Source organism: Streptomyces sp. MJM8645 (assembly GCF_001625365.1).
Lineage (GTDB): Bacteria > Actinomycetota > Actinomycetes > Streptomycetales > Streptomycetaceae > Kitasatospora.
In genome coordinates, this window is record NZ_LJJF01000001.1 from 344,102 (window position 1) to 400,200 (window position 56,099).

48 protein-coding genes and 1 pseudogene (2 of these 49 running past the window's edge) are annotated in these 56,099 nt (G+C 74.3%); 28 read left to right on the top strand and 21 right to left on the bottom strand.

Features of this window, described 5'->3' with window-relative positions:
• The 3 genes from A6F73_RS01335 to A6F73_RS01345 all read left to right on the top strand — a co-directional run.
• On the top strand, positions 1 to 161 hold the final stretch of the coding sequence (locus tag A6F73_RS01335) for a TetR/AcrR family transcriptional regulator C-terminal domain-containing protein (protein ID WP_063346037.1). The gene continues 517 nt to the left of window position 1, outside the view; 161 of the gene's 678 nt are visible here — the last part of the coding sequence; its start codon lies off the left edge, out of view; it ends in the stop codon at positions 159 to 161.
• A gap of 129 nt (positions 162 to 290) precedes the next feature.
• Complete coding sequence (gene pip / locus A6F73_RS01340; RefSeq protein ID WP_063346038.1) at positions 291 to 1,244, top strand: prolyl aminopeptidase; 954 nt, start codon at positions 291 to 293, stop codon at positions 1,242 to 1,244.
• A gap of 126 nt (positions 1,245 to 1,370) precedes the next feature.
• Positions 1,371 to 2,369: a YdcF family protein gene (locus tag A6F73_RS01345; protein ID WP_063346039.1), complete on the top strand. Its 999-nt coding sequence runs from the start codon at positions 1,371 to 1,373 to the stop codon at positions 2,367 to 2,369.
• 150 nt (positions 2,370 to 2,519) lie between these two features.
• Here A6F73_RS01345 and A6F73_RS01350 read toward each other — a convergent pair whose 3' ends face one another.
• Positions 2,520 to 3,104, bottom strand: coding sequence for a PaaI family thioesterase (locus A6F73_RS01350; RefSeq protein WP_079135339.1), 585 nt, complete (start codon positions 3,102 to 3,104; stop codon positions 2,520 to 2,522).
• A gap of 200 nt (positions 3,105 to 3,304) precedes the next feature.
• Between A6F73_RS01350 and A6F73_RS01355 the strand changes: the two genes are divergently transcribed.
• Entirely contained in the window at positions 3,305 to 4,747 is a 1,443-nt protein-coding gene (locus tag A6F73_RS01355; RefSeq protein ID WP_063346040.1) for a PHB depolymerase family esterase, read from the top strand.
• Positions 4,748 to 4,770: 23 nt separating this feature from the next.
• Here the strand turns inward: A6F73_RS01355 and mca are convergent, their stop codons facing one another.
• A complete protein-coding gene (mca, locus tag A6F73_RS01360; RefSeq protein WP_063346041.1) occupies positions 4,771 to 5,712 on the bottom strand; it encodes a mycothiol conjugate amidase Mca in 942 nt (313 codons plus the stop codon).
• 126 nt (positions 5,713 to 5,838) lie between these two features.
• On the opposite strand from mca, the gene A6F73_RS01365 reads away from it, so the two are divergent.
• The 4 genes from A6F73_RS01365 (at position 5,839) to murQ (ending at position 9,231) form a co-directional block, all read left to right on the top strand.
• Positions 5,839 to 6,597 (top strand): TetR/AcrR family transcriptional regulator, encoded by a 759-nt coding sequence (locus A6F73_RS01365; RefSeq protein WP_079135340.1) that lies wholly within the window; start codon positions 5,839 to 5,841, stop codon positions 6,595 to 6,597.
• A gap of 96 nt (positions 6,598 to 6,693) precedes the next feature.
• Positions 6,694 to 7,374, top strand: a complete 681-nt coding sequence (locus A6F73_RS01370) for a DUF6445 family protein (protein ID WP_063346042.1) — start codon at positions 6,694 to 6,696, stop codon at positions 7,372 to 7,374.
• A gap of 170 nt (positions 7,375 to 7,544) precedes the next feature.
• Entirely contained in the window at positions 7,545 to 8,168 is a 624-nt protein-coding gene (locus A6F73_RS01375; protein WP_063346043.1) for an HAD family phosphatase, read from the top strand.
• A gap of 157 nt (positions 8,169 to 8,325) precedes the next feature.
• Positions 8,326 to 9,231, top strand: a complete 906-nt coding sequence (gene murQ, locus A6F73_RS01380; RefSeq protein ID WP_063346044.1) for an N-acetylmuramic acid 6-phosphate etherase — start codon at positions 8,326 to 8,328, stop codon at positions 9,229 to 9,231.
• Positions 9,232 to 9,631: 400 nt separating this feature from the next.
• On the opposite strand, the pseudogene A6F73_RS01385 reads toward murQ, so the two are convergent.
• From A6F73_RS01385 to A6F73_RS01395, 3 genes and pseudogenes are all read right to left on the bottom strand, one after another.
• Positions 9,632 to 10,830, bottom strand: a pseudogene (locus tag A6F73_RS01385) (IS701 family transposase).
• A 212-nt stretch (positions 10,831 to 11,042) separates the two neighbouring features.
• Positions 11,043 to 12,134: an SMP-30/gluconolactonase/LRE family protein gene (locus A6F73_RS01390; RefSeq protein WP_107452799.1), complete on the bottom strand. Its 1,092-nt coding sequence runs from the start codon at positions 12,132 to 12,134 to the stop codon at positions 11,043 to 11,045.
• A gap of 517 nt (positions 12,135 to 12,651) precedes the next feature.
• Positions 12,652 to 14,844: an MMPL family transporter gene (locus A6F73_RS01395; protein ID WP_063346046.1), complete on the bottom strand. Its 2,193-nt coding sequence runs from the start codon at positions 14,842 to 14,844 to the stop codon at positions 12,652 to 12,654.
• Between the two features lie 397 nt (positions 14,845 to 15,241).
• Here A6F73_RS01395 and A6F73_RS01400 point away from each other — a divergent pair, with 397 nt between their 5' ends.
• Positions 15,242 to 16,567 carry a sensor histidine kinase gene (locus A6F73_RS01400; RefSeq protein WP_244293251.1) on the top strand — a complete coding sequence of 442 codons (1,326 nt, stop codon included), beginning with the start codon at positions 15,242 to 15,244 and terminating at the stop codon, positions 16,565 to 16,567.
• The gene (locus A6F73_RS01405) at positions 16,564 to 17,271 is read left to right on the top strand and encodes a response regulator transcription factor (protein ID WP_063346048.1); all 708 of its coding nucleotides are present in this window, start codon (positions 16,564 to 16,566) and stop codon (positions 17,269 to 17,271) included. The genes A6F73_RS01400 and A6F73_RS01405 overlap by 4 nt, the downstream gene beginning before the upstream one ends.
• Positions 17,272 to 17,565: 294 nt before the next feature.
• Here A6F73_RS01405 and A6F73_RS01410 read toward each other — a convergent pair whose 3' ends face one another.
• Positions 17,566 to 18,213, bottom strand: a complete 648-nt coding sequence (locus tag A6F73_RS01410; protein WP_208869034.1) for a TetR/AcrR family transcriptional regulator C-terminal domain-containing protein — start codon at positions 18,211 to 18,213, stop codon at positions 17,566 to 17,568.
• A gap of 123 nt (positions 18,214 to 18,336) precedes the next feature.
• Here A6F73_RS01410 and A6F73_RS01415 point away from each other — a divergent pair, with 123 nt between their 5' ends.
• Positions 18,337 to 19,647 carry an MFS transporter gene (locus A6F73_RS01415; protein ID WP_063346049.1) on the top strand — a complete coding sequence of 437 codons (1,311 nt, stop codon included), beginning with the start codon at positions 18,337 to 18,339 and terminating at the stop codon, positions 19,645 to 19,647.
• A 38-nt stretch (positions 19,648 to 19,685) separates the two neighbouring features.
• Here the strand turns inward: A6F73_RS01415 and A6F73_RS01420 are convergent, their stop codons facing one another.
• The gene (locus A6F73_RS01420) at positions 19,686 to 20,252 is read right to left on the bottom strand and encodes a YcxB family protein (protein ID WP_063346050.1); all 567 of its coding nucleotides are present in this window, start codon (positions 20,250 to 20,252) and stop codon (positions 19,686 to 19,688) included.
• A gap of 220 nt (positions 20,253 to 20,472) precedes the next feature.
• On the opposite strand from A6F73_RS01420, the gene A6F73_RS01425 reads away from it, so the two are divergent.
• Positions 20,473 to 21,912 (top strand): hypothetical protein, encoded by a 1,440-nt coding sequence (locus A6F73_RS01425; RefSeq protein WP_063346051.1) that lies wholly within the window; start codon positions 20,473 to 20,475, stop codon positions 21,910 to 21,912.
• A 67-nt stretch (positions 21,913 to 21,979) separates the two neighbouring features.
• Here A6F73_RS01425 and A6F73_RS01430 read toward each other — a convergent pair whose 3' ends face one another.
• The 3 genes from A6F73_RS01430 to A6F73_RS01440 form a co-directional block, all read right to left on the bottom strand.
• Positions 21,980 to 23,185 carry a hypothetical protein gene (locus tag A6F73_RS01430; protein ID WP_063346052.1) on the bottom strand — a complete coding sequence of 402 codons (1,206 nt, stop codon included), beginning with the start codon at positions 23,183 to 23,185 and terminating at the stop codon, positions 21,980 to 21,982.
• On the bottom strand, positions 23,182 to 25,794 hold the full coding sequence (locus tag A6F73_RS01435) for a hypothetical protein (protein ID WP_208869035.1): 2,613 nt from the start codon (positions 25,792 to 25,794) through the stop codon (positions 23,182 to 23,184). Before A6F73_RS01435 ends, A6F73_RS01430 begins: the two co-directional genes overlap by 4 nt.
• Before the next feature lie 215 nt (positions 25,795 to 26,009).
• Positions 26,010 to 27,479, bottom strand: a complete 1,470-nt coding sequence (locus tag A6F73_RS01440; RefSeq protein WP_063346053.1) for a glutamate synthase subunit beta — start codon at positions 27,477 to 27,479, stop codon at positions 26,010 to 26,012.
• 214 nt (positions 27,480 to 27,693) lie between these two features.
• Here A6F73_RS01440 and A6F73_RS01445 point away from each other — a divergent pair, with 214 nt between their 5' ends.
• Both A6F73_RS01445 and A6F73_RS01450 read left to right on the top strand, forming a co-directional pair.
• Positions 27,694 to 28,377 carry a response regulator transcription factor gene (locus A6F73_RS01445; protein ID WP_063346054.1) on the top strand — a complete coding sequence of 228 codons (684 nt, stop codon included), beginning with the start codon at positions 27,694 to 27,696 and terminating at the stop codon, positions 28,375 to 28,377.
• Positions 28,374 to 29,759 (top strand): HAMP domain-containing sensor histidine kinase, encoded by a 1,386-nt coding sequence (locus A6F73_RS01450; RefSeq protein WP_063346055.1) that lies wholly within the window; start codon positions 28,374 to 28,376, stop codon positions 29,757 to 29,759. Before A6F73_RS01445 ends, A6F73_RS01450 begins: the two co-directional genes overlap by 4 nt.
• Before the next feature lie 124 nt (positions 29,760 to 29,883).
• On the opposite strand, the gene efeB is transcribed toward A6F73_RS01450, so the two are convergent.
• From efeB to A6F73_RS01465, 3 genes are all read right to left on the bottom strand, one after another.
• Positions 29,884 to 31,212 (bottom strand): iron uptake transporter deferrochelatase/peroxidase subunit, encoded by a 1,329-nt coding sequence (efeB, locus tag A6F73_RS01455; protein ID WP_079135342.1) that lies wholly within the window; start codon positions 31,210 to 31,212, stop codon positions 29,884 to 29,886.
• The gene (efeU, locus tag A6F73_RS01460) at positions 31,212 to 33,302 is read right to left on the bottom strand and encodes an iron uptake transporter permease EfeU (protein WP_063346056.1); all 2,091 of its coding nucleotides are present in this window, start codon (positions 33,300 to 33,302) and stop codon (positions 31,212 to 31,214) included. The genes efeB and efeU overlap by 1 nt, the downstream gene beginning before the upstream one ends.
• 207 nt (positions 33,303 to 33,509) lie before the next feature.
• Positions 33,510 to 33,833 carry a hypothetical protein gene (locus A6F73_RS01465; protein ID WP_063346057.1) on the bottom strand — a complete coding sequence of 108 codons (324 nt, stop codon included), beginning with the start codon at positions 33,831 to 33,833 and terminating at the stop codon, positions 33,510 to 33,512.
• Positions 33,834 to 34,228: 395 nt separating this feature from the next.
• Here A6F73_RS01465 and A6F73_RS01470 point away from each other — a divergent pair, with 395 nt between their 5' ends.
• On the top strand, positions 34,229 to 35,851 hold the full coding sequence (locus tag A6F73_RS01470) for a ubiquinol-cytochrome c reductase cytochrome b subunit (RefSeq protein ID WP_063350853.1): 1,623 nt from the start codon (positions 34,229 to 34,231) through the stop codon (positions 35,849 to 35,851).
• Between the two features lie 92 nt (positions 35,852 to 35,943).
• Here A6F73_RS01470 and A6F73_RS01475 read toward each other — a convergent pair whose 3' ends face one another.
• Positions 35,944 to 36,342 (bottom strand): cytochrome C oxidase subunit I, encoded by a 399-nt coding sequence (locus tag A6F73_RS01475; RefSeq protein WP_159398309.1) that lies wholly within the window; start codon positions 36,340 to 36,342, stop codon positions 35,944 to 35,946.
• A 257-nt stretch (positions 36,343 to 36,599) separates the two neighbouring features.
• Between A6F73_RS01475 and A6F73_RS01480 the strand changes: the two genes are divergently transcribed.
• The 3 genes from A6F73_RS01480 to A6F73_RS01490 all read left to right on the top strand — a co-directional run bounded on the left by A6F73_RS01480 (position 36,600) and on the right by A6F73_RS01490 (position 39,296).
• Entirely contained in the window at positions 36,600 to 37,211 is a 612-nt protein-coding gene (locus tag A6F73_RS01480) for a TetR family transcriptional regulator (RefSeq protein ID WP_063346059.1), read from the top strand.
• A gap of 27 nt (positions 37,212 to 37,238) precedes the next feature.
• Complete coding sequence (locus tag A6F73_RS01485) at positions 37,239 to 38,789, top strand: FAD-dependent monooxygenase (protein ID WP_063346060.1); 1,551 nt, start codon at positions 37,239 to 37,241, stop codon at positions 38,787 to 38,789.
• A 69-nt stretch (positions 38,790 to 38,858) separates the two neighbouring features.
• A complete protein-coding gene (locus A6F73_RS01490) occupies positions 38,859 to 39,296 on the top strand; it encodes a YchJ family metal-binding protein (protein ID WP_063350854.1) in 438 nt (145 codons plus the stop codon).
• Between the two features lie 72 nt (positions 39,297 to 39,368).
• Here the strand turns inward: A6F73_RS01490 and A6F73_RS01495 are convergent, their stop codons facing one another.
• Positions 39,369 to 40,346 carry a polysaccharide deacetylase family protein gene (locus A6F73_RS01495; protein ID WP_244293252.1) on the bottom strand — a complete coding sequence of 326 codons (978 nt, stop codon included), beginning with the start codon at positions 40,344 to 40,346 and terminating at the stop codon, positions 39,369 to 39,371.
• Between the two features lie 229 nt (positions 40,347 to 40,575).
• Between A6F73_RS01495 and A6F73_RS01500 the strand changes: the two genes are divergently transcribed.
• On the top strand, positions 40,576 to 41,097 hold the full coding sequence (locus tag A6F73_RS01500) for a GNAT family N-acetyltransferase (RefSeq protein WP_079135345.1): 522 nt from the start codon (positions 40,576 to 40,578) through the stop codon (positions 41,095 to 41,097).
• Here the strand turns inward: A6F73_RS01500 and A6F73_RS01505 are convergent.
• Positions 41,094 to 41,984 (bottom strand): carbohydrate kinase, encoded by an 891-nt coding sequence (locus A6F73_RS01505; protein ID WP_244293253.1) that lies wholly within the window; start codon positions 41,982 to 41,984, stop codon positions 41,094 to 41,096. The two genes, A6F73_RS01500 and A6F73_RS01505, sit on opposite strands and share 4 nt — an antisense overlap.
• Before the next feature lie 319 nt (positions 41,985 to 42,303).
• Here A6F73_RS01505 and A6F73_RS01510 point away from each other — a divergent pair, with 319 nt between their 5' ends.
• From A6F73_RS01510 to A6F73_RS01520, 3 genes are all read left to right on the top strand, one after another.
• A complete protein-coding gene (locus A6F73_RS01510; protein ID WP_063346062.1) occupies positions 42,304 to 43,824 on the top strand; it encodes a M1 family metallopeptidase in 1,521 nt (506 codons plus the stop codon).
• A gap of 384 nt (positions 43,825 to 44,208) precedes the next feature.
• Positions 44,209 to 44,733 (top strand): SigE family RNA polymerase sigma factor, encoded by a 525-nt coding sequence (locus A6F73_RS01515; protein ID WP_063346063.1) that lies wholly within the window; start codon positions 44,209 to 44,211, stop codon positions 44,731 to 44,733.
• Positions 44,720 to 45,577: a hypothetical protein gene (locus A6F73_RS01520; RefSeq protein WP_063346064.1), complete on the top strand. Its 858-nt coding sequence runs from the start codon at positions 44,720 to 44,722 to the stop codon at positions 45,575 to 45,577. Before A6F73_RS01515 ends, A6F73_RS01520 begins: the two co-directional genes overlap by 14 nt.
• Positions 45,578 to 45,924: 347 nt before the next feature.
• On the opposite strand, the gene A6F73_RS01525 is transcribed toward A6F73_RS01520, so the two are convergent.
• On the bottom strand, positions 45,925 to 47,025 hold the full coding sequence (locus A6F73_RS01525) for a hypothetical protein (RefSeq protein ID WP_063346065.1): 1,101 nt from the start codon (positions 47,023 to 47,025) through the stop codon (positions 45,925 to 45,927).
• 310 nt (positions 47,026 to 47,335) lie between these two features.
• Here A6F73_RS01525 and A6F73_RS01530 point away from each other — a divergent pair, with 310 nt between their 5' ends.
• Entirely contained in the window at positions 47,336 to 47,572 is a 237-nt protein-coding gene (locus A6F73_RS01530; protein ID WP_063346066.1) for a hypothetical protein, read from the top strand.
• Positions 47,573 to 47,589: 17 nt separating this feature from the next.
• Here the strand turns inward: A6F73_RS01530 and A6F73_RS01535 are convergent, their stop codons facing one another.
• The 3 genes from A6F73_RS01535 to A6F73_RS01545 all read right to left on the bottom strand — a co-directional run bounded on the left by A6F73_RS01535 (position 47,590) and on the right by A6F73_RS01545 (position 50,909).
• Positions 47,590 to 49,110, bottom strand: coding sequence for a sigma-70 family RNA polymerase sigma factor (locus A6F73_RS01535; protein WP_063346067.1), 1,521 nt, complete (start codon positions 49,108 to 49,110; stop codon positions 47,590 to 47,592).
• A 118-nt stretch (positions 49,111 to 49,228) separates the two neighbouring features.
• Entirely contained in the window at positions 49,229 to 50,266 is a 1,038-nt protein-coding gene (locus tag A6F73_RS01540; RefSeq protein ID WP_063346068.1) for a CAP domain-containing protein, read from the bottom strand.
• A 175-nt stretch (positions 50,267 to 50,441) separates the two neighbouring features.
• Positions 50,442 to 50,909, bottom strand: coding sequence for a GNAT family N-acetyltransferase (locus A6F73_RS01545; protein ID WP_063346069.1), 468 nt, complete (start codon positions 50,907 to 50,909; stop codon positions 50,442 to 50,444).
• Between the two features lie 214 nt (positions 50,910 to 51,123).
• Between A6F73_RS01545 and A6F73_RS01550 the strand changes: the two genes are divergently transcribed.
• From A6F73_RS01550 to A6F73_RS01565, 5 genes are all read left to right on the top strand, one after another.
• Positions 51,124 to 52,665 carry an ATP-dependent DNA ligase gene (locus A6F73_RS01550; RefSeq protein WP_063346070.1) on the top strand — a complete coding sequence of 514 codons (1,542 nt, stop codon included), beginning with the start codon at positions 51,124 to 51,126 and terminating at the stop codon, positions 52,663 to 52,665.
• 194 nt (positions 52,666 to 52,859) lie between these two features.
• Positions 52,860 to 53,078, top strand: a complete 219-nt coding sequence (locus A6F73_RS01555) for a ferredoxin (RefSeq protein WP_063346071.1) — start codon at positions 52,860 to 52,862, stop codon at positions 53,076 to 53,078.
• A gap of 178 nt (positions 53,079 to 53,256) precedes the next feature.
• On the top strand, positions 53,257 to 54,438 hold the full coding sequence (locus tag A6F73_RS01560) for a cytochrome P450 (protein ID WP_063350857.1): 1,182 nt from the start codon (positions 53,257 to 53,259) through the stop codon (positions 54,436 to 54,438).
• A gap of 219 nt (positions 54,439 to 54,657) precedes the next feature.
• On the top strand, positions 54,658 to 54,822 hold the full coding sequence (locus A6F73_RS41225) for a hypothetical protein (protein WP_159398310.1): 165 nt from the start codon (positions 54,658 to 54,660) through the stop codon (positions 54,820 to 54,822).
• Positions 54,823 to 54,922: 100 nt separating this feature from the next.
• Positions 54,923 to 55,264, top strand: a complete 342-nt coding sequence (locus tag A6F73_RS01565) for a hypothetical protein (RefSeq protein ID WP_063346072.1) — start codon at positions 54,923 to 54,925, stop codon at positions 55,262 to 55,264.
• Positions 55,265 to 55,302: 38 nt separating this feature from the next.
• Here A6F73_RS01565 and A6F73_RS01570 read toward each other — a convergent pair whose 3' ends face one another.
• Positions 55,303 to 56,099: the 3' portion of a hypothetical protein gene (locus tag A6F73_RS01570; protein WP_208869036.1), read on the bottom strand. Its footprint extends 25 nt past the window's final position; 797 of the gene's 822 nt are visible here — the last part of the coding sequence; its start codon lies beyond the right edge, outside the window — the gene reads right to left on this strand; its stop codon occupies positions 55,303 to 55,305.

The window sequence follows — 56,099 nt, forward strand, 5'->3', positions numbered from 1 at the left end:
CCGCCGGCGACCGCTTCCGCGCCCTGCCCGCCGACACCTTCCCCAACCTCGTCGCCCTGGCCGACGACCTCACCGAACCCGACATGGACACCCGCTTCGAGTTCTGCGTGCAACGCGTCCTCGACGGGCTCGCGACCCTGCTGCCCGCCGAACAGCGCTGACCCCACCACGGCGGGGCCCGGCCGGCCGGGCCCCGCCCCGGGCCCGCCGAAAATCCGCGGCCCGGCCTGCGAACGCCCGCTAGGGTCTGTCAGGGCACCCCGGCCGCACATCCACGGAGGAGTTCCGCGATGCCCGAGCTACACCCCCACTACGAGCCCTACGCACAAGGCCTGCTGGACGTCGGAGACAAGCAGCGGATGCACTGGAACGCCTCCGGCAACCCGGCGGGCAAACCCGCCGCGATCGTGCACGGCGGGCCCGGGTCCGGCCACCGGCCGGGCGCCCGGCGGTACTTCGACCCCGAGCGGTACCACGTGGTCCAGTTCGACCAGCGCGGCTGCGGACAGAGTCTGCCGCACGCCGCCGACCCGGCGACCGGGCTGGAGCACAACACCACCGAGCGGCTGATCGCGGACATGGAGCGGCTGCGCGACCACCTCGGCATCGAGAAGTGGCTGCTGTACGGCGGCTCCTGGGGCTCGACGCTGATCCTCGCCTACGCGCAGGCCCACCCCGAGCGGGTCTCCGAGATCGTGCTCTGCGGCGTCACCACGACCCGCCCCGAGGAGACCGACTGGCTCTACCGGGGCGTCGCCCGCTTCCTGCCCGGCCCGTGGGAGGAGTTCCGGAACTTCCTGCCGGCCGCCGACCGCGACGGTGACCTGGTGGCCGCCTACAGCCGGCTGCTCAACAGCCAGGACGAGACCGTCCGGCGGGCCGCCGCGAACGCCTGGGCCACCTGGGAGGACGCCGTCATCGCGCACGAGGCGCTGGGCAAGCCGAACGCCTACAGCGACCGCCCCACCGACGCGCTGATGGCGTTCACCCGGATCACCGCGCACTACTTCGCGCACCACGCGTTCCTGGCCGACGGCCAACTGCTGCACGACGCCGGACGGCTGGCCGGCATCCCGGGCGAACTGATCCACGGCCGACTGGACCTCGGCTCGCCGCTCGACACCGCGTGGCGGCTGACCCGGGCCTGGCCGGAGGCCCGACTGACCGTCATCGACGAGTCCGGGCACACCGGGAGTCCGGCGATGACGGAGGCGGTCCTCGCGGCGATCGAGCGGTTCGCCTGACCTGCCCGCTCGTCCGGTCCCCTTGTCCGGTCCGTCTGCCCAGTCCGCCTGTCCAGTCCGCCCGGCCGGTTCGTCCACGGGCGGACGGGCGGTTCACGCGAACGGCCTCCGCCTACGATACGAAGCATGATCGCCTATGTCCCAGCCGCCCTGTTCTTCCTGTTGTTCGGAATCGGGGTACTACGCGACCGCCGCCAGTTCAGCAATGCCGTCCTGCTCGGCATCGCCGTCTCCCTGCTCGCCCTCGCCCTGCTCACCGAGCTGCGCAAGGCGCCCACACTGGTGATGGAACTGGCGGCGGTGGCGATCATCCTGCTGCCGGCCCTCGGCACGGCGGCCCTGGTCTGGTTCCTGATCGCCAACGGCCTGACCATGATCCGCAAGGAGGGCAGACGGCCCGCCAACCTGCTGTCCCTCCTCGCCGGTCTGGGCATCCTCGCCGTCATCGCGCTGCTGCTCGCTGCTCTGGCCACCCGCTCGCCCCGGCTGGGCGTACTGGCGGGCACCGCCGTCCTGGTGGTCGGCTACATCTCCTTCCTGTTCGTCTGCTTCGTCGGCTACGCATTCCTCTACGGCCGCCACCGGCCGCGCCGGAACGTGGACTTCGTGGTCGTCCTCGGCTCCGGTCTGATCGGCGGCGAGCGCGTCCCGCCGCTGCTGGCCAGCCGGCTCGACCGGGGCCGGGAGGTGTACGACAAGCAGGCCGCGCGCGGCAACCCGCCGGTGCTGATCACCTCCGGCGGCCAGGGCCCGGACGAGAAACTGCCGGAGTCCCACGCGATGGCCGACTACCTGACCGGGCGCGGCTTCCCGGCCGAACACATCGAGCGCGAGGACCGCTCCCGCACCACGGAGGAGAACCTGCTCTTCAGCAAGGCCATCATGGAGCAGGCCAAGCCCGACTACCGCTGTGTCGTGGTCACCAACAACTTCCACGCCTTCCGGGCGGCGCTCACCGCCCGCAGGACCGGCGTCAACGGGCAGGTGTTCGGCTCGCCGACCGCCGCGTACTACTGGCCGAGCGCGACGATCCGCGAGTTCGCCGCCGTGTTCCTCTCGCACAAGCTGATCAACTTCGGGATCTGCGGCCTCCTCGCGCTCTGTGGGCTGCTCGCGGCCCTCTGAACCGCAGCCGACCCCGGGCCCCGGCCGCCGAAGCGACCGGGGCCCGGCCGTACCTTCAGCCGAACCTCCGTCAGGTCTCCCTCCGGTCCTCCGAACCTCTGCCCGGGCCTCCGGTCATGCCACCGGTCGGACCACCTGTCAGGCCGCCGCTCAGGCCGCCGGGCGGGGCGCCAGGATGGCGCAGGTGGTGGTGGCATGCGCGTAGAGCTTGCCGTTCTCCACCCCGACCACCCTCGCCTCGGCCGTCGCCATCGTCCGGCCCAGATGCAGCACCAGGCCCTCGCAGCGCAGCAGCCCCGAGTCGGCGAAGAGCGGGCGCAGCATGTGGACGTTCAACTGCGTGGTGGTGTAGCCGATCCCGGCGGGCAGCCGGCTCAGCACGGCGCAACCGAGCGCCGAGTCGAGCAGGGTGGCGAGGTAGCCGCCGTGCACGGTGTTCATCGGGTTGTAGAGGTGATCGCCGAGTTCGCCCTCGAACACCGCCGTGCCCGGCTTCACCTCGGCCAGATGGAATCCGAGCGTGCTGCAGATCGCCGGCTCCTGAATCCGGCCCGCGAGGATCTCGTGCAGGATCTCCTCTCCGCTCAGGCGCGGGAAGGCGGAGATCGGCGGGCCGGCCGTCCAGGTGTGGGTCCTGGTCCGGGGCACCTGGCCCTCCAGGGCCTGCCGGCCTTCAAGGAGCTCCTGGCCCTCCGGGGACGTCGCGCCGCCGGGGTCTGCCTCATTCGTCGTCATGGGATCAACCTGCCTTGTTCGCGCACGCCCCTCAAGTGCCTTCCGCGGTACGGCCGGCGCGCGGCCCCGGGCATCGGACCATGGCGGTCCACGCCATGGCGGGGCGGTGGACCTCGGGTGGCCGTCACATGGCACCGGGGCACGGGGCGCGCCACGCTGCACGGCATCCGCCCCCACTCCTCCCCCACCCAGGAGCCCCCATGCCTCTCCGTCCTGCCGCCGCCGCGTTGCTGACGGCCGCCGCACTCGCGATCGGCACCACCGCACCCGCCCCGGCTGCGGCCGACACCGTGAGCGGGACCTTCCAGCAGGTCACCGGATTCGGCGCCAATCCGGGAAACCTCGCGATGTACTCCTACACCCCCGCCGGACTGCCGAGTGGCGCGCCGCTGGTGGTCGCGCTGCACGGCTGCCTGCAGACCGCCAACGACTACTACCGCAACTCCGGTTGGACGACCTTCGCCGACCGGTACGGCTTCGCGGTCGTCTTCCCGCAGACCAGCAGTGCCAACAACAGCCTCTCCTGCTTCAGCTGGTTCGACGCGACCAAGAACGCCCGGGGCGCCGGCGAGGCTGAGTCGGTGATCGAGATGGTCACCAAGGCCAAGGCCCTGTACGGCTCGGACGGCCGGCGGGTGTTCGTCACCGGGCTGTCGGCCGGCGGCGGGATGGCCTCCGACCTGCTGGCCGACTACCCGGACGTGTTCGCCGGCGGGGCGATCGACTCCGGCCTCCCGGCCCAGTGCGCGACCACCCAGGGCGCCGCCTCCGGCTGCCAGAACTCCGACCAGGGGCTCACCCCGGCCCAGTGGGGCGACAAGGTCCGGGCCGCGTACCCGGGCTACGCCGGGCCCTGGCCCCGGGTGGCGATCTGGCAGGGCAGCGCGGACACCGTGGTCAGGCCGGTGAACGCGACGGAGCTGCGCGACCAGTGGACCAATGTCCAGGGTGTCGGCCAGAGCCCGACCAGCACCCGGAGCCTGCCGGGCGGCACCACCGAGGAGGTCTACGCCGACGCGGGCGGGCGGCCCGCCGTGGCGCTGTTCACCATCGCCGGGATGGGCCACGGGCTGGCCGTCAACCCCGGCTCCGCAGCCGACCAGTGCGGGGCCACCGGCAGCTACTTCCTCAACACGATCTGTTCCAGCTACTACACCGCGCAGTTCTGGGGCCTGGACGGCGGCACGGGGCCCACCAACCCCGGCCTGCCCGCCCCGACCGGGCTGACCGCGACCCCGGCGGGCCAGAGCTCGATCACCCTCGCCTGGCAGGCCGTCAGCGGGGCCGCCTCCTACCAGGTCTACCGGGACGGCACAATGGCGGGCAGTGCCACCGGCCCGTCCTTCACCGACACCGGGCTCGCCCCCGGCACGTCGTACGGCTACACCGTGGCGGCGGTCGACCCGTCGGGCGCGGTGGGCACCCGATCGGCGGCGGTGACGGCGACCACCGGCGGCGGCGCCGCGCAGTGCTTCACCGACAGCAACTACAGCCAGGTCCGGGCCGGGCGGGCCACCCAGAGCGGCGGCCTGACCTACGCGCTCGGCTCGGGCCAGAGCATGGGCCTCTGGAACACCTTCGTGACGCACACCCTGAAGCAGACCGGCCCGGGCTACTTCGTGCTCGCCGACGGCCAGTGCTGAGCGGGCGAAACCCGACCTCCGGCTCATCCGTCCCCCTCTCCCGGGCGCAGCCCCGCCTCTCCTGAGCGCAGCCCGGCGAACAGGTCGGTCTCGGACCCCTCGCCCTCGACCGGCACCAGGCTCCGGGCGAGGTGGTAGTCCTCCGTCGGCCAGACCTCGCGCTCGATGTCCCGTGGGTGGGCCATGAACGCGACCCCGGGCTCGATCTGGGTGGCGTGCGCCAGCAGTGCCGCGTCCCGTACGGCGAACTGCTCGGCGCACGCGATCCGGGTGGTGGTGGCGAGGGCGGGCGGGGTGTCCGGCCAGTCCGCGAGCAGTGCGCCCATGCCCGAGGGGACGCCCCGCTCCGTCATCGCGTCGTGCAGGGTCTGGAACCAGGCTCTGGAGAGCGCCAGGTGGTAGTAGAGCTTCGCCGCCTGCCAGGGTTCCCCCGTCTCGGGGTGGCGGCCCGGGTCGGCGGCGGCCTCGAAGGCCTCGACCATGACCTGGTGGGTCATCACGTGGTCGGGGTGCGGATACCCCCCGGTCTCGTCGTAGGTGACCACCACGTGCGGACGGAACTCCCGGATCAGGGCGACCAGCGGCGCCGCGGCCGCCGCCACGGGCTGGGCGGCGAAGCAGCCCTCCGGCAGCGGTTCGCCCGGGCCCGGCATGCCGGAGTCCACGAAGCCGAGGAACTGCTGGCGCACCCCGAGGATGCCCCGGGCGGCCGCCATCTCCTCGCTCCGGATCCGGGCGAGGTCCGCCCGGACCTCGGGGCGGTCCATGGCCGGGTTGAGCACCGAGCCGCGCTCACCGCCGGTACAGGTGGCGACCAGGACGTCCACCCCCTCGGCGGCGTACCGCGCGAGGGTGGCAGCGCCCTTGCTGGACTCGTCGTCGGGGTGGGCGTGGACGCTGAGCAGGCGGAGCCGCCCGGCGTGCTGGGTGAACACGGCGCCTCCGTACGTGGCCGATGTGGTCATGCGCCCTCCCCGGGTCGTCCGTCCGGCGGCCGCTCCGACCGCCCGGAAGAAACTTAGGACGGACCCAGCGATTAGGTCAAGCCTAATTTCTGGGTCCGACCCATCGAACTGCGCTACGCTGCCCCCATGACGGAACCCACAACGGAAACCGCGACGGAAACCCTGACGGGAACCGGGGCCGCCCCGACCCTGCGCGAGCTCAACAAGCGCCGCACCCGCGAGGCGATCTCGCACGCCGCGACCAGGCTCTTCATCGAGCAGGGCTTCGACCGCACCACCATCGCCGAGGTCGCGACGGCCGCCGGAGTCGCCAAGATGACCGTCACCAACCACTTCCCGCGCAAGGAGGACCTCCTCCTCGACCTGCACGAGGAGATCGTCGGTCGGCTCGCCCGGGCGGTCGCCGAGCGTGCGCCCGGCGAGTCCGCCCTCGCCGCGCTGCGCCGCGACTGCCTGGCCGGCCTCGACCGGCACGACCCACGGCTCGGCTTCTCCGGCCCGGCGTTCGCCCGCACCATCGCCGACAGCCCCGCCCTGGTCGCCCGGATCCGCGAGCTGCACGAACAGAGCGAGACCGCCCTGGCCGAGACCCTGGCCGAGGCCACCCGCCCAACGAAAACCGGCACTCCGCCCGGCACTCCGCCCGGCGCATCGCCCGACGCGCCGGGCGGCACACCGGCCGGCCCGCCGGTCGACTTCGAGAGCCGGGTGGCCGCCGGGCTGCTCGCCGCCGTCGACCGCACGGTGTTCACCGAAGTGTTCCGCAGGCTGCTGGCCGGCGACGAGGCCGCCGCCATCACGGCGGCGGTGCGCCCCTCGGCCGTCCGGGCCTTCGACCGACTGGAGGGCGCCCTGGGCACCTTCGCCGTCCGACCGGGCTCCTGACCTGCGGCGCGAGACGCCCACCCGTGGAGAGCCCTTGACGAAAGGTTGACCTGCTCACGGCAGAAGGTTGACGACCGCCGCCCCTATCGTCGGCCCATGCCCTCACAGCCCATCAGGCCCACCACCCTGCCGGTCCTGCCCTACCGCAAGCCCACCCGAGGCCGGGACTACTGGGTCCTGGACAACGTCCTCCCCGACCCGGACGCCGTCCGCGAGCGCTGTCTGGCCCGCGGCGACTGGACCGAAGGCTACCCGCACCGCCCCGAGACCTGGCCCGGCCTGCGCACCATGCCCGGCCTGGAGCCCGACGAGCTGGCCCGAGTGGAGGCCCTGGTCCGCAAGGCCACCGGCGCTTCCCGGCTCTGGGTGCAGAGCACCCCGGGCGGCGGCACGCTCAACCACAACTGCGTCCAGGTCGTCGGCGCCGGGGAGTCGGAGTCCCGCCCGCACACCGACTCCCGCGCGCTCTGCCGCTACGCCGCCGTGCTCTACCTCAGCCCAGGCGCGCCGAAGGACGCCGGCACCAGCTTCTACCGCCAGCAGTTCCCCGGCGGACGCCTCGGCGGGAACCTCGTCAACGCGCCGCACAACAATCTGGTCGAGGCGCTCGGCACCCGCCACGTGCCCGCCGACCACTTCACCGAGGACGTCCGCGTCCCCAACCGCTACAACCAGCTGCTCCTCTACCACGCCAACCTCATGCACAGCGCGACCTCCTACTACGGCGCCGAGCTGCCGGAACGTCGGATGACGGCCGTCTTCTTCTGGATGGCCTGACGGACCGACAGCACGCCCGACCACCGAACGCGGCAACCGAACGCGGCCGCCGAACGCGGTCTCCGGAGCTGCCGAGGACTCACCGCCCCCTTGACCCGGCCCCGCCCGCACCCCCGAGAGTGTCAGGGGCGGGCCGCGCCACGGCGGCCGCAGCGGAGAGGGGACCACCCGTGAACGCACCCTGTCTCATCCTCGACATCGGCGGCGTCCTGGAATACACGCCGAGGACGGGCTGGCCGGAGCGCTGGGAGCGCCTGTTGGAGCTGCCGCCGCACGCGATCGACGAGCGGCTGCGGGACGTCTGGCAGGCCGGCGCGATCGGCGGCATCACCGAGCCGGAGGTGCGCGAGCAGGTGGCCGCCCGGTTGCACCTCGGTCCGGCCCAGGTCGCGGCCTTCATGGCCGACCTCTGGGAGGAGTACCTGGGCACGCCGAACGAGGAGCTCATCGCCCACGTGCGCGGACTGCGCGGGCGGGCCCGGCTCGGCATCCTCAGCAACAGTTTCGTCGGCGCCCGCGAACGCGAGGTCCCGCTCTACCGGTTCGACGAGCTGGTGGAACACATCGTCTACTCGCACGAGATCGGGACCGGCAAGCCCGACCCGCGCGCCTACGAGATCACCTGCGCCGAGTTGGGCGTCAGCCCGGTCGACTGCCTCTTCATCGACGACCACGCGCCCAACGTCGAGGCCGCCCGGGCGGTGGGCATGCAGGCCCATCTGTTCGAGGACAACGCCCCCGCCATCGCCCGCATCGCCCGTCACCTCGGCGACGGCGACGGCGACGTCCGTTGACGGGCTGAACGGGCTGAGCACTCACTCCGTACGTGGGGGCAGGACGGACACCCCTGACGGCCCGGCGCCCGCCACGGTGACACCCCGACCGAGGCCCCGGAGACCACGCGCGGCCCCGCACCGATTGGCGACCGCCGCGTCCGGGGACGCTGGCCGCATGCACCAGGACGCTGTACCTCCGACCGAGACGATCCGCCCCGATTGGGCCGGGATCGACCAGCTGCCGACCACCGACCTGCTCCGCCTGATGAACGCCGAGGACCGCACCGTCCCCGCCGCGGTGGCCGGGGAGTTGGTCCGGATCGCCGCCGCGGTGGACGCCACGGCGGCACGGATGGCGGCCGGTGGGCGGCTGGTCTACGCCGGGGCGGGGTCCGCCGGGCGGCTCGGGGTGCTGGACGCCGCCGAGTGCCCGCCGACCTTCGGCACCGATCCGGGCCTGGTGGTGGGCCTGATCGCGGGGGGCGGGACCGCCGTGGCCGAGGCCATCGAGGGCGCCGAGGACCGCCCGGAGCTGGCGGCGGCCGACCTGGCCGCGCTCCGGCTCACCCCGGCCGACACCGTGGTGGGCGTCTCCGCCTCCGGCCGCACGCCGTACGCGGTGGCGGCCGTCCGGACCGCACGGGCGGCCGGGGCGCTGACGGTCGGACTGGCCTGCAACCAGGGCTCGGCGCTGGTGGCGGCGGCCGAGCTGGGGATCGAGGTGGAGGTCGGCCCGGAGGTGCTGGCAGGGTCAACCAGGCTGAAGGCGGGCACGGCGCAGAAGCTGGTGCTCAACATGCTGTCGACGGCCGTCATGGTCCGGCTCGGCCGGACGTACGGCAATCTGATGGTCGACGTCCGGGCCACCAACGCCAAGCTCCGCGCACGGGCCCACCGGATCGTCACGGAGGCCACCGGCGCCGACGAGGCGGCGGTCCGCCGCGTGCTCGCCGCCACCGGGGGCCGGGCCAAGGACGCGATCCTGGTCCTGCTCGCGGACGTGGACGCGCCGACCGCCGCCCGGCAGCTCGCCGCCTCCGGCGGGCGGCTGCGCGAGGCACTGCGCGCCCACCGCCGCTAGGGGCTCTCTTTCGGATCACGCCGGGCGCGCGACGCGCCCCCAGCCTGGCGGCCGGGAGGTACCCCAAGGCATCCCGCCTGGACGCACGCCCGAATCGCCCAAGTACGTCCAGTACGAGGACGACTCGGGCGCACGCCCAGCCGGGCGCGTCATGGGGGCACCTCCCGGCCGAAGGCTGGGGGAGCCGCGGGCTGATCCGCCAAGATCGACCGGACAGGACCTAGTACTCCAGCAGGACTTCGACGTTTTGCCTGTTCAGAGGGCTGCGCGGTGGGGTGTAGCGGGCTGATGCTTGATCAGGGGCGGTCTTCATTGGACCGCCCCTCGATCGTGTGCAGCCGGCGTTGGTAGTGACAGCGCCGGGCGACGGCCTGGCGTTGTCGCCGCCAGGTGGACCACTTCAAGGCGTGAGCGAGGGGCGGGCAGTGTGGTGGACGCGGGCCGCGGGGACAGCCAGTTGCCAGGAGCCGCCGGATCTCTGCCACGGTGAGGTCGACCAGGGCGCGGGAACCGTTTCTGCAGCCCCCTTTGCAGCAGCCGCCGCGGCCGCCGCGGCCATCGCGGCCAGGAAGGCGTGGGCGAGCATGGCCAGGGTGACGTGTCGCATCCAGCCGGGGTAGCGGCGGACCTCGTCCTGGTCCAGGCCGCACTCGTTCTTCGCGGCCTGGAAGCACTCCTCGATCGCCCGGCGCATCCCGGCGATCCGCACCAACTGCTCCACGGTCGTGTCGAGTTGTGCGTAGGCGAGGCAGTAGGCGATCTCGTCGGGCCTGCTCAGACTGCGGCGGGCCAGCGCCCACCGCTGGCGGACCGGGGTCTCATCCTGGTAGTCGAACTCGGCCACGGCGGGTGGCCGGATGGCCGCCCAGTCATAGATGCGCGGTCCTTTGGCACCGTCGCCGCACGAGATCCGCTCCCAGGCCCGGGCCGGGGCCTGGGCAAACAGCCAGTCGACGCGTGGACAGCCCACGCTGAACTGGGACTTGGGCACCGCCAGGACGTAGCCGACGCCGGACTGTTCCAGCAGGCGACAAAAGCGCCCCTCCTGGCCGTAGGCCGAGTCCGCGGTGACCCAGGCGATCGGCAGGTCGGAGGCCGGCGCCCGCAGCACCAGGGCCTTGGCGAGGCCGCCCTTGGTGCGGAACTCCCGCTCGTCGGGGATCCTCGCTGCGCGGCAGCGGTCCCGGTCCTCGGTCCAGGATTTGGGCAGGTAGAGCTCGCGGTCGACCAGGGCGCGGCCACGGGTGGAGGCGCAGGCGGCGAAGACCCCGATCCGGCAGTTCCCGGTTCGGCCGGCGGTGCCGGAGTACTGGCGCCGCACACCGGCAGAGGTGGTGCCCTTCTTGACGAAGCCGGTGTCGTCGATGATCAGGACTCCGTCGTCGGCTCCGAGGCGTTCGACGACGTAGTGCTGGAGCTCGTCGCGGATCTCGTCCGCGTCCCAGCGGGAACCGGCGAGCAGGTGCTGCAGGCCGTCGGGTGTGGCGTGACCTGCGTATTCGGCCAGTTACCAGCCGTTCTTGCGGCCGACTGGGCCGAGCAGGCCGCGGACGCGCGCATCCGGCGGCGTGGCTCCACGCGGCTGAAGCGGTGGCCGATACGGAGGAAGAGGTCTTCGAGTTCGTTGTCCCAGGTCTCGGCTGCAGGCTCGTTGATCACGACGAGAGGCCGCCCCGGCGCTGTCACTACCAACGCCGGCTGCACACGATCGAGGGGCGGTCCGATGAAGACCGCCCCTGATCAAGCATCAGCCCGCTACACCCCACCGCGAGCCCTCTGAACAGGCAAAACGTCGAAGTCCTGCTGGAGTACTAGTGCCGGACGATCCGCAGGACGGCGGTGCTCCCGGTGTAGCCGCCCACGTAGAAGGTGTGGCCGTCGGGCCCCAGGGCGAGACCGCTGATGACCCCGTCGGTCAGGCCGATCAGCGACTCCTGCGGGACGGCGGCGCCCGTGGCGGCGTCGAGGGCGAGCACCGAGCCCCTGATGGTGGACGTGCCGGTGGTGACGTAGAAGCGGGTGCTGTCCGCGCCGGCACGCGGGAAGTGCAGGTTGGCGTACCCGCTGGTCAGTGCGAGGTGTGCGGCGACGGTGTCGGTGGCGGTGTCGACGACGTCGGCCGCGCCGCTGCCCGAGGCGTTCACGGCGAGCAGGCGGCCGCCGTCGGGGGTGAGCGCCAACTCGTGCCCGTACACCGTGGCGGTGGCGGGGATCCTGCCGACGACGGACGGCACGGCGCCGCTGGTGTCCAGGTGCACGACGCCCACGTTGGCGCCGACGTAGACGTCGCGGCCGTCCGCTCCGACCGCCAGCCCGTTCACGTTCATCGCCGGGACCGGCACCGCGTCGGTGAACGCCAGCCGCGCGGTGTCGAACCTCAGGACCCGCCCGTCGCCCCTCGACCGGATCCCCGACGACCCGTCCTGGGTGACGTAGAGCGTCGCCCCGTCCGGGCTGAGCGCCAGCTCGTTGAGCTTCCCCTCGGTCCAGCGCTCCGGGCGCGGCTGGTCCGGCACGGGGAGCGAGGCGAGCACGGTCAGCGAAGCGGTGTCCCACACGGTCACGACGTCGAGGTTCAGGACGTAGAGCCGCGAGCCGTCCGGGCTGAGCGCCGTGATCGAGGACCAGTTGTGGTTGCCGGTGCTGTCCTGGCCGGTGACCTGGCCGGTCTGGGTGTCGACCGCCCTCACCGCGATCCTGTTGTTCGCGTCGGCCACCGTGACGTACACCGTGGTGCCGTCCGGGCTGACCACCGGCACCACGTCGCCGCGGCCCACCGCGACGGTGGCCTCGACGCCGGGGACCGGGGTGGTGGCCACGGCGGGCCCGCCCGCCAGTGCGAGCAGTGCCGCCGTGGTGGCCACCGCCGTCGTCCAGCGGGCCGTCCTCGCAAGAGCTCTCATTGATCGCTTCCCCTCCCCGCGCCGCCCTCGCGGCGCCCCTGGGAAGGCTAGCCGCCGGTGAGGGGGGCGTGAGGACAATAGGAGAAATGTGCAAGGGATGTGATGATTCGTCAGATCCGTGTTCGAGGTGGTCTGGGTCGCCCCGTACGCCCCCTGCCCGGGCCCGCACGCCCGCCGTCGCCCCGGCCCGTACACCGACGTACCCGCCCGCGCTTCCCGGATCCGCTCCACCCACCACCGCCGGCTGACGTCCCGACACCACCGCGCGGCTAGGGGCTCTCTTTCGGATCACGTCGGATCAGCGCGCGGCGTCGGAGTGCGTGCATCGCAAGGCGGAGGAGGGAGTCCATGCGGTGGGGGCACCTCCCGGCCGAAGGCTGGGGGCCATCGGCGACCGACGACAACGCGGCGAGGTGCGTGCTCCGGCGTCGCGCGCCCGGCGTGATCCGAAAGAGAGCCCCTAGTACTCCAGCAGGACTTCGACGTTTTGCCTGCTGGAGTACTGACGGCTCGCCGGTCAGGGCACCGGGACGCGGTACGGCTCCGGGGCCGGCTCGGCCCGGTGGTGGTGGCGGGCCGGGCGGAGCGGCCACCAGAGGGCGCGGCCGAGCAGGGCGGCGACGGCGGGCACCAGGACCAGGGACAGGACGACGGCGGAGAGCAGGATGCCGAGCGTCAGCGCGAAGGCGACCTGTTCGCTGCCCGGGGTGGCGGCGAGGGTCGCGAAGGAACCGGCCAGGACCAGGCCGGCCGTGGCGATGGCGGGCGTGGTGTGCCGTACGGCGCGGGCGACGGCGGCGCGGGGCGGGCCGGGGCGCTGCATCTCCTCGCGGATCCGGTCGGTGATGAGGATGTTGTAGTCGGTGCCCAGCGCCACGACGAACAGGAACAGCACCAGCGGGAGGGTGAAGCTGACGCCCGGTTCGCCCAGCCCGTGTTGGAACAGCAGGGTCGCGGCGCCGAGGGTGGCGGCGAAGCCGAGCCCGACCGAGAGCATCAGGACCAGCGGGGCGAGCAGACTGCGCAGGAGCAGCAGCAGGATCAGGGCGATCAGGGCGGCCGCGACCGGGAAGACGATCGTCAGGTCGTGGTCGACGGCGGTGGAGATGTCGGCGAAGATCGCCGCCGTGCCGCCCACGTGGGCGCTGGTCCCGGCGGGTGTGTGGGCGGCGACCGCGGCGCGGACCGGGCCGGAGGCCAGGTCGCGGGCGCGCCGGCTCTGCGGGTCTGCGGTCAGGTAGAGGTCGATCCGGGCGGCGCGCCGGTCCCCGTTGAGGACGGTGCCGCCCGTCTTGCCGACGCCCTCGACCTGGGTGAGGGCGTGGGAGAGGCCGTCGAGCCGGCCGGGGGTGAGGGTGGTGCCGTCCGTGGTGACGACGTAGACGCTCGTCGGGTCGGAGACGCCGGCGGGCAGGGTGCGGGAGATCTCGGCGGCGGTGGCGGCGGCCGGGGTCCGGTCGCCGGCGCCGCCGAGGCCGTAGTCCATCCGGATCCCGGTCATCCCGGCGGCCAGCGCGCCGAGCAGGGCGAGGGCGGCGAGCAGCATCGGCAGCGGCCGCCGGGCGACGAGCGTGCCGAAGCGGGCGGCGAAGCCCTCGTCCGGCTGGCGGCGCAGGCTGCGGGAGGGCCAGAACATGCCGCGGCCGCAGGCGGCGAGCAGGGCGGGCATCATGGTGAGGCTGCCCAGCAGCATGACCAGGACGGCGACGGCGATGGCCGGGCCGAGCGAGCGGAACTGGCCGAAGCTGGCCACGCCGAGGGTGGCGAAGGCGGCGACGATGGTCAGCGCGGCCGAGGTGATCGCGGTGCCCACCCGGGCGGTCACCTGGGCGGCGGCTTCGCGGGCGGGCTGCTCGGGCCGGGCCCGCAGGTGCTCGCGGAAGCGGAAGAGCAGGAAGAGCAGGTAGTCGACGCCGATGCCGAGCAGGACCACGGAGACCAGCCCGGGGGTGCCGGCGTCGAGCTTGAGGCCGGTCAGCGTCGCGGCGACGGCCACGGCTCCGCCGGCCGCGCTGCCGATCATGGCGACGGCGAGCAGCGGCAGCAGGGCCGCCGCCACGCTGCGGAACACCAGCACGTTGAGCAGGACGATCAGCCCCATGACGAGCGCGCTGCCGACCGTCGCGGCGGTGCGGTGGGAGTCGGCGGTGTCCACGGCGTCGGCCAGTCCCCCGGTGAACCCGGTGCGCATCCCGGCGTCGGCGAACTGGGCCCGGGTGGCGTCCCGGAACGCCCGGTAGACGCCCTGGACGCCCTCGGCCGCGGCGTTGCCGGTCAGTTCGACGGAGAGCAGTTCGAAGCCGCGGTCGGGCGCCACCATGGCCGGGGCGACCCGGGGGGTCTGGGACCGGTCGGGGACGAGGAAGGCCGGCTCGTCGTCCTTCCTGGGCATGACGACCCGGCGCTGGGCGAGCTTCGCCGCCTCGGCCTCGACCCGCTGCTGGTCGGCGGCGGTGAGCGCCTGGCCGTCGGTCCTGGCGACCAGCACCGTGACCGTGGTGGCGTCGGGCTTCATCCCGAAGTTCTCCTCGGCGATCCGCAGCGCGGCGGCCGAGTCGTAGCTCTTGGGCAGGAAGTCCCCGGTCTGGGACTGGGTGACGCGGGCGAGCAGCATCGGGCTCAGCAGGGCCAGGGAGAGTCCCAGCACCACCCAGAGGGTGATCACCTTCCACGGGTTCCTGGTGGAGTATCCGGTCAGTGCGCGGATCACGATTTCCTCCGGCGGTGGACGCGAGCGTCCGCAAGGTCGGTCTCGGCTCCGGGGGTTCCCGGCCGGGTTCCAGACCATCACCCGGGGTGGGCCGCGGACGTCCCTGCGACGGACGATCCGCACCGGGGCCCCTGCTCCTCGGCCGGGCCCGGACCCGGGACCGTGGTCCTGGTCCGGCCCCCGTGATCGGCCGTGGGGACCATGCCGGGGCGGGGTGGGCCGATGCCAGAATGGGGTCATCGGGCCTGTTCAGAGCCTGTTCAGGGCCTGAAACAGGCTCTGATCGGGGCCTGATCGGGCTCGTCAGGGCTCATCGGGGCTCGTGGCTCGTGGCTCGTGGCGCGTCAGGGCTCATCGGTGAGGCGCGGCGCGGGCCGGGCACGGAGGGGGAACGGACATGGGCGGTCATCAGCGCCCCGCGATGGACACGGCACTCGGGGCGGACCCGGCGCACCCGGCACACCCGGCACACCGGGCACACCGGGCGAGCGGGAGCCCGGGGCCCGGCGGGGTGGCGGACGCGCCGCCGGAGACCGACGGCGCGCCGTGGACCCACGCCGACGCACTGGTGGCCGCCTGCGTCTGCACGCTCGACCTGCTCAACTACCTGCTCTTCAGCGAGATGGACGGGGTACGCCGGGTGACCCCGCCGGGCCTGCTCCTCGTCGCGCTGTCGGCCCTGCCGCTGCTCGTCCGGCGCCGCCACCCGGTGCCGGCGCTCGCCGTAGTCCTGGCCGTCGAGGCCGCGATCGACCTGTCCACACCGGCGAGCACCCACTTCAGCGCCGTCCTGATGGTCGGCCTGTACTCGGTCGCCCGGGTCCGCCCCGCCCCGGTGACGGTGGCCGCCGCGGCGGCGACGACGACGGTGCTGACCACGCTGAGCCAGAGCCACCTGCGCGTCCCCTCCTGGCAGGCGCTCGCCGGCACCTCCTGCTCCACCCTGCTCGTGGCCGGCGCCGGCCTCGCCGTGGCGCGCTGGCAGCGGGAGGTCGCGGCCAACCGCAAACTGCTGGCCGAACGCGCGGTGGCCGACGAACGCCGCCGCATCGCACGGGAGTTGCACGACATCGTGGCGCACCACATCACCACCATGCAGCTGATGGCCGGCGGCGCCCGGGCCAACCTCGCCCACCCGGAGGTGGTCCGGGACGCCCTGGTCACCCTGGAGTCCTCCGGGCGGCTGGCCCTGCGGGAGATGCGCCAGCTCCTGGACGTCCTGCGGGCCGGCGACGAACCGGACACCGCCCCGCCCTCGCCCCAGCCCGGGGCCGAGGACCTCGGCCGGCTGGTGGACGAGTCCCGGGTGGCCGGCCTGCCGACCGACTTCGGCGTCCACGGGCCCCGCCGCCCGCTGCCGCCCACCGTCGGCCTGACCGTGTTCCGGATCGTCCAGGAGGGCCTCACCAACGCCCGCAAGCACGCCGGGCCCGCCCGCGCGACCGTCACCCTGACGTACGGCCCGGACCGGGTCACCGTCGAGGTGCGCGACGACGGGGGCACGGCGGGCACGGGCGGCGCCGCACCGCAGGAGGCAGTGCCGGCCGGCGGCCGGAGCGGGTACGGCCTGATCGGCATGCGCGAGCGCGTCGCCCTGCACGGCGGCACCCTGCGGACCGGACCACGTCCGGAGGGCGGCTTCGCCGTCCTGGCCGACCTGCCACTGGCCCCGGAAGAGACGGCCGACGCGGCCGTCCAGCACGGAACGACGACGGCCCGGTGAGCGCGCACGACGACGGCCCGGTGGGCGCGGTGGCACCGGGTATCCGGGTCCTCATCGCGGACGACCAGCCGCTGGTGCGGCGCGGCCTGTCCCTGATCCTCTCCCCCGACCCGTCCTTCGAGGTGGTGGGCGAGGCCGAGAACGGGGAGCAGGCCGTCACCGCCGCCCGCCTGCTGCGCCCCGACGTCGTGGTGATGGACATCCGGATGCCCGTGCTCGACGGGGTCGGCGCGACCCGGGAGCTGGCCCGCACCCTCCCCTCCTGCCGAGTCCTCGCCCTCAGCACCTTCGACATGGACGAGTACGTGGTGGCCGCGCTGCGCGCCGGCGCTCACGGGTTCCTGCCCAAGGACGTCTCGCCGGAGGAACTGGGCGCGGCGATCCGCACCGTCCACGCCGGCGAGGCGGTGGTCGCCCCGCGCCTGCTCACCCGGCTGATCTCCACCTACGTCCGGGCCCCGGTCGGCGCCCCGCCGCCGGTCACCGACACGGGCGGGCTGACGCCCCGGGAGGTCGAGGTGTGGCGGCTGATGGCCACCGGCCTCGACAACGCCGAGATCGCCCGGGCCCTGGACATCAGCCTGTCGACGGTGAAGAACTACATCACCAGCATCTTCGGCAAGCTCGACGTCCGGGACCGCGCCCAGGCGGTCATCGCGGCCTACGAGTCCGGCCTGGTCACCGCGCGCACGGGAGGCGGGTAGCGGGGGCTTTCCGTCTGCGGGGGCTTTCCGTCTGCGGGCCCTTGTCGACCGCGAGCTCCACCTGCCCAGGTCCTGGGCCGAGGATCGGGACCGCTGCCGCGCGGCGAAGATCCCCGATCGACGCCTGGCAGCGGATCCCTTGCGGTGCCGGCGCAAAGGGACCGCGTATCCACGACCGGGCGGCCATCCGGCTGCCCGCCGTGGCGGAGTTCGACTACCGGGGCGAGGTCCAGGTCCGCCAGCGGTGGGCACCGGCCCGCCGCAGCCTGAGCAGGCCCAGGGTGGTCATGGCGGTCACGCGAGCCCATCCGTCCCGAGGGCCTCGCGCGCGATCTCGGCCCGGAAGCCCTCGATCAGGACCCGCAGCCCGTACTCGAAGTCGGCGTCGTGGTCGGTCATGCGCAGCACGTCGGCCGCCTCGCGCAGCAGCGGGAGGTCGCGCAGGGCTTCGTCCGGGAAGGGCGGCCGGGCGCGGTCGGCGGCGTCCTGTCGCCAGGCCTGCTCCTCGGTGACCCAGCCCATGATGTAACGGTCGATGGTGAGCAGCAGTCGCAGCGCGGTGCGGGGCCGCAGGCCGGCCTGCCGGAGGGCGTCCAACTGGGCTTCAACGGCGGGCAGTTCGTCTTCGGTGGGCAGCGTTCCGGCGTGCACCCGGGCGCCGTCGCGGTAGGCGAGCAGGGCGTGGCGCTTGGCGCGGGCGTCGGCGGCGAGCCAGTCCGGCCAGTGCTCCGGATCCGGGCTACGGTCGGCCGGGAGGGCCTCGGCGAGCATCGCCTCGGCCATCAGGTCGAGCAGTTCCCGCTTGTTCTTGAAGTGCCAGTACAACGCGGGTGACTGGACGCCGAGTTCGCGGGCCAGCCGCCGGGTGGTCAGGCCGTCGATGCCTTCCTCGTCGAGTACGCGCAGCGCGGTGCGCACCACCTCGTCGCGTTGCAGTGCCACCGCCGGCCGCCTCTCCGTTATTCGCTTGCCCACTCCACCTTATCGCCGCTAAGTTCCCGAGCTGGAATTTATCAGCGATAAGGAGAGCCGTCGTGGTCGACGGCCCGAAGGAACCACCGCCCCATGACCTCCGGAACGGACCGCCCCCGGTCCCGACTGCTGCCGAACACCGCGCCCTGGCGGTCCTCCCGCGACTTCCGCCTCACCTGGACGGCCGGCACCGTCACCCTGCTCGGCTCCGTCCTCACCATGACGGCGATCCCGCTCCAGATCGCCGACCTCACCGGTTCACCGCTGGCCGTGGGCGCGGTCGGCGCCGTCGAACTCCTGCCGACCATCGTGTTCGGCCTCTACGGGGGCGTCCTCGCCGACCGTGCCGACCGCCGAACCGTCGCCCTGGTCACCGAACTCGCACTCGCCGCACTGAGCGCCCTGCTGCTCGCCAACGCGCTGCTCGGCACCCCCGCGCTCTGGCCGCTGTACGCGGCCGCCGGACTGGCAGCGGCACTGCAGGGCCTCCAGCAGCCCTCGGCGGAGGCGATGATCCCCCGGCTGGTACCGCCCGACCAGCTGGTGGCGGCGGGCAACCTGCTCTCGCTGCGCTGGAGCATCGCCGGGCTGGCCGGCCCAGCCACCGCCGGAGTACTGATCGCCACGGCCGGCGTCCCGGCCGCCTATCTGGTCGACCTCGGCACCTTCCTGCTCTCGATCGCCCTGCTCACCCGGGTCCGGCCCGTCCCCTCGCAGCGGGACGCCGAGGCACCGCGGCTGCGGGAGTTCGTCGACGGCGCCCGGTACGCGGCCCGCCGCCCCGACCTGCTGGGCACCTACCTGGCGGATCTCGCGGCCACCGTCTGCGCCCTGCCGACCGCGCTGTTCCCGTTTCTCGCCCAGGAGTTGGACGCGGTGTGGGCGCTCGGCCTGCTCTACTCGGCCGCTGCGGCGGGCGGCCTGCTCGCGGCCGCCACCGGCGGCTGGACCGAGCGGGTGCACCGGCACGGCCGACTGGTGCTGCTCTGCGCCGCCCTCGTCGGCGCGGCGACGGCCGCGGCCTCGTTCGCCCCCGGCCTGTGGGCCGTCCTGCTCTGCCTGCTCGTCGCGGGCGGCGCCAACCAGATCGGCGACACCTTCCGCAGCGCGATCTGGAACCAGTCCATTCCGGACGAACTTCGGGGCCGTGCCGCCGGTCTGGAGATGCTGATCGGCTCCGCCGGCCCCGCCCTCGGGGACCTGCGGGCCGGCGGTCTCGCCGCCCGGCAGGGCATCCGCGTCGCGCTGCGCACCGGCGGCCTGCTCTGCCTGGCCGGCACTGCCGCCCTGTCGGCCGCACTGCCCGCGCTCTGGCGCTACGACCAGTGCGACCAGCTAAACCACCCCGACCAGCTAAACCACCTCGACCAGCCCGCCCGACCCGACCGACAACCCACGCCATGACCGCCCACCCCGACAGCGGCGAACCGGGGCGCCGCCCCTCAGCCCCGGGCGGGCACCGTGGCGTGCCGGGCGATCAACGCGCCGAGCCGGCCCGGGTCGCCGGTGCCGCGCTTGGGCAGCACGGTCAGCACGTGCGTCTGCTCGTCCCCGCCCAGCAGGACGAAGAGTTCGGGCGTCTCCAGGTAGTACGGAAGCTCCCGCCAGGCGAGTTCGGTGCTGGACACCGCGTTGGTGACGGTCACCCCGGCCTCGCCGAGGACGATCCGGAACTCGCCCTTGTCCGCCGCCATCCGCCGCACCTGACGCAGTTGCAGCCAGGGCAGTCCGACCACCAGCAGCAGCGCGACCGCGAGCATCACCAGGGCCGGCGGGCCCACCGTCCGGTCGGCGACCGAGGTCAGCACCGCGCCGGACGCGGCGCAGGAGGCGATCAGGTACCTCGACCGCCGGGCCCGTCGACCCGCCGCCGTGCCCCGGGCCCGGGCCGCGAAGGCCGCCCGGAAGTCCGCGGTCGTCGGCGTGTAGCGGACCTCGACCGACTCCTCCACCTGCTTGCCGCCCTCCGCCCGCGCCCCCTCCGCCCGCGCCCCCTCCGCACCCTCCACCCGCAACCCCTCCGTACCCTCCGCCCGACGCCTCTGCCGCCGGATGCTAGCAAAGGCCGTGTGCACCCGATCCATCACCCTCTCCCTCCCCTCGCGGTGACGCGATTCCGCCGCTCCCGGGCGGGCCTCGTTGACCTCCCGCCGCACCCGGCGGTTGGCTCACCACGAGCCGGCCGCCGGGGAGTTCGGCGCGGCCGGCCGTACCCAGGGGAGGGACCAGATGACCCGCACACGTTCCGCACCACACCTGCTGCGCGCGGCCGGCGCGCTGGCGGCGGCCACGCTGGCCGCCGTCACGGTGGCGACGCCCGCCCAGGCGGACGCGCCGCGCGGCCGCACCGAACGGGTGTCCGTCGGGCTCGGCCAGGCGCAGCCCGACGGCGCCTCGTACGCCGCCGGTCTGAGCGCCGACGGCCGCTTCGCCGTCTTCACCTCGAAGGCCGCCAACCTGGTGCCCGGCGACACCAACGGCAAGTCGGACGTCTTCGTCCGGGACCTGTGGACAGGCCGGACCGAGCGGGCCAACACCGGCGCGGACGGCGCCCAGGCGGCCGACGACTCCTTCGACGCCACGATCAGCGGCGACGGCCGCTACGTGGCGTTCAGTTCCTACGCCACCAACCTCGCCCCCGGCGGGAACCTCGGCTTCGAGGACGTCTACGTCCACGACCGCTGGACGGGGACCACCGAGCTGGTGTCCACCGGCCACGACCCGGCCAAGCCGCAGGCCGGCCGGCAGTCCGGCCACCCGTCGATCAGCTGGGACGGCCGGTACGTCGCCTACCAGTCCAACCGCTCCGACCTGGCCCCCGGCACGGTCACCTGGACGGGCGGCAACATCTACGTCACCGACCGCCGGACGGGCGGGACCCGCCTGGTCAGCGTCGGCGCGGACGGCACCGAGGCGAACGCCTCCTCCGCCGAGCCGGTGATCAGCGGGGACGGCGGCTCGGTCGGCTTCATCTCCAAGGCCACCAACATCATCGGCCAGGACAAGCCCGGCGCCCTCGCCGCGAAGGCCGCCGCCGAACTCGACGCCGTCTCCGACGAGGAGTTCGTCCGCGACTCCTTCCGGCACGACGACCAGCCGACGATCCTCAAGCCCCGCTTCTACCCCCTCTACGTCCGCGACCTCCGCGCCGAGCAGAGCGTCCTGGCGAGCACCGACGGAGCGGGCGGCTACCGCGGGGCGGCCTCCCCGGCGCTCAGCCAGGACGGCCGGTACGCCGTCTACTCGGCGCTGCTCCAGGACGGCAACGGCCCCTGGGGGCACCACTTCGAGGTGTACGTCCGCGACTTGGAGGAGGGCACCGAGACCCTGGTCAGCGCCGGGCTCCCGGGGACGAAGACCTCCGGCGACTCCTACCACGCGCAGATCACCGCCGACGCCCACTGGGTCTACTTCGACTCCGACGCGGCGAACCTGGTGCCCGGGGACACCAACAACGCCGGGGACGTCTTCCGGCGCGACCTGTGGACCGGCCGCACCGAGCGGGTCAGCGTGGCGACGGACGGCTCGCAGACCGCCGGCGCCTCGGAGCGGCCGTTCGTCGACGCCCTCGGCACCACGGTGCTGTTCACCTCCGAGGACGGCACCCTCGTCCCGGGCGACACCAACCAGGCCCCTGACGTCTTCCTCCGCCGACTGCCGCTGCTCTGACCCGGAGCCGGCCGAACCCGGCCCGTCCTGATCCGTCCGGGCCGGGCCGGGCCGGGCCCGGCCGTGCTCAACGCGCCGGCAGCAGGTACCCCAACTGCGAGACCGCCGGCCACAGTTCGTCCGCCAGCCGGGCCGCGCCCGCCACCGCACCGACGAACACCTCGGGCGCGCCCGCCGCGGCCACCAGCCCGCCCTTGGCCACCGTCGCCAGCCCGGCGACCAGCCCCGCCCCGGCCGCCGCCCAGATGCCCAGCGCGAGCAGCGCACCCGCGCCCAGCCCGGCCAGGAACAGCTCGCCCTCACGGGTGAACAGCCGTTGGTCGCGCTGCACCGCGGTGGCCAGTTCGGGGAGCAGCGTCGGCCCCAGCGTGCGGGCGCGCTGGCGGGCGGCGATCAGCCTGAGCATCGCCTCGCGGATCTTGTCGGGCAGTTGCACCGACCGCAGCGGCACCCGGTGGATGTGGTAGAGCACCAGCCCGTCGTAGCCGGGGCGCCCGTTCGCGGGCCGCGGGTGGTCCTTGAACTCCGCCCGGTTGGTGGGCCAGTAGCAGATCCAGTCGACGGAGGTCTCCCCGTTCGCCTCGGTGACGTTGAGCGGCATCGGCAGCACCATCAGCCCCGCGCCGAGCCGCCAGTCGGTGCCCGCGCCGACCACCGTGTCGGGCAGCTGCTTGACGGCGGTCTGCTGCATGACGGCCAGCCGGTTCCCGATCATCCGGCCGCACGGGTCCCGCAACACCGAGATCTTGCCCTGGAGTTCGCGGTAGGTGTCGAGGGCGCCGCCCTCGGTGCCGACCTCCAGGGCTTCCAGCCTCAGCTCCGGCACGTGGTTCTGGATGCCGAGCATGTCCGGTTTGAGCGCCCCGCCGGGGGTGAGCTCGCGGATCGCCTTGACCAGTTTGACCGCCGGGGTGCTCCGGTCCTTGAGCATCCGGGTGATCGCCTCGACCTTCGCCACCGGGAAGACGTTGCGCAGGTCCTCGGATAGCACCTGGAGCACCATCCGCAGTACCGGGTCCGGCGGCTGCTGGGTGAGCCTGGCGTAGGGCAGCGCGTCCTGCTGGTCGAGCCTGCCCCGGCCGGGCGTACCCCACCACTCGCCGATCCGGTCGAGCTGGAAGGTCACCCAGGTCGCGCCGGGGCGGGCCTCGAAGTCCGTCCCGAAGTGGTGGCGGACCCACAGTTCGGCGGCCAGGTACTCGAAGACCGTGGGCGGCTCCGCGCGTGGTGGGCCCAGCAGTTGGCAGGCGTCCTCGTCGCGCAGGAAGCTCACGACATGTCCTTGAGCGGGCTGCTGACGGCGATGTCGGTGCCGGAGGTCGGCGTGTACTCGTTCCACTCGGCGATCAGGGTGCCGCGCCGGCCCGGGCGGCGGACCGGGAACGGTGTCAGGGTGCCGTCATGGCGGTGGGTGAGGCCGGCCAGCAGCAGGTGCCGCCCGTCGTCCGGGACCCGCACCACCCGGGCGGTCTCCTGGATCCGGCGGTCGTCGTACTCGTCGACGAGCACGACGGCGTCCGCCTCGAAGCCCGCGCTGGACGCCACCGGCACCAGGACGGGCGCTCCCCCGGCGGCCGGTTCGACCGCGGCGGCGCAGGTGGTCACCACCTCGTCCTCCAGCAGCAGCGCGCTGCTGCCGGGGTTGGCCGGCGGGATGCCGGGGTAGTTCCGGTCGTCGTAGGCGGCGATCTCCCGGGCGATGGTGAGGTACGGGTGGTCGGCGGGCAGCGGGGCGCCGTGGAAGCCGCCTTCGGCGAAGCGCACCCAGGCCTCCTCCCAGCCCTTGCGCACGGTGAGCACCACCCGGGCGCTGCCCGCGCGCAGGAAGGCCTGCCGGTTGGCGTCGGGGTGGGTGATCCTGCTGACGAAGCCCCAGGCGGCGGGCGCGTCCCAGAAGTACGAGTAGAGGAAGGTGACGACGTTCTCCCACTCGATGGCCTGGTTGATGAAGGCCACCTCCGCCTCGTGCCCGAGCACGGCCGCCCAGGCCGCGGCGCTCACCCCGATCCCGCCGGTGTCGTCGCCGGGGAAGCCGGCGCCGTGGCGCAGCCGGTCGGGGTCGTTGCCGACGGAGGCCTTGAACGCGTCGACCACCTCCTGCGGCATCACGTGGTAGTCCACGCCGAGCAGGAAGCGCAGCACGCCCTTCATGACCTCGTCGCTCTCCTCGCGCCGGAGCGTGAGGGTGTCCACGCCGTTCAACCGGTCCCGCAGGGCGGCGGCGCGGGCGGCGAGGTCCTGCTGTTCGGCGTAGTACTTGGTCTGGGCGGCGTTGAACAGGGCCGACCAGACGCCGTTCTGCCACTGCCGCCGGGCCTCGTCGGTGGGTTCGACGACGGCCGTGAGGCTGAGCCAGGTCTGCCGGTTGTTGACCAGGTGGAAGCTCACCATGGACGGCCCGCCCGCGTGCCGCAGCAGCGCGCCGTTGGCCGGGTCGGCGAGGTCGACCGGGCCGTGGGAGCCGAACGGCTCGTTCCACTCGGGGATGGTGCTGCCGAGCACCTTGAGGTTGTAGTTGTAGTCGCCGGTGCGGCTCTCGGAGGCGAACTGGAACCAGAGGTTCTTGATCCAGTAGCCGTCCGGGACGGTGAGCGGCGGCGCGTCGTAGATGCCGGCGCCGTCGTTGTTCGGCGCGGTGGCGTTGACGTGGACGTCCGGGTGCGGGCCGGGGGCGAGCTGCACCACGGCGCCGTACCGCTCGGCGAGCACCAGGTAGTGCGGCTGGCTCTCGCCGGGGCGGACCTCCTCGGTGATGTCCGAGTGCGGCACGTCGAACTGGAACGGCCCCACCTTCGATTCCAGCGCGGCGAGTTCCGCGTAGGCCTCGCGCAGCGCGCCGGCCGGTTCGGGGATCGCCAGGTCGTAGGTGAGGCGCAGCCCGGAGCGGTAGAGCCGGACCCGCCACTTGCGCATCATGCTGAAGTAGTCGATCCGGATCGGGTCGGTGGGGCTGGCGTTCTTCAGCGTGCGGGTGGTGGTCTCCGAGGAGCCGGTGACGGTGGTCGTCGTGATGGTGACCTTGTGCTCCTGCTTGGTGCGGGAGGAGGCCTTCTGGGTGAGCGTGGTCGCGTGCTTGCGGCTGTCGGTGGCGGACTGGGAGTCGGAGTTCTGGCTGGTCATGCCGGAGGTGACGGAGCCGGAGATGAGCGGGATGCCGCCGGAGACGGTGCCGGTGACGTTGAACTGGTTGCTGTGCTGCAACTGGTTGGTGGTGGACTGGGAGAGTTCGGTGTTGTCGGTGACGCCGGTCTCGCTGACGTTCTCCAGCGTGTCGGTGACGATCGAGCTGAACTCCTTGGAGGTGACGGACCACTCCTTCTGGGAGACGGCCGTCTCCTCCAGCGGCGCGAGCGGGATGGTGGCGACGAGTTCGCCCCGCTCAATGCCGGCCGGGGCCATCTCCAGGCGTTCCAGGTTCATCATGCCGATCGGGGTGACGGCCGCGTTGTGGTCGTAGGCGGCGTTCGCGGCGGCGGCCCGGGCGGCCAGCGCCAGGCCCTCCTCGGTGCCCGCTGCCCGGCGCACCCGCTCCAGCGCGGCGCCGAGGGCGCGCAGCGCGGCGCCGTCGGCGGCGGCGAGGGCGGCGGCCCGCAGCGTGCGATCGGCCGGGGCGGCGGCGCAGGCGGCGAGCAGTTCCCAGGGCAGGTCCGCCGTCACCTGCTCGCGGACGGCGGCTACTTCGCCGAGGCGCAGGTCGAGTCCGCGCAGGTAGGCGTGCCCGGCGAAGGCCGGGCCGCGCTGCGGGCCGTCCACCCGGAGCGGGACGAGGGTGGCCTTCGGGATGCTGCGGGCCGCGTGGCCAAGCACCGGCGGCTGGCCGTCCGGCCACGGTGGTGTGGGCGGGGTCGGCGGTGCGGGTGTGTCCGGGAAGTGGTCGGGCATGGCGGTCCCCTCCGTCCGTCTGCTGCCCCGAGCCCTACCCGGCGCCGCCCGGGGGACGCGCCGCGCCCGAACGGCTCGCGGCGCACGGCGGGTTGCGAGGAAGTGCGGCAGGGCTGCCGGGCCCGCCCGCACGCCCCTCAGCGCGTGAGCGCCCGCGCGCCCCTCAAAGCGTGAGCGCCCGCACGCCCCTCAAAGCGTGAGCGCCCGCACGCCCCTCAGAGCGTGAGCGCCCGCGCCGACGCCCGGATCGGCGCCGGGAGTTCGGTGCCGCCGCGCAGATGGCGGTCCACCGCCGCGGCCGCCGCCCGCCCCTCGGCGATCGCCCACACGATCAGTGACTGCCCGCGCCCGGCGTCCCCGGCGACGAAGACGCCCGGCGCGCCGGTGGCGAAGTCGTCGTCCCGGGCCAGGGCGCCGTCCGGGCCGGTGGCGAGGCCGAGTTGGGCGATCAGCCCCTGGTCCGGCTCCGGGCCGCTGAAGCCCAGCGCGAGCAGCACCAGCTCGGCCGGGACGCTCCGCTCGGTGCCGGCCCGGGGGCTGCGGTCGGCCGGTTCGGCCTCGGCGAAGCGGACGGCGGCCAGCCGGCCGTCCGGTCCGGCCTCGAAGCCGAGCGTGGTCGCCGCGAACACCCGGGGCCCGGCCGCCGTGGCCCCCGACTCCTCGTGCGAGGTGGTCTCCCGGTACACCTTCGGGTGGACGGGCCAGGGCTGCCCCGGCGCCCGGCCCACCGGCGGGCACGGGTTGATGTCGAGCTGGGTGACGGAGGCCGCGCCCTGGCGCAGCGCCGTCCCCAGGCAGTCGGCCGCGGTGTCCCCGCCGCCGACGATCACCACGTGCCGGCCCTCGGCGGACACCGGCGGGGCCGCGCGGTCGCCCTCGTCGACCCGGTTCGCCCAGGTCAGGTAGTCGATCGCCTGGTGCACGCCGGGCAGGGCGCACCCCGGCACCGCCAGCTCCCGGCAGGCGGTCGCGCCGACCGCCACCACCAGCGCGTCGTACCCGGCCCGCAGTTCCCCGGCTGCGAGGTCCCGGCCGACGGACACCCCGGTGCAGAAGTCCGTGCCCTCGGCCCGCATCTGGTCGAGCCGCCGGTCCAGCCGGTGCTTCTCCAGCCGGAACGGCGGGATCCCGTAGCGCAGCAGCCCGCCCAGGCGGTCGGCCCGCTCGTACACCGTGGTGGCGTACCCGGCCCGGGTCAGCTGTTGCGCGGCGGCCAGGCCTGCCGGGCCCGACCCGACCACGGCCACCCGCCGCCCGGCGCTCCGCTCGGGCGGCTGCGGCAGGTCCCAGCCCTCTTCCCAGGCCCGGTCGGTGATCGCCAGCTCGACGTTCTTGATCGTCACCGCCGCGCCGTCGATCGCCAGCACGCACGCGCTCTCGCAGGGCGCCGGGCAGAGCCGTCCGGTGAACTCGGGGAAGTTGTTGGTCGCCAGCAGCCGGGCGGCGGCGGCCCGCCAGTCCGCGTCCGCCACCAGCCGGTTCCACTCCGGCACCAGGTTTCCCAGCGGGCAGGCGTGGTGGCAGAACGGCAGCCCGCAGTCCATGCAGCGGCCCGCCTGCCCGCCCACCACCGGCAGCGGCGCCCGTGGCCGGTACACCTCCCGGGAGTCCCCCAGCCGCTGCTGTGCGTCCCGCCGCTCGCGCTCGGCGCGCGGGGTGGTGAGGAAGGCCATCCGGTCTGCCATCGCGGCCTCCGGCGGGGTGTGCCGACAAGGACCCGGTGGCACCCCCGGCGGACACGCCACCGTGTGGCCACCGTACGCCCGTCCCCGGCGCTGCGAAAGCCGCAGCCGGTACGGCCACCGGCAGGGCCCGGACCCGCGGACCCAGGGACCCGACGGAGGCCGTCGCCCGGACCCGCCGGACGCCGCCGCGGGCGCGCCGGGGAGAATCGGGGCCATGACCCACACCGTGCTGATCGCCGAGGACGACCGGGCCATCCGCGACTCCCTCACCCGCGCCCTCCAGCTGGAGGGCTACCGGGTGAGCACCGCCGCGGACGGCGCGCAGACCCTGGCCGCCCTCACGGAGCAGCGCCCGGACCTGCTGGTGCTGGACGTGATGATGCCCGGCCCGGACGGCCTGGAGGTCTGCCGCCGCCTGCGCGCCGACGGCGACCGCACCCCGGTCCTGATGCTCACCGCCCGGGTCGAGGTCCCGGACCGGATCGCCGGGCTCGACGCCGGGGCCGACGACTACCTGGTCAAGCCCTTCGACGTGGACGAGCTGTTCGCCCGCCTGCGCGCCCTGCTGCGCCGCAACCCGCCCGAACCCGCCGGCGGCGGCGTCCTCGCGGTGGCCGACCTGCGGGTCGAGCCGCACGCCCGGCGGGCCTGGCGGGCCGGGCAGGAGCTGGAGCTCTCCCGGACCGAGTTCGACCTGCTGGAGCTGCTGACCCGGCACGCGGGCTCGGTGCTCGACCAGGCCACGGTGTACGAGCAGATCTGGGGCTACGACTTCGGCCCCGGCTCGAAGAACCTCGCGGTGTTCATCGGCTACCTGCGCCGCAAGCTGGACCGGCCCGGCCTGACACCGCTGATCCACACCGTCCGCGGCGTCGGCTACACGCTGCGCGAGTCGTGACCGGCCGTGGCCGGCCGCGGCTGCTGTGGCCGCGCCCGGGGCTGCGCACCACCGTCTCGCTCGCCTTCGCCGCGATGGCCGCCCTGGTCGCGGTGCTGATCGGCGCGCTCGGCTACCGCTCCGCCGCCCGGCTGATCCGGGACGACGAGGCCGCCGACTTCACCGCCGCCGTCCAGGCGGTGCACCAGCAGGTCGGCCGGGAGATGCTGTTCCCCGGCGACTTCAACGGCACGAGCGGCCTGAGCGAGGATCTGCTGCGCCCGATCCGGGTCACCTCGCAGTCCCTCGGCCCCGACGGGGAGGTGCTGCCCGGCACCGCCCGGATCGACCTCCGGCCGACCCCGGAGGACCGCTCCCTCGCCCGCTCCGACGCCCCCGGCCGGACCTCGTCCGGGTTTCGGCCCGTGCACGGCGACACCTACCGGGTGGCCGTGGTCTCGCTCGGCGGCGGCCGCGGCGCGGTCCAGATCGCCCAGCAACTGGGCCCCACCGAGCACCTGTTGGCGACGCTGCGGATCCGTACCGGGGTGTCGGTGGCGGTGGTCGCGGTGCTCGCGGGCGGGGCCGGCTGGCTGCTCGCCCGGCGGATCACCGGCCGGCTGGTCCGGCTCACCGACGCGGCCGAACTCGTCGCCGCCAGCGGACGGTTGGACGTTCCGGTGCCGGCCGCCGGGACGGACGAGGTCGGCCGGCTCGGCCGGGCCTTCGACCGGATGCTGGGCCGGCTCGCCACGGCGAAGGAGAACCAGCGCCGACTCGTCCAGGACGCCGGGCACGAGCTGCGCACCCCGTTGACCAGCCTGCGCACCAACCTCTCGGTCCTGCCCAGCCTGGACCGCCTGCCGCCCGCCGAACAGGAAGCACTGATGGCCGATCTGGCCGAGGAGGCACGGGAGTTGACGCTGCTGGTGGAGGAGCTGGTGGCGCTCGCCGCGGACCGGAAGGCCGACGAGGAACCGACCGAACTGGTGCTGGCCGAGCTGGTGCGCGAGGCCGCCGCACAGGCCCGGCGGCGCAGCGGCCGGGAGATCACCGTGGACGCCGACGACACGGTGGTCACGGCCCGCCCGGACGCGCTGGCCCGGGCGGTGGGCAACCTGCTGGACAACGCCGCCAAGTTCGACCCGGCCGGGACGGCCCCGATCGAGGTGGTGGTGCGCGGCCGCCGGGTCGAGGTGCGCGACGGCGGGCCGGGGATCGACGAGGCCGACCTCTCCCGGGTCTTCGACCGCTTCTACCGGGCCACCGCCGCGCGCAGCCTGCCCGGTTCGGGGCTGGGCCTGGCCATCGTGCACGAGGTGGCCGGCTCGCACGGCGGCGAGGCCTTCGCCGCCAACCGGGACGGCGGCGGCGCCGTGATCGGCTTCACCCTCGGCCCGTAGGGCGTGTCCTCGAAACCGCCGTCCGCACAACGCCGCCGGGCCCCGGGCGCGCAGCAGCGCCCGGGGCCCGGGGCCCGGGGCCCGGCGTCACGTCGGCCGCCGTGAGACCGCCGTCAAACCGTCGTCAGAGCGCCGCGAGCAGCCCGCGTCCGAGCCAGTCGGCGTTGTCCTTCACGCCCGGCAGGACGAAGAAGTACCCGCCGCCGGTCGGCGAGATGTAGTCGACCAGCGGCTCGTCGATGAGCCGGGTCTGGGTGGCCTCGAACTGCCGCACCACGTCCTGCTGGTAGCAGCAGAACACCAGGCCCATGTCCAGGTTGCCGGCCTTGTCGACGCCCCGGTCGTAGTTGAAGCCGCGGCGCAGGATGCGCGAGGTGTCGGTGTCGGCGGTGCGCGGGTTGGCGAGCCGGATGTGCGCCTTGAGCGGGATCGCCTTGCCCTCCGGGTCCTTGCCGTAGTCCGGCGCGTCGGTCTCCTGGCGGCCGTCCAGCGGCGCGCCGGTGTCGCGGCGGCGGCCGAACATCTTCTCCTGCTCGGCGAGGGTGACGCGGTCCCAGAACTCGATCAGCATCCGGATGATCCGGATCACCTGGTAGCTGCCGCCGGTCGCCCAAGCGGGCTCGCCCAGTCCGTCGGTGACCCAGATCAGCCGGTCCATCTCGCGGGCGGAGGTGGTGTCGGGGTTGACTATGCCGTCCTTGAAGCCGAGCAGGTTGCGCTGGGCGCCGTCCGGGCGGGACTCGTTCTGGAAGCCGTCGATCCGCCAGAGGATCTGCATCGCGCCGCGGGTGTGCCGGGTGATGTCGCGCAGCGCGTGCAGCACGGTGTCCTGGCGGTCGGCGCAGATCTGCAGCGAGAGGTCGCCGTGGAGTTCGGCGGCCTGCAGATTGTCGTTGGGGAAGGTCTTCATCGGGGCCAGCTTGGTCGGCTTGGCCTTGGCCAGCCCGTACCGGTCGTCGAACAGCGAGGCGCCGACGCCGACCGTGACGGTCAGGTTGTCGGTGGGCACGGTGGGGCCGAGGATGCCGCTGTCGGCGGGCGGCGCGCCGACGCCGAGGTCGGGCGGGGTGCCGCCGGCGGTGAGGAAGCGGATCCGCTCGGTCAGGGTCTTGAGGAGGTCCTCCAGGCCCTTGCGGTCCTGGGCTATCACCTGGCAGGACAGGAAGGCCGCGTAGCCGGGGGCCGGGGTGGTGACGCCGGCCTGGTGGTCGCCGTGGAACGGCACGGCCCCGCTCTTCGCCTGGCGGCTGTCCCCGGCGGAGGCCGGGCCGGCGGCCAGGGTGAACGCCCCGCCTGCCAGGACGGCCGCCCCGGCGCCGGCGCCGAGGGCGGTCCGGACGAAGCTGCGGCGGGCCGGGCCGGCCGGGCAGCCGCCCTCGGCGACGGCCGGGGCGGGCGCGGCGGCGTGCGGGAACGGGCAGGAGCCTCCGGTGGCGGCGGTGTGGTCGGTCATCAGGCGGCCTTCCGGATCTCGAGCAGGGCGGGGATGGGGGCGAGGTCTTCGAGCAGCTGGCCGGTGGCGCCGTTGAGCTGGCGGCGGGCGTCGGCGGGGAGCTGCTCCAGCGCGGTCCAGCCCTCGGGCTTGTGGGCGGCGGCGACCAGGTCGCCGACCCGCTTCATCCCGGCGTCGACGCGGGTGAGCAGCTGCGGGTCGCGCTCGTCGAGCAGCGGCTGCAGGACGGTCAGCAGTTCCCGGGTGCCGGCCAGGTTGGCCTGGGTGGTGGCCAGGTTGGTGCCGCTGCCCTGGTCGGTGTCGCCGGTGAGCTCGAACTGGAGGGTGTTCTCCAGGATCTCGTGGGCGCGCAGCGGGAGGTCTCCGGGGTCGAAGTCCTGGCCGGGGAAGTCCTGCCCGAGCTTGGCGACATCGGCGGCCAGTTGGTCGGCGACGGGCGTCAGGTCGGCGGCGGACTGGCCGTGCCAGAGGCCGTACTCCAGGCGCAGGAAGCCGGTGAAGTCCTTGTCCTGGGCCTTGTCGGCGAGCCCGTCGGGCCGGCCGTCGATCTTGCCGTCGAGGTCGGCGAAGGTGCCGTAGGCGGCGCCGAGCGAGGCGTACTGGAGGTGGGCGGTGAGCCAGTCGGCCTTGGCGGTGGCGAGGTCGCCGCCGTGGACGTCGGCCTGGAGCTTCTGGGTCTGCGTCAGCAGGGTCGCGAGGCCCTTGTTGACGTAGTCCTTGTAGGCGTCGAGCGGGCCCTTGAGGTCGTCCTCGGCGACCGGCTTGACGGCCTTGACCTGGCCGCCGCCAGTGACGTGCACGGCGGCCGAGGTGACGGAGGTGCCGCCGGTGGGCACGCAGCGCCAGGCGTAGTCGCCGGAGCCGATGGTCGCGGTCAGCGCGCGGGTGGTGCCGGGGGCCAGGCCCTCGATCTCGCCGTAGACGGCGCCGCTGGCCGGGTTGACCAGGTAGACCTCGGAGACCTTGTCGCCGGTGTTGTGCATCTGGAACACCTGCTGGCCGGGCAGCGGGGTGCTGAAGCCCTTGCCGCACTCCTGCTCGGAGACGGACACGGTGGCGGAGCTGCTCTGCTTGCCGTCGCTGACCGCGATCACGGCCCCGGCGATCACCACCGGCACCGCGACCAGCGCGGTCGGCACGGCCCAGCGCGGCCGTCCGGACCGCACCGGCCCGGCGGCCTCGGGCGCGGCCGCCCCGGCCTTCTCGCCCTGCGCCGTCTCCTCGCCCTGTGCTGCCTCCCCGCCCTGCGCCGCCTTCCCGGGGGCCGGAGCGGTCTTGCCGCCGCGGACGCCCTCGACGAACAGCGTCATCACGATGCACAGGTAGGCGAGGTAGCCGACGACCTGGAGGACCGTCATGGTGACGGTCAGGTTGAGGGTGCCCTGCACCAGCGTGGCGTACCAGGAGGAGGCGTCCAGGTGGCCGCTCAGGTCGAACGCGTACGAGCTGCCGCCGCCGACCAGCCCGGACTCCTGCAGGTCGCGCAGGCCGTAGCCGAGCACGCCCGCCGCGACCACGATCAGGCCGGCGCCGGTGATGGTGAAGAACCGGGTGAGGTTCATCTTCAGCGCCCGCCGGTACAGGCCCCAGCAGAGGCCGGCCGAGAGCACCAGGCCGACGGCCGCGCCGAGCAGCGGCCCGGTGGACTCCCCGGCGGTGCGCACGTTGGTCCACAGGAAGAGCGAGGTCTCCAGGCCTTCGCGGCCGACGGCCAGGAAGCTGGTGAGCACCAGCGCGCCGGCGCCCATCGCCAGCGAGGCCTGGACCTTCTCCTTCAGCTCGGCGGAGAGGGTGCGCGCCGAGCGGCGCATCCAGAACACCATCGCGGTGACGAAGCCGACCGCGATCAGGCTCAGCACCCCGCCGAACGCCTCCTGGGCGTGGCCGGAGAGGTTGGCGGCGGTGAAGGTGAGCACCGCGCCGAAGCTGAGGCTGAGCGCGATCGCCGCCGCGACGCCGGTCCACACCTGCGGCAACCGGGCCTTGTGCCCGAACCGGACGAGCGTGGCGACCAGGATCGACACGATCAGTCCGGCTTCCAGACCTTCGCGCAGCCCGATCAGAAAGCTGGGAAACGCCTCATCCCACATGCAGCGGGCTCCTCCCCCGGTCACCCCGGGTCGTACCTGAACTCGGCGGCCCGCCGCGGGTGGCGGCGGCGCGGCACAGCCGAACGCCCCGGACACGAGGGTCCGGGGCGCTTCGACTTAGCTTAGGCAAACCTTAGAGCCGTCGTGGTCAACAGCACCCCCCGTTCAGGTAAGGGTTCGGTATGAGGGCTGCCGAGCCGGCCCGGCTCAGCCCCACCACTGCTCCGGCACCGTCTCCGGCTCCGCCGGCACCGCCACCGGCGCGGCGGCGGGCGTCACCAGCAGCTCGCCGCAGCCCGTCTCGGCGACCAGGTAGCCGCACTCGCGCAGCACGACGGCGGCCGCACCGCTGACCGCCTCGCGCGCTCCCCGGGAGGGCGGCCCGTCCGGCCCCTCCCCCGGCGACCAGCCGACCGCCACCCCCGGCGGCCGATGGCCGATCCGCAGCAGGGACGGGCCCGGCCCGGCGTCGATCCCGGCGCGGGCGAGGGCCGCGGTGACGTCCTCGAAGAGTTCAGGGTGATCCACCATTGGCGCAGCGTAGGCCCGGGATCGCGCGACCTCCGGACGCGGCGCGCGCCGAAACGGTTCAGCGGCACCCGGGCGCAGCACCGCCACCCGTCCGGCGGCCGATCAGGCGCCAGGACCCCCCGTACGGACCGACACGAGCGGCCGTACGGACCGATGGACGTGCACAGTCGGCCCCCTGCCGACAGCATGACAGAGTAAGCGCTCCATCACCCTGAGCAACGGGCCAGTGGGTCACCCGCTCCGCGTGCCGGTTCAGCCGGCGGGCCCGTATCGAGAGGTCCCATGATCACAACACTTCGCCGGCCGGCGTCTTTGCCGGCGGGCCTCCAGCCCGGCACGCCGAGGACGCCGGGGAGCCCGTCGTGAGAACCGACCAGCAGTCGCAGCCGGGACCGGTGACCAGCACGCGCGCCAACCCCGCGAACAAGGCCGAGGCCCTGGCCGACTGGACCGACGGCCGGGTCGGCATCTACTCCCTGGCCAAGGCCAATCTGCGCAAGATCTTCCCGGACCACTGGTCCTTCATGCTGGGCGAGATCGCGCTCTACACCTTCGTCATCATCATCATCACCGGCGTCTGGCTGACCCTCTTCTTCAAGCCGAGCATGGGCGAGGTCATCTACGACGGCTCGTACGTCCCGCTCAAGGGCATCCAGATGTCGGAGGCCTACGCCTCGACCATCGACATCAGCTTCGAGGTGCGCGGCGGCCTGCTGATGCGCCAGGTCCACCACTGGGCGGCGATCGTGTTCGTCGCCTCGATGCTGACGCACATGATGCGCGTCTTCTTCACCGGCGCGTTCCGCAAGCCCCGCGAGATCAACTGGGTCTTCGGCGCGCTGCTGCTGTTCCTCGGCATGTTCGACGGCTTCATGGGCTACTCGCTGCCGGACGACCTGCTCTCCGGCACCGGCATCCGCTTCATGGAGGGCGCCGTCCTGGCCGTGCCGATCGTCGGCTCGTACCTGCAGTTCTTCATGTTCGGCGGCGAGTTCCCCGGCCAGGACATCGTGCCGCGGCTGTTCACCGTGCACGTGCTGCTGATCCCGGGGGTCATGGTGGGCCTGCTCGCGGCGCACCTGATCCTGGTCTTCTACCACAAGCACACCCAGTTCGCCGGGCCCGGCCGGACCAACGACAACGTGGTCGGCATGCCGCTGATGCCGGTCTACATGGCCAAGGCCGGCGGATTCTTCTTCCTGGTCTTCGGCGTGGTCGCGTTCATGTCGGCGATCGCCACCGTCAACCCGATCTGGGCCTACGGCCCCTACCGGCCCGACCAGGTGTCCACCGACGCCCAGCCGGACTGGTACATGGGCTTCTCCGAGGGCCTGGTGCGCGTGATGCCCGGCTGGGAGATCAGCGTCTGGGGCGGCCACACCCTGAACCTCGGGGTGTTCGTCCCGCTGATGGTCTTCCCGACCGTGCTGCTGATCATCTGGTGCTACCCGTTCCTGGAGGCCTGGGTCACCGGGGACCGCGGCGAGCACCACATCGCCGACCGGCCGCGCAACGCACCGGTGCGCACGGCCGTCGGCGCGGCCTGGATCGGCCTCTACCTGATCCTGCTGGCCGGCGGCGGCAACGACCTGCTCGCCACCCACTTCCAGCTGTCGATCAACGCGATCACCTACGCGGTGCGCACCGGCTTCTTCGTCGTGCCGGTGGTCGTCTTCGTGGTCACCAAGCGGTGGTGCCTGGGCCTGCAGCGGCGCGACAAGGAGAAGGTCCTGCACGGCCGGGAGACCGGCGTCATCAACCGGCTCCAGCACGGCGAGTTCGTCGAGGTGCACGCGCCGCTCCCGCCGGGCCGGATGTTCACCCTCACCGCGCACGAGCAGCCGCAGCCGGAGGACCTGCCGCCGGAGGTGGATGAGAACGGGGTGGTCCGCAAGGCCGGGCTGTTCGCCCGGGCGAGGGCCAAGCTGTCCCGCGGCTTCTACGGCGAGGGCAGCCAGATCGCCAAGCCCACCGCCGAGGAGCACCGGGAGATCAGCAGCGGCCACGGCCACCACTGATCCCCGCGCACGCCCGAGGGCCCGCTGCGCCGTCATCGGCGCGGCGGGCCCTCGGGCGTGCCGGCGGATCGGCCCGGCTCAGGTCTCAGGCCTCAGGCCCGCAGGGCCGCCGGGACGACGGCGAACAGCGCCGCCGCCAGGGTGACGGAGAGGCAGAGCGCGGCCCAGCGGGCGCAGATCCGGCGGCACTCGCTGCGGTAGCGGGCGGCCAGCCGGCGGCAGCGCTCGACGGCGCGGTCGACGACCTCCTCGGCGTAGCGCAGGCGGTCGGCGGCGTAGGCCTGCTCCAGGCTCTCCCGCTCCGCGGCGGGCAGCCACGGGAACTGCCCGGCGAAGGCCCGGGCGTCCCGTTCGGCCGCCGCCACCTCGGCCTCCCAGGCGAGATAGCCCTCCAGCCGGGCGATCTCCGCCCGGGCGTTCACCCGGCCGCCCCCGGCGGGCCGGCCCTGCCGAGGGGTCCGCGCTCCCGGCGGACGCTGTCTGCCACCCATGACCGCTCCTCATGTCCTGTCGAGGCGTGCTGTCGGGACGCCCTGTCGAACCGTCCCGCCGAACCGGCGCGGGAGACCGCTCCGCAACCAGGCCACTACTATCAGTGACCACACGGGCGGGCAGGGCGACTCGCCGAGCCGCCGCGCGACTCCTCGCAACCCCGCCGGGCCGGCTCCGCCCCGGAGTGTCGGCTCCGAAAAAGTTGCGTGCCACGCACTCTTGCGCGGCCCGCAGGTTTCCGGGGAGAGTGGTGGGCATGACGAAGAGTCAGATCGGTCTGCGGGAACGGAAGAAGGCCGCGACCCGGGAGGCACTGAGCTGGGCCGCACTGCGCCTGGCGGTGGAACGGGGCCTGGAGAACGTCCGGGTGGAGGACATCGCGGCCGCGGCCGGGGTGTCACCGCGCACCTACAACAACTACTTCTCCAGCAAGGCCGAGGCCATCGTCTCCCGGCACTGCGACCGCATCCGGCTCGTCGGCGAGGCGCTGCGCGAGCGGCCCTTGGCCGAACCTCTCTGGGAGGCGCTCACCCGGGCCACCCTCGCACCCTTCGACGGCGCGGCGGAGCAGCCGGACCCGCGGTGGACCGCCGCGGTGCGGCTACTGCTGCGCGAACCGGCCCTCCAGGCCGAGCTGGCCCGCGCCGGCGCGGACGCCGAGGCCGGGCTCGCCGCGGCGGTGGCCGCCCGGACCGGGGCCGACCCCGGCGGCCTCCACCCCAGACTGGTCGCCGCCGGCGTCCTGGCCGCGCTCAGGGCGGCCAGCGACGTATGGCTGCGCGCCGACCCGCCGGTACCGCTGCAACCGCTCCTGGCGGAGGCGCTGCGGCAGCTGGCGGCCGGCCTCCCCGAACCGTCGTCCTCGTGAACTCACCGTCGCACAGGGGGATCTACCATGACCCACGATGTCATCATCGCCGGCGCCGGCCCGAACGGGCTGATGCTGGCCTGCGAACTGGCGCTGGCCGGAGTCCGGCCGGTGGTGCTGGACCGGCTGGCCGAACGCTCGTCGGAACAGAAGGCGAACGGGCTGGTCGGTCAGGTGATCCGGCTGCTGGACCACCGCGGCCTATACGAGCGGCTCGGCGGCCCGGGCGCCCCGGCCCCGGTGCCCCGCTTCGTGTTCGGCGCGTTCCCGCTGGACCTCCGGGAGCTCGACGGCAACCCGCTGTACGCCCTGCCGGTGCCGCAGCACCGGATCGAGCAGGCCCTGGCGGAGCGGGCCCGCGAACTCGGCGTCACCGTGCACCACGGCCGCGAGGTCACCGGCCTGACCCAGGACGAGGCGGGGGTGACCGTCGAGGTCCACGGACCGGACGGGCCGCAGCGGCTGCGCGCCCGCTACCTGGTCGGCGCCGACGGCGGCCGCAGCACCGTCCGCAAGCTGGCCGGGATCGGCTTCCCCGGGGTCACCTCGCCCGACCCCGTCGCGCGCATCGCCCACGTGCGCCCGCCCGAGGGGCTGCAGGTGCTCGACACCGGCGAGGTCCTGCTGCCCGGCTGCCCGACGCCGTTCCGCCCGTTCACCCACACCCGCACCGCGCACGGGGTGTTCGTGCTCGCCCCGATGGGCCCGGAACTCGCCATGATGGCCACCATGGAGTGGGACGGCCCGCCCGTCGACGAGACCGTGCCGGCCACGCTGGACGAACTGCGCGCCAGCGTCCGCCGGGTGACCGGCGCCGACCTGCCGCTCGCCCCGGCCGGCACGCCCGGCGCGCACACCCCGCGCCGCCAGGTCGGGCACAACACCCGGCTCGCCGAGCGCTACCGCGAGGGCCGGGTGCTGCTGGTCGGCGACGCCGCGCACGTGCACGCCGCCACCGGCGGTCCGGGCCTCAACCTCGGCCTCCAGGACGCCGCGAACCTCGGCTGGAAGCTGGCCGCCGACCTCCAGGGCTGGGCCCCGCCCGGCCTGCTGGACAGCTACCACCGCGAGCGGTACCCCGTCGGCGAACGGGTCTTCATGCACTCGCAGGCCCAGATGGCCCTGATGTCCCCGGGCCCGGCCGTCACCGCCCTGCGCGCCCTGTTCGGCGAACTGCTCGCGTACCAGGACAACCTCGGGCGGATCGCCGCGCTCATGGCGGGCAGCGACGTCCGGTACGACACCGACTGCCCGCACCCGCTCGCCGGCGGCTTCGCGCCGGACCTCCCGCTGACCACCGCCGCCGGCCCCACCCGGCTCGCCGAACTGGCCCGCAGCGGCCGGGCCCTGCTGCTCGACCTCGCGGGGGGCTCACCACGGCTCGCCGACCTCGCGGCCGGCTGGAAGGGCCGGGTGGACGTGCTCACGGCCGACTGCCCGCAACCGCCCGCCGGCGCGCTGCTGGTGCGCCCGGACGGCTACGTCGCCTGGGCCGCCGCTCCCGGGGAGGAGGATCCGGACGGGCTGCTGCGCGCGCTGCACGCCTGGTTCGGCGAACCGGACTCCGCCCGCTGCTGAGCACCCGCACCCGGACGCCCCACCGGCCCCGGTCGGGGCGGCCGGGGCCGGGGGGAGAGAATGGACCGCATGTCCCCACGTCGCCCCGCGCCCCGCGCCGCCGCCTCCGCGCCCCGGCTGCTGCCCTCCTCCCCCTGCCCCTGCGGCCTGCCCGCCGCCTACGGCGACTGCTGCGGGCGGCTGCACCGCGGCCAGACGGCGGCCACCACCGCCGAGTCCCTGATGCGCTCGCGGTACAGCGCCTTCGCCGCCCAGGACGAGGCGTACCTGCTGCGCACCTGGCACCCGGACACCCGGCCCGCCGAGGTGGACTTCGACCCGGCGCTGCGCTGGACCGGCCTGGAGGTGGTGTCCACCACCGAGGGCGGCGCCTTCCACGCGGAGGGCACGGTCGCCTTCCGGGCGCACTGGACCGAGGGCCGCGAGCAGGGCGTGCTCACCGAGCACAGCCGGTTCGTCCGGCACGAGGGCGCCTGGGTGTACCTCGACGCACTCTCGCTCAGCTGACCCTCGGGGTCCTCGGGGTCCTCGGGGTCCTCGGGGTCCTCGGGGTCCTCGGGGTCCTCGACGGGCGAACTCCTACAGGTAGTCGTCCAGCCGGCCGAGGGCGAAGCCCTGCGCGGTGACGTCGTTGACGACCTTGCGGAGCAGGTCCGGCATCGAGGCCTTCCAGAGGTCGACGCCCCGGAAGTGGGTAAGGATGATGTCGCCCGGGTGGAGCTTCCGGTCGTCGTAGCGCCACTCCATGTGGTCCGGGAAGGCCTCCTCGTTCCACAGCGGCACCGCCTGGATCCCGCAGGACGCCGCCGCGCGCAGCGTGTCGTCGTTGTACTCGCCGTACGGGGGCCGGAACAGCCGGGGGCGGACGCCGATCTGCTTCTCCAGCTGGTCCTGCTGACGGCAGATCTCGTCGCGCTGGGCCCCGTAGTCGAGGACCTTCAGGTTGCGGTGGTTGATGGTGTGGTTGTTGATCTCCACCCCCTGGGCGTGCAGGTCGCGGAAGTAGCCGTAGTTCTCGCGGGCCAGGTAGTCGGAGATGTAGGTGCTGAGCGGGATGCCGAGTTCGTCGGCCATCCGGGAGAACTCCGGGTCCTTCTCGGAGCCGTCGTCGACGGTGAGGAAGACCACCTTCTCGTCGGTCGGCACCCGGTAGACCACCGGCGGCCGCCCCTCCTTGAGCTTCACGCCCTGCGACTGGGCCAGTACCGGCCTGGTCGCCGGGCGTGGCGGCGCCTTCAGCGGCGGGGCCTCCAGGCCCCATCGGTGCGCGGTCTCCAGGGCCGCCCCGGTTTCCGACTCCTGGCGGGCGACCGCCTCGGTGCCGGCCTCCTCCTCCTTGCGGGCCAGGCCCGGCAGCACCGGCAGCGCCTCGGGCGGGCGGCCGACCCCGTGTTCGACGACGGGCACGGCACCCGGCGCGGGCGGGACGACAGCCGGCCGCGCGGGGTCGACCGGCCCGGCACAGCCGGCGGCGACGGCGGAGAGGCAGACGGTGGCCAGCAGACCGGTCCGCACACCCGCCCGCACACCGGCGCCGCGTCCCTGAATTCCCCTCAAACCCGCATTAATGCGATGATTTGATGATCTGTTCATAGCAGCACTGCTCCCCCGCAGCGCACCCCCGCCAATCCCCTCATCACCCGTGCGGGGCAACGACGCGCCGGGCCCCTTGCCCTTCCTTTGCCGAACCAGCCGGGCACCCGAACCGGCCGGGCACCCGAGTCGACCGGGCACCCGCGCGAAAACCCGATTGCGGCCCGGGCCGGCGACCACCGATCATGCGCCCATGACCGACACCGCGCCCCGCACCGCCCGCCTCTGGTCCGTCGCCACGGCGGACGTCACCGCACCCGAGGCCCTGGCCCTACTGCGCGAGTACTACTACGACGTGGCCAACCGCTACTACCGCCTGCACCTCGGCCGCGAAGGCACCCCCGAGGAACTGGAGTCGGGGCTGGCCGGCTCCCCCAGCGACGACCTCGCCGCACCGGACGGGCTCTTCCTGCTCGGCCACTACGACGGCGCGGCCCAGTCCTGCGCCGGGCTGCGCCGGCGCGACGCCGACACCGTCGAGCTGACCCGGGTGTTCGTCCGCCCCGGCCTGCGCGGCACCGGCGGCGGCGCCCGGCTGCTCGCCGCCGTCGACGAGGCCGCCCGCTCGCTCGACGCCCGGCGGATCGTCCTCGACACCCGCCTCGACCTGGTCGAGGCCCGCGCGCTCTACACCCGCCACGGCTACCGCGAGATCCCCGCCTACAGCAGCGGCCCGTACGCCCAGGTCTGGTACGCCAAGGAGCTGGCCGGCTAACCCGCCTGTGTCAGGGCGGCCGTCAGCTCCGCCGTCGAGGGCGGGTTGGCGCCGGGGCGGGAGACGGTCAGCGCGGCGGCCGTCACCGCCTGGGTGAGGCAGCCGGCGAGGTCGGCGCCGGCGGCGCGGGCGTGCAGGAAAGCCGCCGTGAAGGAGTCCCCGGCGCCGACGGTGTCGGCGACCGGCACCGGAACGGCTGCGGCCCGCGCGTGCCCGCCCCCGGCGGTGAGCGCGAACGCGCCGTCGGCACCCAGGGTCACCGCGACCACGGCCGGGCCGAGGGCGAGCCAGCGGCGCGCGACCGCCTCCGCGTCCTCGCCGGGGTAGAGCCAGGCCAGGTCCTCGTCGCTCGCCTTGACCACGTCGCTCAGCGCCACGCAGCGCTCGACCCGCCGCACGGCCTGCGCCCGCTCGCCCATCAGCGCGGGGCGCACGTTCGGGTCGTAACTGATCTGCGACCGGCCGCGCCACCGCTCGACCAGCGCCAGCACCGCCGCCGCGCCCGGGTCGGTGACCGCCCCGATCGAGCCGAGGTGGATCGCGCCCGGCGCTTCGGCGAGTTCGGTCGGCGGCAACGTCCAGCCGATGTCGAAGGTGTAGCGCGCCCGCCCCTGTCCGTCGAGGCGCACCACGGCCGAGGGGGTCCGCTCCACCCCCGCGGCCCGGACCACCACCCCCGCCGACTCCAGGTGCGCCCGGATCAGCCGGCCGTTGGCGTCGTCCCCGAGCTGGGTGAGCAGGGTGGCGGGCCGCCCCAACCGGGCCAGGCCGTACGCGACGTTCGCGGGGCTGCCGCCGGGGTGGACGGTGTCCGGGGCGCCATCCGTGCGGACGACGTCGGCGACGCACTCACCGATCACCAGAACGTGCGAATCGGGGCTGGTCACGGCGGCTCCTGGCATCCGGTACGCGGGCGTCGTCTCGGCCGCCAGCCTACGGGGTGCACCCGGGCATGAAGGACGGCCGCCGGACCTGGCCAGGTTCTCCGACGGCCGTGGCCTCGTCCGTCAGGGGGCGAAGCACTTCGAACGTTAGTCAGCGCGTGGCGGCCCCGCCATCGCTGTAGGCCGTCCGGGGGATGGCCTCGTGTCGACAGCCGTCCGGGCGGCGGCGCCGGGCGGGCGCCCCGGTCCGCTAGGGTCCGTGCCCGGTGCGTCGCGCACGTACCGCCGCCAGGCCCCTCGGGGCCACGACTCCCGAAGTGCGGTGATCGCCCTGTCCAGGCCCCGTCTCGGCCTCGTCCTCCCCCTCGTGCTCAGTGCGGCACTGCTGTCCGCCGGCGCCAGGGCCGCCACCGCCGCGGACGGCCTCGGCGACCCGGTCTTCCCCTCGCTCGGCAACAGCGGGTACGACGCCCTCGCCTACGACCTGTCCTTCGACTACCGGGCCGCTACCCGCACCGTCGACGCGACCGCGGTGATCACCGCCCGGCCGTCCCGCACCCTGGCGCGCCTGGAGCTGGACGCGCTGGGCCTGACCGTGCACGCCGTCCGGGTCGACGGGCGCCCGGCGGGGTTCGCCGCCCACGACGAGAAGCTGACCATCACCCCGGCCCGGCCCCTGCACCGCGGCACCACCGCGCGGCTGACCGTCGAGTACACCGCCGACCCGCGCGCCAGGCTCCCGCACACCGGCTGGGTCCCGACCCCGGACGGCTTCGCGGTGGCCGGCCAGCCGGACAGCGCGCACACCGTCTTCCCGTGCAACGACCACCCCAGCGACAAGGCCCGGTTCAGCATCGCCGTCACCGCGCCCGACGGCCTGCTGGGCGTCGCCAACGGGGAGTTGGCGCAGACCGAACGGCTCGGCGACGGCCGGACCACCCGGCGGTACGCCTCCCGCGAGCCGATGGCCACCGAGCTGGTGCAGGTCTCCGTCGGGAACTACACCGTCCGCGAGCGCACCGGCCCGCACGGCCTGCCGCTGCGCGACGTCGTCCCGACCGCCCGGGCCGCCGAACTCGAACCCGCCCTGGCGCTCACCGCCGACCAGCTGACCTGGGCCGAGCAGCACCTCGGGCCGTTCCCCTTCGAGACCTACGGCCTCCTGCCGGCCGACACCGACGACCCGGCCGCGTTCGGCTTCACCGGCCTGGAGACCCAGACCCTCACCCTCTACAAGCCGGGCTTCCTGCGCCAGCCCGAGTCCGCGATCGGCTCGCACCAGATGCACGAGCTGGTGCACTCCTGGTTCGGCGACAGCGTCTCCCCCGCCAGCTGGGCGGACCTGTGGCTCAACGAGGGGCACGCCGACTACTACGCCCTGGTCTACCGCTACGAGCGCGGCTGGCCGGACGCCTGGGGCCACACCACCCTGGTCGACCGGATGCGGGCCCTCTACCGCCTCGGCGACCAGTGGCGGCACGACTCCGGACCGGTCGCCGCTCCCAGCGCCGCCAAGCTCTTCGACAGCCAGCGCTACACCGGCGGCGCGCTGGTGCTGTTCGCGCTGCGCGAGCGGGTCGGCGCCGAGGCCTTCGACCGGATCGAGCGCACCTTCCTGCGCGAGCACCGGTACGGCACCGCCAGCACCCAGGACTACCTGCGCGCCGCCTCCGAGGTCTCCGGCAAGGGCCTCTCCGGCTTCCTCACCGACTGGTTGTACGGGCTGCGCACCCCGCCGATGCCCGGCCACCCCGACTGGACGGTCGCCCCGGTGACCGCGGACCCGGCGGCCGCCGCCCGCGGTGTCCCCACCGAGGCGCCGCACGGCTCCGGGACGCTCTGACCCACCGTCGCCCGGCCGGCCCGATCCGCGGTCCGGCCTGATCCGTGGCCCGCCCGATCCGCGGTCCGCCGCCCCCTGCGTCCCACCCGTACGCCCCTGGCGCGCCGCATCGTGCACCCGGACGCCCCGTGAGCGCCTCTGGCCGGACGGGCCCGACGGGGCCATCGTGGTGCCCACGGCCCGCCCGCCGCCCGGCCGAGTCCCGGCCGGCTCGCGGGCCGTCCAACCTCCCCGCGCCGGCCGGCCGAAAATCCCCGCGCCCGGAAGACAACCCGGAACACCGTCCAGCACGTTCATCAGCTGTGAGTAGGACACCACGATCGCGGCCCAGCAGGCCGCCACGGCTGACAGGGACGGCACGGACACCATGGCGGGGACGGCGGGATGAGGGATGGCACACCGGACTTCGAGGAGTTCGTCTCCGCCTGCGGCCCGAAGATGCTGCGGGTGGCCTGGCTGTTGACCGGCGACCCGCACCAGGCCGAGGATCTGCTGCAGACCGCGCTCGCCAAGGTCTGGCCCAAATGGGACCGGATCTCCATCGACCGGCCCGAGGCCTACCTGCGGAAGGTGCTGGTCAACTGCAACGTCTCCTGGTGGCGCCGCCGCTGGACCGGCGAACTGCCGCACGGCGAACTGCCGGAGCCGCCGCCGGCCAGCGCGGACCCGTACGAAGGGGTGGTGCTCGGAGAGGTGGTCGCCCAGGCCGTCCGTGCCCTGCCGCCGCGCCAACGGGCCGTGGTGGTGCTGCGCTTCTTCGAGGACCTCAGCGTCGAGGAGACCGCCGAGGTCCTGGGCTGCAGCACCGGCACGGTCAAGAGCCAGACGCACCGCGCGCTCGCCGCGCTGCGCGGTCGGCTGCCGGCCCGGGAACTGCTGCTGGCGGGGGGACCTCGTGATCGGTACTGACCTGCTGGACCCGGACGACCCGAGGCCGGACGGCGGTGAGGGCGAGGACGAGCTGCGGATCCTGCTCCACCAGGCCGTACCGGAGCTCGCCACGCCCGAGGACCGGATGGAACGGGTACGCGCCCGCGCCATCGGCACCCAACGCCGACGGCGGGCCGCCGGGCTCGGGGCCGGACTGACCGCCGGGCTGGTCGCCGCGGCGCTGGCCGCCGCGCCCGCGATCGCGCCCACGCCGGAGCGCGGGGTGGCGGCGGGGCCGAGCGTGGCGGCCGGACCGGCCGAGACGGTGCCGGGCGGGGAGCCTCCCGTTCCGACGGCCGGCGCCGGCGCCAGCGCGACACCGACCATGGTGCCGACGGCCAGGTCCCAGGTCCACTTCCCGTCGTACCCGAACGTGGCGCTCGACCTGCCGAGCGGCTGGTACAGCCAGAGCACCTTCAGCGGCGACCCCCGGAACGGCATCGGCTACCTGGCCAACGGGCCGATCGGCCCCGTGTCCCCCTGCCGGACGGCGGGCATCGCCTGCCCGGGCGACACGCTGTTGCCCGTCGGCGGCGCCCTCCTCACCCTCCGGTTGGTGGACCAACCGGACCTGGTCGGGAAGTTCACCACCTCATCGGCCGTCACCTCCGACATCGCGCTCGACAAGGAATGCCTCACGCTCGGCGGCACCCGGGAACTCATCGGCCACCGGGCCGTCGCCCGGACCGGCACGCTGGTGCTGATCCAGCTGACGGCCTGCATGCGGGTGCCGTCGCACGTGACGATCCAGCAGGTGCAGCAGGTGCTGGACTCGATCCGGGCCGCCGAGGGGAGCAGTCCCTCGCCGACCACGACCCGCTGAGGACCGTCCGGGCCGCGCTGGCCGCCCCGCGTTCAGTGTCAGTGGCTCCTGCTAGCGTCCCGAGCACGATCAGAGAACGGGGGTCCTCTCATGGGTGGCGAGCGGCGACGGGCAGGTGCCGGGGGCTGCGACCGGTGGACGGCGCGGCGGAACGGCGAAGGTGGCGTGGTGGCCCTGCGGGGTGCGGACGTCCTGCCGATCACCGGCGGGCTGATACCCGGGGTCTGGTCGGTCTCCTCGGGTGCTGCCGGGCGGGCGTTCCACCGGTCCTGACGCGGCCGTGACACGACGGTGCGGGCCCGGCGGCCGTTGCCGGGCCCGCACCGGGCGGGTCAGTACCGGGCGGCTCAGTACCGCAGGACGGCCGCGATGTGGCCGCGGGCGTCGAGTTCGCCGGTGGGGACGAACTGCACCTTGGCGCCGGTGTCGAGGGCGCGCTCCACGATCTCGTCGACCATGTCCTCGCGGACGTCGGGCTCACCGGCTGCCGCCGGGACGAGGTGGTTGTCGGTCACCCGGACGGGCTGCCAGTAGTCCTCCTCCACCGCGACCACCGCGGCGCGGCCCTCGGCGACGGTCTGCCAGACCTCGTCGATGCCGGCGGCCAGGCCCTTCACACCCTGGGCCTGGTCGAGGCGCTCGTGCAGCTCGGTGACGGCCTTGCTGCCCTGCTCGGCGACCGTGGACCGGACGGCCTCGGCCACCGCGGCGGCGGCGGCATGGCCGAGGCCGCCGCGCGAGACCTGGGCGGTGGCGCGCTTGGCGGCGGTGCCGACCTCGTCGAGCAGGGAGATCGCGGCGGCCTCGCCGAGCACGTACAGCGGGCGGTTGTCGGCCTCCAGCACGGCGGCCAGCGCGGTGTCAGCCGAACGCAGGAAGCGGCGGGTCTCCTCGTCGCGGAAGGTGCTCGGTACGTCCCCGATCCGCTCCTTGCGCTCGACGTCCCAGTCCGGCGGGACCTGGTCGAGCGGGAAGGCGGCACTCGTGTGCTCGGCCAGGTGCGCCCCGCTGCCGCTGAACAGGGCGACCCGGTCGGCGGCGACGGTCAGCACCCAGTAGGGCGCACCGGCGGTGTAGGCGGAGACCAGGTTGCGGGTCAGGAAGGTCTCGGACAGCACGACCCGGGCGGGCACCGGGCGCGGCAGGGACCACACCTGGTGCTCGCCGGGGGCGGCGTAGATCACCAGGCCGTCCTCGGCGTGCACGAGGTCGACCTCGGTGAGCGCGCGGTCCAGCTGCTCGACGACGTCCAGCCGGTCGGCCCGGCTGACCGCCTCGTCGGCGTGCAGCCGGTTCTTCGCCTCGGCGACGAGGTTGCGCAGGCGGACCGGGTCCTGGGTGTTGTCGGGCTCGCTGCGGTGGGTGGGCAGCAGAACGGAGACGGCCGGGTAGCGCCGGGGGCGGCGCAGCTCGGCGAGGACGGCTGGCGTGAGCTCGGCTGCGTGCATCGGGTGCCCTTCGTGTCGCGGTGGGGGGTCCTGGTCGATGAGACCGACGTCGATGAGACCGAAAGTGTGGTGATTCAACCGATTTGCCGGAATCATTCCCGACCCCTCCCCATCCCACCGCCCTCCCACGCCTCCCGCCACCGGAAAAGGCCCGGGGCCCGGCAGCCCGTCCGGCGCCCGCGGCGCCGCCGTTCGGCCGACCGGCCGTCACCGGGCTGCGGCTGTGCCACGGCCCCGGCCTCACGGCCACGGACGAGGGAATCCGCCGCCGCCCTCGTAACCCGCCCGGCGGATCGTCGTTGGACCCGCCATGAAGAAGCGCAGCATGCTCGCCGTCGCCTCGCTCGCCGTGGGTTTCGTGGCCTCGCTCACCGCACCGAGTGCGCACGCCAGTGCCGTCGGGGGGCAGGACGGAATGTCCGGGTCGCTGACCAGTGCGCCGGACGCGTTGCCGGGGCAGGTCGGGGACGCGGGCGGCGTGGTCGGGGAGGCGACCGGGTACGTGACGGGCTCGGCCGACGGACTGGTCGGGGTCACCCCCGCATAGCTCGCAGCAGCGCGGCGTCAGGGCAGCTGGGCGCCGAGGTCCTGGGTCCAGTAGGTGCCGGCGGGGCCGGTGGCCAGACCGATGCCGACGTCCTTGAAGCCGCAGTCCAGCATGTTGGTCTGGTGGATGCCGCCGTCCATCCAGTGGGCGACCACCGTGGCGGGGGACGTCGGGCCCCGGTCGAGGTTCTCGCCCCACTGGGACCAGCGGTAGCCGACGGCGGTCAGCCGGGCGTCGGTGCGGACACCGTCCGGGTTGACGTGGTCGAAGAAGCCGCGGGCGACCATGTCGTCGGCGTGCTTCTGGGCGGCCGTGTGCAGTCGGGGGTCGATCCGCAGGGGGGCGCAGCCCACCTTGCCGCGTTCGGCGTTGACGAGGTCGACGAGTTGGCGCTCCGGGCTGGGCGGCGGCGGGGCCACCGACCGGGTGGCGGTGGGTGACGGCGTGGCCGTCGCCGTCTCGCTGGGGGTCGGCGTGGGCGTGGCCGCCAGGGTGACCGGGGCGGAGGCCGGGGTCGCGGTGGGCACCGGGGCGGCGGGAGCGGCGGCCGGGGTGGTGGGTTCGGGGGCCGCCTCCAGCGGGGTTTCGGCGGGGTGCGACCAGACCAGGGCGAGGGTGGTGACGGTCACCACCGCCACCGCACCGCTCGCCAGGACGGCCTTGCGCGCGGCGGTCCCGGCCCAGCCGCCGTGGGTGCTCGCGGCGGTCGGGGCGGCGGTGGCGACGGTGGCCGCGGTGTGCTGGAAGTGCAGCAGCGCGGGCGATCCGAGCGGGATCGGCACCAGGGCGAGGCCGGCCAGCAGCCCTTCGGCGGGGAAGAGGTCGCGGCCGAGGCGGTCGCAGGTGGCGCAGCCGCGGATGTGGCGGGCGATGCGCTTGCGCCACACGGAGTTGGGGGTGCCGTCGAAACCGGTGGTGACGTCGGCGAGTTCGGGGCAGCGGGGGTAGGCGCCGAGGGCGCGGACGACGATCCGGCCGGCTTCGAGCTGCTTCTTCATCCGCTGCACGCGGACGGCGGTGTGCTGCGGGGTCAGGTCGAGGGCTTCGGCCAGTTCGGCGCGGGTGAGTTCGCCGCTGGCCTCCAGCCACCAGAGGGCGAGGAGCTCGCGGTCGTCGGGGTCGAGCCAGCGGGTGGCCTCGGCGACTTCCCGGCGCTGGCCGGAGAGGCCGAGGCGCAGGACGGTGAGGTCGGTGAAGTCGGCCCTGGGGTCGGCGAGTTCCCAGGTCTCGTCGAGGCCGCCGACGGTGGGCTGCTGCTGGCCGGCGGCGTGGCGGCGACGGATCTGGTTCATGGTGATGGCGACCAGCCAGGAGCGGAAGGACTCCGGCTCGCGCAGCCCGTCCAGGCCGTCCAGGGCGCGGATCATGGTCTCCTGGGCGACGTCGTCGACGTCGGCGTGACCGTCCAGGGCGCGCCCGGCGACGTTGTAGACGAGCGGCAGCCAGGCGGCGACCAGCGCCTCCTGGGCCTGCCGGTCGCCCGCCTGGGCCGCGCGTACCAGGGTGGTCCCGGTCCTGTTCTGCACGTCAGCGTTCATGGTCCGCACTCCGTCTTGCCGTGTTCCGTTCGCCGCTGCCTCCTCGGAGACCTGTGGTGAGTGATCAGATAACAACAATTTGCGCGGAATCGGAAAACGGGCCCTGCCGGAGGGCCGGTCAGGCCGGGGCCGCGAAGACCTGGGTCCACCAGGGGCCGCCCGAACCGGTCCGCACACCGACCCCGAGCTGCTTGAACGCGCAGTTCAGGATGTTCGCACGGTGACCGGGGCTGTTCATCCAGGACTCCATCACCGCGGCCGGGTCCTTCTGGCCGCGGGCGATGTTCTCGCCCCAGGTGCTCCAGCGGTAGCCGGTCGCCTCGATGCGGTGGTCGGCGTGGTCTCCGTCGGGGCTGGCGTGGTCGAAGTAGTTGCGGTCCGCCATGTCGTCGCTGTGCGACTGGGCGGCGCTGGCCAGCCGGGGCTCGGCGCTGACCGGGCCGCAGCCGGCCTTGGCGCGTTCGACGTTGACCAGGTCGACGACCTGCTGGGCGGAGGAGGGCGCGGCGCCGCCGCCGACCGGGGTGGGCACCGAGGCGCTCGTAGGGGCCCCGGTGCGCTGCGCGGCGGCCGGAGTACCGGTGGGCTTGGCGGGAGCGGGAGCGGTCACGGGCGTGCTCGGGCCCGGCTTCCCGGTGGCCGTCGGGGTCGGCGTCGCCCTCGCGGTCGCCGGGGCTGTCGGGGACGCCGGGGCGGCGGGGGTGGTCGCGGCGGCACTGGCCGGAGCCGACGCCGGGTCGGTGGCGGCCGAGGTGGCCGGGGTGGCCGGCGGCGCGGCGACGTCGGGGCCCGCTCCCCCGGCGCCGGGGACCTGGATGCCGTCGTGGGTGCCGGCCTCGGCGGCTATCAGGGCGGCGTCCGCCGCCATCGCCTGGCCGGTGGTGTCCCGGTCGGCCTGCTTGCCGCCGTAGGCCGCGTAGCCGGCGCCGACCAGGGCGGCGAGCAGTCCGGTGCCGGCCACGGCGGCGGCGACGGCGGCGACCGGGCCGACCGGACCGCGCCGTCGGGCCCGGCGGCCCCGGCCTCCGGGGCGTTCCGTGTGCCGCTGGGCGGCCCGGCGCGCGGAGCGGCCGCCGGGTCGGCCGGAGGCTCCGCTCCGTGCACCGCTCTCGGCACCGATCGCCGGGAGGATGGTCGTCCTGTCGTCGCTGTTCACGTGCCCACGCTTTCTGTCCGGGTCGGCGGGTCGGGTGCCGACACCTGGGAGACCGCCCGGCGGCGCGCCGATAACAGAAAGTCCGAACGAATGTCCGGCGGCAGGATCACGGGCCGGCCGCGGCCGCACCCGGGGCCCGCTCCCGAGGCCCGCCCTCAGGCCACCCGCACGCGGGTCACGGGGCGTCCGGGGCCATGTCGTAGGTGACGAACATGGTCCGGGTGGCGACCTGGTCGTACTTGCTGCGGGCGCGGTGGTTGTCGTCGGCGGTGATCCAGCGGACGGTGTTCCAGCCGCGCTCGGCGGCGATCGCCCGCAGCCGGGCCAGCAGTTGGTCCACCGCTCCGCCGCCGCGCACCTCGGGCGCGACGAACAGGTCGTCGAGGAAGCCGCCGACGGCGCCGTGCAGGGGGCGGGCGAAGGGGCGGTAGTGGGCGAGCCCGACCGGCGTGCCGTCGCCGTCGCGGACCAGCAGGCCCTCCAGTTCGTGGTCCGGGTCGTGGAGCCAGGACCAGACCAGTTCGGCCTTCTCCTCCGGCATCGGCACCCGGTAGAACGCGCAGTAGCCACGGAAGAGTTCGCGCCAGGCGGGGTAGTCGGCGCGCTCCGGCGCGCCGACGCTCCAGCGGGTCGTGGTGGTCAACTCGGTCTCCCTCGGTCGGGCGGGCCCCGGGGTCGCCGGGCCGCGGTGTGGCGCCAGCATGACGGGCCATCGGCTCCGCGCCGAACTCCACCACGGCCAAGACCGGCCGTCCGCGCACTCCACTCCGGCGCGGTACGGGCGCGCCGCCCGCCGTGCGCCGGCCGGTCGGGTGGCCGATCCTGGACGCCCGGCCACGCACCACCCGAGGAGCGCCATGCGGCTGCGGCACCTGGCCCAGACGTCCCGCGCCGTCGCCGCCGAGCCCGGACGGCGGGCCAAGACGGCGCTGCTCGCGGACTGCCTGCGCGCACTGGGCCCGGCCGAGGCCCCGGCGGCGGTGGGCCTGCTGTCGGGCGAGTCGCAGCGGCTGCGCACCGGCGTCGGCCCGGCGGGCCTGCGCGACCTGCCGCCGCCCGCCGCCGAGGCCTCGCTCGGCGTCCGGGAGACCGAACGGGAATTGGAGCGGATCGCCGGGGTGCACGGGCCCGGCGCGCAGGCCGAGCGGCGGCGGCTGCTGGCCGGGCTGTTCGCCCGAGCGACCGAGGTCGAGCAGGCGTTCCTGCGCGCGGTGCTGGTCGGCGAGCTGCGCCAGGGCGCGCTGGACGCGCTGGTCGGCGACGCCGTCGCCCAGGCCGCCGGGGTGCCCGCGGCGGCGGTGCGCCGGGCGCTGATGTTCCGTGGCTCCGCCCGGGCGGTGGCGGAGGCGGCGCTGACCGGCGGGGCGCCCGCGCTGGCCGCGTTCCGGCTGGAAGTGGGCCGGGCGGTGCGGCCGATGCTGGCCGCCTCCGCGCCCGACGTGGCCTCGGCGCTGGAGCGCACCGGCCCGGCCGCGCTGGAGTGGAAGCTGGACGGCGTCCGGGTGCAGGTGCACCGGGACGGCGCGGAGGTCGCGGTGTTCACCCGCGGTCTGGACGACATCACCGCGCGCGTCCCCGAGGTGGCCGAGGCGGCGCTCGCGCTGCCGCTGCGCTCGGCGGTGCTGGACGGCGAGGCGATCGCACTCGGGCCCGACGGGCGGCCGCGCCCGTTCCAGGAGACCGCCGCGCGCACCGCCTCCCGGCGGGATCCGGAGCGGCTGCGCGCCGAAGTCCCGCTCAGCGCCTTCTTCTTCGACCTGTTGCACCGGGACGGCGAGGACCTGGTGGACCGCCCCGGCCGGGAGCGGTGGGCGGCGCTGGACGGGGCGGTGCCGGAGGGCCTGCGGGTGCCCCGCACCGAGACCGGGGACGGCGAGCGGGCACTGGAGTTCTTCCGCGAGACCCTGGCCCGCGGTCACGAGGGCGTCCTGGTCAAGGACCCGACGGCCGGGTACGCGGCCGGGCGGCGCGGTGCCGGCTGGATAAAAGTGAAGCCCCGACACACGCTGGACCTGGTGGTGCTGGCCGCCGAGTGGGGCAGCGGCCGGCGGCGCGGCCTCCTCAGCAATCTGCACCTGGGCGCCCGGGCGGCGGGCGAGCCCGGGCTTGGCCCGTGGGTGATGCTCGGCAAGACCTTCAAGGGCCTCACCGACGAGACGCTCGCCTGGCAGACCGCCGAACTCCTCGCCCGCGAGAGCGGGCGGGACGACTGGACGGTGCGGGTCCGGCCGGAACTGGTCGTCGAGATCGCCTTCGACGGTCTCCAGCGCAGCCCCCGCTACCCGGCGGGGCTGGCCCTGCGGTTCGCCCGGGTGGTGCGCTACCGGCCGGACAAGGGCGCGGCCGAGGCCGACACCGTCGCCACCGTCCGGGAGATCGCCGCCGCCGAGGGGCTGTGAGCCGCCCTTTGGCGGAGTAACGTCAATTTCAAACCCCTTTGCGGCGGCGCTGGACCGGCTCCGAACCGAATCGGCCATTCTGGACGATCCCCGCATCGCCCCTCCGTGGACGCAAGGGTGGCGGTTAGGTTGGCAATGACAACGAGAGGCGGCCGCCGGACGCCCGGCGCCGCACTGGCGAGAGGTGCTCGACCATGAAGGTGAGCGTCGACCGGGACCGCTGCTGCAGCTCCGGGATGTGCGTCCTGAACGCTCCGGAGATCTTCGACCAGGACGAGCAGGACAGTCTGGTGATCCTCCGTCAGACCGAGTTCAAGCCCCCGCAGTTCGCCGTGCTGAGGCTCGCCGCCGAGCTCTGCCCGGGCGGCGCGATCACCGTCACCGAGGAGGACTCCGCCGAGGACGCCGGCTGACGCCCCCACCGGCTCCCGACGGCCCCCTGCCCGCGCCGACCCCGGCCACCGTGACGACCGCCGCTCCCGGCCGCCGTCGCGCGAACCGTCGGCCCCGGCGCCACCCCACCCACCCGAGGACATTGCGACGCAAGGAGACCCCACCTTGACGAGCACACCCACCGCCCGGACCTTCCCGATGCCGGCCCCGCGCGACGCCGGCTGCCCGTTCAGCCCGCCGCCCGCCTACACCGAGGCCGCCGCGACGGCGCCCATCACCCGCGCCGCCCTGCCCGACGGCGAGTCCTGCTGGCTGGCCACCGGCTACGCCGAGGTCCGCACCATCCTGTCCGACCGCCGGTTCAGCGCGGACGCCCGCCACCCGGGGTTCCCGATGCTGGTGCCCGGCCGCCGGGAGGCCCTCCTCGCCAACCCGAGCTTCCTGCGGCTCGACGACCCCGAGCACGCCCGGCAGCGCCGGATGGTCACCGGCGACTTCCTGGTCAAGCGGGTCGAGGCGATGCGCCCCGGCATCCAGCAGATCGTCGACGAGGCGCTCGACCGGATGACCGACGGCCGGACCGAGGCCGACCTGGTCGCCGACTTCGCGCTGCCCGTCCCCTCGCTGGTGATCTGCCTGCTGCTCGGCGTCCCGTACGAGGACCGGGACCGCTTCCAGGGCCTCAGCCGGACCTTGCTCAACAAGCACAGCTCGGCCGAGGAGGTCCAGGCCGCCTCGGACGAACTGCGCGAGTACCTGGGTGGCCTGGCCGCCCGCAAGCGGGAGGAGCCGGGCAACGACATACTCAGCCGGCTCGCCGTCCGGGACGACCTCACGCCGGACGAGGTCGCCACGACCGGCATCCTGCTGCTGATAGCCGGGCACGAGACGACCGCGAACATGATCTCGCTCTCCACCGCCCTGCTCCTCGACCAGCCCGAGCAGATCGCCAGGCTGGCCGACCCGGCCGCGCTGCCCGGCGCCGTCGAGGAACTGCTGCGCCACCTGACCATCGTCGACCACGGGCTGCCCCGGGTCGCCTTGGAGGACGTCGAGCTGGGCGGCACCGTGATCAAGGCCGGGGAGGGCGTGATCGCGCTGATCTCCACCGCCAACCAGGACGAGGAGATGTTCGGCGGCGCCGACCTGCGGCCGGCCGACGAGCTCGACCTCGACCGGGACGCCCGGCGGCACATGGCCTTCGGCTTCGGCGTGCACCAGTGCCTCGGGCAGCCGCTCGCCCGCGCCGAGCTCCAGATCGCCCTGGCCACCCTGTTCCGACGGCTGCCCGGCCTGCGGCCGGCGGCCACCGGGGAGGGCCGGAAGTTCCGCTCGGAGGCGTTCATCTACGGAATGCGGTCGCTGCCCGTCACCTGGTGACGGCCGTCGGACGGAGGGCGGGGCCGGCCGGCGACCGGACAGGGTCTAGGTCCTGTCCGGTCGATCTTGGCGCCCGGCATGATCCGAAAGAGAGCCCCTAGGCCGTTCGGCTGGCCCCGGGGCCGGGGCGGGGGCAGGCTGGGGGGTGAGAGACAGACCCGGCCCTGCCGCACCCCGGCTCGGAGCGCGCCCGGACCGGCCGAGGAGACGGAGCCCGCCATGACCGACATGAGCGAACGGGCCGAGATGAGCACGGACCGTGACGAGGACGTCCGCGCCGCGGATCCCGAAGAGGGCATCACCTCGATGCAGAACCTGCACGCGCAGGACACCTCCCAGGCGGAGGGCGAGCCCACCCTGGAGGAGTCCGGTCCGGACCGCTGAACAGCTGTGAGCACCCGACCGCCCGGTGGGACCGGGCGGTCTTCGCGACCGCAGGTGTCGCTGCCCGGACAGCGGCTCACCGGCGGGGGAGGATAAGCGCATGACCGAACACGATCAAAACGGCAGGCAGGCCCGACCGCCCGTCGACCCGCGCACGTCGTGGGCGACCTGGACCACCCAGTCGATCATCAGCGGCCCCGGCGGGGTCGCCACCACCGAGATCGGTCCCATCTCCGGCGACCTCACCGTGCACACCACCTGGGTGGACGGCGAGGCCCGGCTCACCGTCCAGTACTCCGGCGCGCTGGACTGGTACACGGTGACCGGCAGCCCCGTCCCGGCGGCCGACGAGACCACCGCGCGGGCGATACACCAGGCGATGGTGAACGGCGTCAAAGCCGGCCGGGGCGCGGCCGCCCCGGCCCCGCCGGACAGGCTCTAGCCAGGAGCCCCCCGCCGGACAGGACCCAACCAGAAACCTCAGTCCCCCGGGACGACCTCGCCCCGCACCGCCGGCGCCGCGGCGGCCCAGTAGGCGCGGTCGACCGGGGGACGCGCACGCAGGTCCGCGCGGACCTCGCCGGCCAGCCGGCGGGTGTCGCGCCGGTTGACGGTGGCGCCGATGCCGGCGCCGACCAGCAGCGGGGTGAGCGACGGCAGGCGGCGCAGCGAGCTGCGGGTGAGCCGGCGGCTGAGCTGCTGGCGCACCTCCGCCCCGAGCGCCAGGGCGGCGAACCCGGCCGGCCGGGACAGCAGCTTCGCGTCGATCCCCCGGCGGTTGGCCCAGGCGCTCAGGTAGGCCCCGGCCCGCTGGGTGACACTGCCCGGCGCCCGGGCGCCGTAGACCTCGTGCAGTTCGGCGATCAGCTTGATCTCCACGGCCGCGACGGCGAGCGTCTCGGCCGCGATCTCCACCGGCATCGCGGGCGGCACCGGCAGCATCGCCGCCGCGCCCACGCCGGCGCCGAGCGCGCCGGAGGCCCGGGCCGCGCCGGTGACCAGCAGGTCGGCCAGCGCCTCGGGGTCGGCCGCGCCGGGGTGCTGGGCGCGCAGCGTGGCGAGGTCGCGCACGGGGATCCGCGGCGCGGCCTGCACCAGCTGCTCGGTGAGGGCCCGGCCGCCGAACGCGGCACCCTTGGCGGCGACCCGGCCACCCCGGCCGAGCAGGTGGGCCACGTTCGCCACCAGGGCCCGGCCGCGGCCACGGCCGGCCCGGTACTCGGCGATCTGCCACTCGCCCTCGGGCTGCTCGGCCTGCTCGACCAGTTCGGCGAGCT

Bases quoted from the DNA above. Each gene is read 5' to 3' on its own strand.
- pip (WP_063346038.1), top strand. From the start codon at position 291: ATGCCCGAGCTACACCCCCACTACGAGCCCTACGCACAAGGCCTGCTG.
- A6F73_RS01345 (WP_063346039.1), top strand. From the start codon at position 1,371: ATGATCGCCTATGTCCCAGCCGCCCTGTTCTTCCTGTTGTTCGGAATC.
- A6F73_RS01350 (WP_079135339.1), bottom strand. From the start codon at position 3,104: ATGACGACGAATGAGGCAGACCCCGGCGGCGCGACGTCCCCGGAGGGC.
- A6F73_RS01355 (WP_063346040.1), top strand. From the start codon at position 3,305: ATGCCTCTCCGTCCTGCCGCCGCCGCGTTGCTGACGGCCGCCGCACTC.
- mca (WP_063346041.1), bottom strand. From the start codon at position 5,712: ATGACCACATCGGCCACGTACGGAGGCGCCGTGTTCACCCAGCACGCC.
- A6F73_RS01365 (WP_079135340.1), top strand. From the start codon at position 5,839: ATGACGGAACCCACAACGGAAACCGCGACGGAAACCCTGACGGGAACC.
- A6F73_RS01370 (WP_063346042.1), top strand. From the start codon at position 6,694: ATGCCCTCACAGCCCATCAGGCCCACCACCCTGCCGGTCCTGCCCTAC.
- murQ (WP_063346044.1), top strand. From the start codon at position 8,326: ATGCACCAGGACGCTGTACCTCCGACCGAGACGATCCGCCCCGATTGG.
- A6F73_RS01390 (WP_107452799.1), bottom strand. From the start codon at position 12,134: ATGAGAGCTCTTGCGAGGACGGCCCGCTGGACGACGGCGGTGGCCACC.
- A6F73_RS01400 (WP_244293251.1), top strand. From the start codon at position 15,242: ATGGGCGGTCATCAGCGCCCCGCGATGGACACGGCACTCGGGGCGGAC.
- A6F73_RS01415 (WP_063346049.1), top strand. From the start codon at position 18,337: ATGACCTCCGGAACGGACCGCCCCCGGTCCCGACTGCTGCCGAACACC.
- A6F73_RS01425 (WP_063346051.1), top strand. From the start codon at position 20,473: ATGACCCGCACACGTTCCGCACCACACCTGCTGCGCGCGGCCGGCGCG.
- A6F73_RS01435 (WP_208869035.1), bottom strand. From the start codon at position 25,794: ATGCCCGACCACTTCCCGGACACACCCGCACCGCCGACCCCGCCCACA.
- A6F73_RS01440 (WP_063346053.1), bottom strand. From the start codon at position 27,479: ATGGCAGACCGGATGGCCTTCCTCACCACCCCGCGCGCCGAGCGCGAG.
- A6F73_RS01445 (WP_063346054.1), top strand. From the start codon at position 27,694: ATGACCCACACCGTGCTGATCGCCGAGGACGACCGGGCCATCCGCGAC.
- efeB (WP_079135342.1), bottom strand. From the start codon at position 31,212: ATGACCGACCACACCGCCGCCACCGGAGGCTCCTGCCCGTTCCCGCAC.
- efeU (WP_063346056.1), bottom strand. From the start codon at position 33,302: ATGTGGGATGAGGCGTTTCCCAGCTTTCTGATCGGGCTGCGCGAAGGT.
- A6F73_RS01465 (WP_063346057.1), bottom strand. From the start codon at position 33,833: ATGGTGGATCACCCTGAACTCTTCGAGGACGTCACCGCGGCCCTCGCC.
- A6F73_RS01475 (WP_159398309.1), bottom strand. From the start codon at position 36,342: ATGGGTGGCAGACAGCGTCCGCCGGGAGCGCGGACCCCTCGGCAGGGC.
- A6F73_RS01480 (WP_063346059.1), top strand. From the start codon at position 36,600: ATGACGAAGAGTCAGATCGGTCTGCGGGAACGGAAGAAGGCCGCGACC.
- A6F73_RS01485 (WP_063346060.1), top strand. From the start codon at position 37,239: ATGACCCACGATGTCATCATCGCCGGCGCCGGCCCGAACGGGCTGATG.
- A6F73_RS01490 (WP_063350854.1), top strand. From the start codon at position 38,859: ATGTCCCCACGTCGCCCCGCGCCCCGCGCCGCCGCCTCCGCGCCCCGG.
- A6F73_RS01500 (WP_079135345.1), top strand. From the start codon at position 40,576: ATGACCGACACCGCGCCCCGCACCGCCCGCCTCTGGTCCGTCGCCACG.
- A6F73_RS01515 (WP_063346063.1), top strand. From the start codon at position 44,209: ATGAGGGATGGCACACCGGACTTCGAGGAGTTCGTCTCCGCCTGCGGC.
- A6F73_RS01525 (WP_063346065.1), bottom strand. From the start codon at position 47,025: ATGCACGCAGCCGAGCTCACGCCAGCCGTCCTCGCCGAGCTGCGCCGC.
- A6F73_RS01530 (WP_063346066.1), top strand. From the start codon at position 47,336: ATGAAGAAGCGCAGCATGCTCGCCGTCGCCTCGCTCGCCGTGGGTTTC.
- A6F73_RS01535 (WP_063346067.1), bottom strand. From the start codon at position 49,110: ATGAACGCTGACGTGCAGAACAGGACCGGGACCACCCTGGTACGCGCG.
- A6F73_RS01550 (WP_063346070.1), top strand. From the start codon at position 51,124: ATGCGGCTGCGGCACCTGGCCCAGACGTCCCGCGCCGTCGCCGCCGAG.
- A6F73_RS01555 (WP_063346071.1), top strand. From the start codon at position 52,860: ATGAAGGTGAGCGTCGACCGGGACCGCTGCTGCAGCTCCGGGATGTGC.
- A6F73_RS01560 (WP_063350857.1), top strand. From the start codon at position 53,257: ATGCCGGCCCCGCGCGACGCCGGCTGCCCGTTCAGCCCGCCGCCCGCC.
- A6F73_RS41225 (WP_159398310.1), top strand. From the start codon at position 54,658: ATGACCGACATGAGCGAACGGGCCGAGATGAGCACGGACCGTGACGAG.
- A6F73_RS01565 (WP_063346072.1), top strand. From the start codon at position 54,923: ATGACCGAACACGATCAAAACGGCAGGCAGGCCCGACCGCCCGTCGAC.